Origin of the sequence: Nodularia spumigena CCY9414, from assembly GCF_000340565.2 — a bacterium.
In the GTDB taxonomy this organism is placed as follows: domain Bacteria; phylum Cyanobacteriota; class Cyanobacteriia; order Cyanobacteriales; family Nostocaceae; genus Nodularia; species Nodularia spumigena.
The window spans coordinates 1,056,952-1,114,622 of the sequence record NZ_CP007203.1 but is presented as its reverse complement, the minus strand read 5'-3'; the positions used below and the strand labels follow the sequence as shown (position 1 = coordinate 1,114,622).

Here is a 57,671-nt window from a genome sequence, read left to right as displayed (position 1 = left end):
AAATCAAATTAGAAAACTGCAAATTAACAGGATTTGATACCAGTCTTCTCACACCTATTTTAGAAAAATTAGAATTTAAACATTTCTTAGGAAAAATAGACGAACTTCAGCAACATTTTGGCGGAGAAATTGCAGAGACTTCCACAGCAACCCCCACCGATGACGAAGACGAAGATATATCATTTTTCACACCTGCTGAAACAGCAGCAGCAATATTACAGCAACCAGCTTCATTAATTCAACCCAGGATTATTAACACCCCCGAAAAACTCAAAGAATTAGTAAAACTGCTGGAAACATTTACTAACCCAGATATCCCCGTCGCTTGGGATACAGAAACTTCAGATTTAGAACCACGGGATGCGACCTTAGTCGGAATTGGCTGCTGTTGGGGAACACAACCAGATGAATCAGCATATATTCCCATAGCGCATAAATTTGGGGAAAACTTGAGCCAAGATGTGGTATTTGCAGAACTCAGTCCCATTCTGACAAGTGCTGATTATCCCAAGACTTTCCAAAATGGCAAATTTGACCGCTTAGTATTTCGTTGTCAAGGAATTAAGCTGGCGGGAATTGTATTTGATACCATGTTAGCCAGTTATGTTCTCAATCCAGATACTCCCCACAACCTGAATGATATATCACTGCGTTATTTAGGTTTAATTCTCAAAAGTTATGAAGATTTAGTTCCCAAAGGACAAACTATTGCTGATATTAGTATTGCATCTGTGGGATATTATTGCTGTTTGCAAGTCCACGCTACATTTCAACTTGTGCAGAAATTACGAGAGGAACTAGAAAAGTTTCCCGCTTTGCATAAATTATTATTAGAAGTAGAACAACCGCTAGAAGCAGTTTTAGCGGAAATGGAATATACAGGTGTTTGCATTAATTCAGCTTATTTACACGAACTATCGCAGCAATTAGAGATAGATTTAGCCAAGTTAGAGGAAACAGCAACGTCAATTGCTGGAGAAACATTTAACTTGGGTTCTCCTAAACAATTGAGCGTCATCTTATTTGATAAATTGGGATTAAGTACCAAATATTCCCGAAAAATCAAAACTGGTTACTCTACAGATGTAGCGACATTAGAAAAACTCCAAGAAGTTGATGAAACTGGGTTTGTTGATGCCATGATGGAGTACCGCACTTTATCTAAATTAAAGTCTACTTATGTAGATGCGTTACCAGCATTAGTCCGTCCCGATACTCAGCGACTCCACACTAATTTTAATCAAACAGTCACAGCTACAGGTCGCTTATCTTCTTCTAATCCCAACTTACAAAATATTCCTATTCGCACAGCTTTTAGTCGTCAGATTCGCAAAGCATTTTTACCAGAATCAGGATACTTAATGGCTGCGGCTGATTACTCACAAATAGAGTTGCGAATATTAGCTCATTTAAGTCAAGAGCCGATATTATTACAAGCATATCAGCAAAACGAAGATATTCATACTGTCACAGCCCGGTTGGTGTTTGAAAAATCAGATATTACATCAGATGAACGTCGCATAGCTAAAACTATCAATTTTGGTGTAATTTATGGTATGGGTTCGCTGAGGTTTTCCCGTTCCACTGGGATAGATAAAAGTATTGCTAATGAGTTTATTAAGCGATTTAATGAACGTTATCCCCAGGTTTTTGCATATTTGGAAGGGGTTAAAAAACAAGCAATTTCCCAAGGTTATGTCGAAACTATTCTTGGTCGTCGGCGTTATGTTGACTTTAAAAATGATAGTTTAAGAAAACTAAAAAACAGCAAACCCGAAGACATCGACTTAAGTAAATTAAAAAATCTCGGTCCTGAAGATGCGGGATTATTACGTTCTGCTGCTAATGCGCCAATTCAAGGTTCCAGCGCTGATATTATCAAGATTGCGATGATTAGAATGCATGAAGTTTTGCAGAAATATCAAGCACGTTTGTTATTACAAGTTCACGATGAATTAGTGTTTGAAGTTCCTCCCCAAGAATGGGAAGAATTGCAACCACAAATTAAATCAGTTATGGAAAATGCTGTAACTTTGAGTGTTCCATTACTGGTAGATGTCCGCGCCGGTGATAATTGGATGGAGACGAAATAATTACAGTTAAATTTACAGCACTTTGCAAGTAAATGTAGTATCGTAGGGTGCGTTAGGATGAAATCCGTAACGCACCAAAGCCTTAATAATGGTGCGTTACGCTGCGCTCTAGCGTAAGCCATGCCCCTTGGGCTATACACACCCTACTTGTTTGTTCAATAATCAAATAGTATTCCTATATCTTACTGTTTATGATTGATCATGATCGCTTATTTAAGGAGTTGCTAACAACTTTTTTTGTAGAGTTTCTAGAATTGTTCTTACCAGAAGTGCTAACTTATTTGGAACAAGATTCTATAGAGTTCTTGGATAAGGAAGTTTTCACTGATGTTACTGCTGGAGAAAGATACGAAGCCGACTTAATTGTTAAAGCTAAATTTCTGGGTCAAGACTCTTGCTTTTTGATTCACGTCGAAAATCAATCCTCTAAACAAGCAAGTTTTGATAAGCGGATGTTTCGCTACTTCTCCCGGTTGTATGAAAAATTCGACATACCTGTATATCCGATAGTTTTATTATCTTACGATTCTCCAAAAACGCCGGAAACAAATATACATCAAGTCGCATTTCCTCACAAAGTTATTTTACAATTTAACTATGATGTCATTCAGCTAAATCAACTCAATTGGCGTGATTTTCTACGTCAACAAAATCCCGTAGCTACTGCGTTAATGGCAAAAATGAACATCGCACCAGCAGAACGCCGTCAAGTCAAGTTTGAATGTTTGCGTCTGTTAGCGACGTTAAAATTAGACCCAGCTAGAATGCGGTTAATTTCCGGTTTTATTGATACTTATTTACGCCTCAGTCCCCAAGAGCAAGAACTTTTACAAGCTGATATTGCTACCATAGAACCAAGACAACAGGAGGAAGTTATGGAAATAGTTACAAGTTGGATGGAAGAGGGAATTGAGCAAGGAAAAGAACAAGCAACACTATCTTTAGTTATGCGCTTACTTCCTAGAAGGGTTGGTACGCTGACACCGGAGTTAGAAGCACGGGTTCAGCAGTTATCGCTGACTCAGTTGGAAGATTTATCTGTAGCGCTGCTGGATTTTTCCTCAGTAGAAGATTTAACCGCTTGGTTGGAACAAATTCCAGTCAACACTTCTAATTAGGGATAAGGGACTAAAAAATCAAAAAATACCCAATCAGGACTTACGCAAAATTATGAAAAAACGAACCACGTTCGCGCAGCGTCTCCCCTTGGGAGAAGGACACGAAGGACACGAAGGGAAGAGGTTTCAGAGAGTTCTTGCGTAAGTCCTACCAATTTGTAGGGTGGGTTAGCGTAGCGTAACCCACCATAAACTTAAGTGATAATCGTGGGTGACGCTGTTGAGTTTATCTATTGATTTTATCCTCAATAATTTGAATCTCTTCTGCTGTTAACCCGTAAAGTTGATAAACCAGTTGATCTATTTCTGCTTCTAATGCGGTTGTGTCTGCTTGGGTGTCTGATTTTTTGGCGGTGAGGATTTGCTCAACTAATTTTTCTAATAATATTCTCTGGGGTTCTGTAGCTTTGGCGATGGGTATTTGAGAAACATACATTGGCTTAAATTCAAAAAATCCACCCTGTTTAGATGCGGCTATTTGTTGAATGAACCACCACATTAAAGATGAGTTAAGAATTGCTAAAGTATAATTAATATTTTTTGGAATACAAATAGAGGTTTTATCGTTGCTGTAATACCCTGAAGAATCGGGAGCATATTCAACATTATTAATAATTGCAGGAATTATAATTTTAGGTTGTTTAAATTCTTCCCAGTAAATACAAGAGCGCAATTCCCAAAAGAATTTACCCTGGTCGCATCGCTTAATTAATGCTTCTCTAAATTGAGTAAGATGTTGATAAATTGCAGGATATGTGATAGCTAAAACTTTCTCTGCTTCTTTTTCCGGTTTATCAGACCAAGGATGTTTTTTATTTTCAGAAGATTCAATTTTGATGATATAGTGATTAGCAAATTCAACAGACCATCGCTTCACATCTCTTCCACGTAAGAAAGGTTTTAAAACTTCAGCAGAGGAGGGATGTTCGTTAATCAATTTATCACGAGTAGCTTGATCTATAACAAAAGCTTGATTAAATCCTGTTTTAATACCATAATAAAATTTGCCGTTTACATACTCTCCTAACGGCGTTCCAGCGTTTCTGATTTTACCTAACAAATCTATAATATCTAAAGATTCTAACCGCCAACCGTCAAGATTTAAATTTTCTTGTGAAATGCTCACACCTGACTGATTTAAAACCGTTGCAAATTGTGCAATATTTTCTTTCTTGGCTTTATCCCATGACAAAGCTTTGACTTGATTTTGATCAGATTTACAGTTACTTAATGTAATAATACTAGGATAGGCGATCGCTTCCTCAAAAACCGGAAAATCACCAAAATCAATTAAACTATGAATAGTTGTTGTATCTGTCAAAAGCTGACGTAACTTTTCACCATAACCAGCGCGAAAATATTTATTAGATGAAATATAAGTTAAATAACCTTTTGGCTTTAATAATTTTAAACCTAGCTCATAGAAATACACAAATAAATCTGCAATTCCTGTATAACATTGATAGGTTTGTTGCAAAATTGGCTTCAACTCCTTAATTTCTTCTTGTCTAATATAAGGAGGATTCCCAATCACCACATCAAAACCGACAAACTCCCCTTTGTTATCCAAAACTTCAGGAAATTCAAAACGCCATTCCAGCGAATTTTCATAAATCTTATCGTTTTCTATCTTATCAATCTTAGCTTTTAACTTGTCAATCTCATTATTTAACTTAGTAACTTTTTTCTCCCGTGTCTTTTTCTCAGCTTTGGTTTCCTCAAATAACAAAGTTTGATTTTCTAAATTATAAATCTCACCTTCTAAGCGTCTGATTTTAGTTTTATCGGGGTCACTTAGTCCCAGAGTCGTCTGAAAATTACCCTTAATATCTTCAATTAACTTTTCCATTTCCCGTTTCTGCTGTTTATTTTGAGCATTGCGGTAAGTTTCCACAGCATGGCGATAATTATTTATACTGTATTGTTTTTTATTTAAAGCTTGTCGTAAATCAGCATCCAACGCAAAACGACTAATTAAAGAATTACCGCATTTGATATTAATATCAATATTTGGTAGAGTTTCCAACTCTGTGTAATTACTATCAGCTTTATAATAAGCATTTTTTAACAGTTCAATCCATAACCGCAGACGACATATTTTTACAGAGTTGGGATTAATATCTACACCAAATAAACAATTTTCAATAATGGTCTGTTTTTCATGAAATAGCGTTTCTTGTATCCGTTGACTTTCCTTATTTTTAGGATTATACTCAAATAATTCACCATCATTATCAGTGATAACTAACTCATCATTTACCACTTCAACGTGATAATCTCTTAATGTTTTACCTGACCTATCGAGTAAAATCTTAAGTTCACTTTTAATGGCTATAATTTCATTGAGAGCGGAAACTAAAAAATGTCCTGAACCTACAGCCGGATCACAAATTTTTAAGCTGTTAATAATTTGATTAGCTTCTGGTTTATCGGATATTCTCTCATATAATTGCTCAATATCTTGACAATTCCAACCTTTAGCCTGATTAAACTTCTGCAAAACGGCTCGGCGAATTGTTTCACGACACATATACATGGTAATGAAACCAGGAGTAAAGAAGGAACCATCTTTATATCCGTTAATCTTCTCGAAAATTAAGCCAAGTACAGAAGCATTAATTAGTCTTTTGTTGTCTTCTTGAATTTCTTCGGAACCTTCGCTGCTGAAGTCGTAAGCGTTAAGAAATTCAAACAGGTATTGTAATGTGTTTAGTTCACCTGTGCGCTTTTTACCATTGCTGTCTTTTAAGACGCTGGAGGAGAAAATCTGCAAATTCTCATCTCTGAGGTTGCTGATAAATATTGTCACTTGTTCAATATCTGTTGGTTCAAATAGGGAACTATTCAAATAAGGAACATTGGTAAATATTTTTTGGAGACTTTCGCTTCTTTCACTGGGTTTACGTGCTAAGACGCTGAAGAAAAGACTGTTTAAATCATCGAAGTTTTTGATTTTTTCTAAATTTAAAAATCCTCTGGACTGATCATTTTTGTGATATTTAATTAATTGCGCTTCTAATAATTTCAGAAAAAGTATGCGATTAATCCAAGTGATTGATAATTCTAACCCAAGATTAAAAAGTTGGTCTTGGTAAGTTTCTCCAAATTGTTCTGGCTTTTTTAGGCGAGAAATTTTATCTAAACTATCAAGTTGCACAATTGCATTTTCAATCAGGGAACCTGAATTTCGTTCACCTGCTTTTTTTCGTTGAATGAGTTTTTTACTACCTTCTTTGGTTTCGGTCAAACCAATAATATGTAATAATTCGCTATAAAAACCTTTGTCAAGACTATTACTATCGTTAGCAAAGGGTAATTTTAATAAGTGTTCTGGTGAAAGTAATTTAAACAGCGCAATTAGTTGATGATCATTTTGCTGCTGTGACTGATTTAAAATTTCTGCGTAGTCTCGAATATCAAAATAGGTAAAAGGAATTGAGTCTTGAATTTGGGCTATGGCTGGTTGAGCTATTTCTTTATAGAAAAATTCTGTTTTTTTACTGGATAATCTCCCGGCTTCAAATTCGATAAATTGGTTTAAAAATGCTTTGTTTTCAATAAAGGCTTTTTCAAAAGTATTTGCGTCAAAAATGAACCATTCGTATATGTTAGTGGCGATTAAATATTTAATTTCTAGGTTTTTATTTGTAATGCGATCGCCTAAAAAATATAATACCAATTCCTGAAATGCTTTAGTATTTAAATTATCAACTTTGAGCATTTCGCCTTTGTTCGTTGGCTTTTTAGCTTCTAAAATTACACCAACATTACTTTGAGCATCTTTACCGTTATGAATAACAAGGTCATTACGTCCTTTTGTATTGATAAAATGATTGGGGCTATAATAAGTATTCTTTAAAAAATCGGCAATCAGATTTTTATGAAACTCTTCTGATTCAGCTTCGTTTATTTGCGCGAGGAGAGTAGACAGATGAGTTTTAAATAGGTCAATTTCAACTCTGTTGGGCTTAACTTTTAGGAATGCTTTATTTAAGGCTTGTCTGGGTTGAAGTTTATTCATTTGTCTGAACATTTATAGCAATTTAATATAACAGTTTAAAAACTTGCAAATTCACTAGAGAACATTTCTCAAGCTTCTACTAACCCCCCTACCTCTCCTTGTAGTTAAGAAACCCCACCCCTAACCCCTCCGGTGCAAGCGACGAGGGGAACTAGATTTTTGCACCTTAGCGAACGCGACAGAATTTGCGATCATTATCATGTTCAGGATTTTGCCAAGAATAAGCAAAATGGCTCACACCTTTTAATTGGGGAGTAGCTTGGCGCAGTGCTTGCATTTGGGCTTCTAGTGATGGACGATTACCCACTGATTTTCCCCAACTTCCTGCTAAAGCCGGAATAACTTTTGTTCCTGGTTGTGCAGCTTTCAAAACTCGTTGTACTTCCTGTACAATGCAACTAGCATTACCACAAGTAGAATAAGACATGGGATGCCATTCTAAAGAACTAGGAAACCTATCCCAAGGTTGCAAGCGGGAATCATAGCCTCGTCCGATAGCTTGATTACCATCTGGAAAAAACACTGCGCCGGAGGGTATTCCTTGTTGCTGGGGTGAGTAAGTACCTAATGCCACAAAATCTAAAATACCTTGCATGGCGTGAGCCACTGCTAGTTGCCATAATTGCACTTGTAACAGTGGTTGTCTGTCAGTTGCAGAGAGGATTGACTTTTGCTCTGGTTGAGGAATCCGACCTTGCCACATGGGTTCGTTTTCTTGAGGGTGAAGCCGATCTATTTCGTTGATATCCCCGGCTGTGATGTATCCCTTACCCACAAAACGCTGAATTAGTTCTCTTCCTTTGTTGTTCTGGGCGCGGTTAAATAAAGCTTGTTGAGTGGCTGGAGTAAATAGCCATAAGTCCGAAACTTTGGTAGCAATAGAATCTGTTCCGGCTTGTCGCGGATAGCGCACGTAGTCAAATAGAATTCCATCTGGGCGGCGGCGGACTACTTCCTGTACCATTTGATAGTAGTCGCGTTTGGCTTGTAAATTATAGGGGTCTATGAATAGTTGAGAACCGTTATCAGTGACGGATAGGCTGTTTTGACCTTTGCCATTGCGTGCGATCGCCTCTACCCGGTCTGGGCGTTGAGCGTAAGTATAGCCGAAATTGTTGGTAAACACCCAGGCGTAAACTTTTAAACCACGTTGCCGACCTTTTTCAATAGCCACAGACAGCAAATCGATGTTTTCGGCTCCGGCGGTGCGAACTACAGATGGCCAGACTGTGGGATTACTTCCTGCTGGTAATAATACCTGCCCATCTGAAAAAGCTTCTACATAAACTTGGTTATAGCCACGGTTGACAATTCGATCCATAATCTGGTCAATTGCTCCTGGCTGAATGTCACAGGGATATAAACGTAACCAAATCGCTTGGGTTTCTGGCCAAGTTTGATTACGGCAATTTTGCAAATCCTCTGCGTGTTGCTTCAAAAGTTGTTGGTAGCGTTTCTGAGCCTCTGGATTGCTTTGGAGTGCTGACAAACGTAAGTCTTCTTTGGCTTTTGCTGCTGCTGTGGTTAATTGGCAATATTCGGTTACTTGCGCCTGTGCTGCTGGGCTACCAAAGTAAGAAATAAACAAACTACTGGTAAAAACGGTAGCGAATAGACAGCGCCAAAATAAAATTGTTCTGGAAAGATTCAAAGGACAGTTAAACATACCTAAAAGTATAAGCACAAATCAATAATCAATCCTAATGCAAAAAAAATTTTAGCTACAGGTATAAAAAATTTTACTTGATCACTGAAAGTTTTGCAGCTTACATATTCAAGACTGCCAAAATTCTCTTTCTGTTGCCAGATTTTTTGATAAATTTTTTACAACAACTGCCTAATGCAGAGTTAAACTATTTTGGGAGTAATTTATACTCGACTTTTCTGGTGTTTTAAGTTTCATGCAATCAATTAATTGACAAGTAGTCAAGAGTCAACCGTCTAGAGTAAAAATTGAGGACTCTGGACTTTTGACCCTTAACAATCGAATTACCAATAGTTAAGCCCCACGCCTCAGCGCAGTTTCTACCCGTGCTAACTCTTGCTCTAGACGAGTTCTGAGCTTTTGGGGTACGGGACGATTTGGGTAAGAGCTGTAGTGTCCAGCTAGGGAGTTGAGAGCTGTTCGCATGGTTGTAAAGGAATTAAGACCGGAAACAGAGTTATCCCGTTGGTAGCGAGCCGAAAAATCGTTAATTTTTTGACGTGCTTCTGCTTGAATAGCGGCTCTGTCGGGTGAATCTGCTGTTAAATCCAGAGCTTGTTTCATAACATTGACTACAGCCAAGGTGTCTTGACGGTAATCCCCTGTCAAACTGTCTGAACTCTCAGAACAGCCCATGAGTCCAAGGGTGACAACCAAAACCAAGGCCAGTAGACGCGACCAATAGCGCTTCATATTTGTTCAGTGAATAAGAGGTAAATCAAGGTCTATCCTATCCTGGATTGGTATCCTGGGGATCATTTCGGTTGGGGAGTGGGGAGAAGAGGCAGGGGAGCAGGGAGCAGGGAGCAGGGGGGAGAAGAGGGTAACTTCCCAATGACTAATGACTAATGACCAATGACCAATGACTAATGACCAATGACCAATGACTAATGACTAATGACTTTTTGATAGAGAGTGTCGCGTTGTTGGTGGGGTCTTCCGAGAGAGGCGATCGCATTTTGTAGAGTTTCCACTTCCATACAAGTACCACCCAAAGCTCCTGCCATTGTGGTAATGTGTTCTTCCATTAATGTGCCGCCGATATCGTTGCAACCCCACAATAAAGCTTCCGTAGCACCAGCTAGCCCCAGTTTTACCCAACTTGGTTGATGGTTGGGGATGTAATTTCCCAAATAAATCCGCGCCACTGCTGTGAGTAATAGAGCATCATTTAATACTGGTTGGTCACGTCCGACACGACGGCGTAATGATTTCGGTGCTTCTTGTCCGACAAATGGTAATGGAATAAACTCGGTAATGCGCGCCGGATATCCCTGATTGATGGCAGTTTTTTGGAGCGATCGCAATTTTTCTAAATGCCCAATTTGTTGTTCTGGCGTTTCAATATGCCCCGATAGTATAGTGCTAGTAGTCGGTAAACCTAATTTATGGGCTGTACCTACAATTTCTAACCAAGTGGCTGTATCAATCTTTTCTGGACACAGTACCCGCCGCACTTGATCATCTAACACCTCAGCTGCTGTTCCTGGCATTGAGCCTACACCAGCATCCCGCAAAGCAGCAATTACATCAGCATATTCAATACCGTCAATTCTGGCGATAAATTCCACTTCTTGAGGCGAAAAAGCGTGTAAATGTATCTGGGGAAATTCCTGCTTGATGGTTTCTACTAACTTTAAGTAATAATCTAAAGACTTGCCGTTGATTTGCGCTTGTGGGTTTAATCCCCCCTGCATACAGATTTCCGTTGCGCCTCTTTGTACCGCATCTGTGGATTTTTCGAGAATTTGCGCCCAATCCAACCAGTAAGCACCAGCCTCACCGTCATCCCGGCGGAAAGCGCAAAAACTACAGTGTTGCTCACAGATATTAGTAAAGTTGATATTGCGGTTAATGACGTAAGTTACAGTATTGCCTGCTTGACTGTAGCGGAGTTTGTCAGCCGTAGTCCGAATGGCTGCGATCGCTTCTGGGTCAGTTTGTTTTAACAATACCACTCCATCGGCGGGAGATAAATCGTACCCCAAGAGGGCATGATCCAAAATACTATCAACAGTTGTACAGGGCATCAGTCATAACCAAGTTACTTTTACTATTTTGGCAGAAATTATTATTAATGTTCAGACTATCAGAATTGATTAAATTAATATTAATTAAAAACTATTTCATGTATAATCTCTACCGACCAATATGAATAAAAAAAATAATGTTTTGTTGTCAGAAACAATTACCCCATTACAAATTCCAGAACTACCCCCTGCCAACTTCGGATTTAATAGTGAACCCATCTATCTTTCACTTGTGATTCCCACTTACCAAGAGCGTGACAATATTGAAAAGATTGTCAAAATATTGAGTGAACTCCTCGATGAATCTATCCCTGGACAATACGAACTAATTGTAGTTGACGATGATAGCCCTGATCGCACTTGGGAAGTAGCACAATCCCTCATGGGGGAATATCCGCAATTGCAGGTAATGCGACGGGAACAAGAACGGGGGCTGTCTTCAGCTGTAATTCGGGGATGGCAAGTGGCAAAGGGTAGTATTCTAGGGGTGATTGACGGAGATTTACAGCATCCACCAGAAATATTAATCGAATTATTGTTTGCAATTAAACAGGGAGCAGATTTAGCAGTAGCTAGCCGTCATATAGATGGGGGTGGCGTTAGTAGTTGGAATATTATCAGGCGTTTTTTGTCCCGTGGCGCTCAAGTATTAGGATTAATTCTACTACCTGGAGTACTGGGCAGAGTTTCTGATCCTATGAGTGGTTATTTTATAGTGCGCCGCGCCTGTGTAGCAGGTGTCACTTTTAATCCCATAGGATACAAAATTCTTCTGGAGGTCATCGGGCGAGGAAATGTGGGCGAAATTGCTGAAGTTGGTTATGTATTCTGTGAGCGTCAACAAGGTGAAAGTAAGGTGACATGGAAGCAATATGTAGAATATTTACACCACTTAGTCCGTTTGCGCTTGTCTACGGGAGTGGTGGGACGAGTCAATAAAAAAATCGGTTTTCCCATTGGTAGATTCCTCCGCTTTGGATTGGTGGGACTCAGTGGGGTGTTTGTGGATATGACTATACTTTATTTACTCAGTGACCCCACTACTTTGGCTTTACCTTTAACGCGAAGTAAAATTATTGCCGGTGAAATAGCTATTTTTAATAATTTTTTGTGGAATGATGCTTGGACCTTTGCTGATGCCAGTAGAAACCAGAATGAATGGCATCAACGTCTGAAACGATTTGTGAAATTTAATTTAATTTGCCTTGGCGGATTAGTTTTAAATGTCTTGGTGTTAAATTTGGTGTTTAATTTAATTATTCGTAACAGATACATTGCTAATTTGATTGCGATCGCAGTTGCTACTATTTGGAATTTCTGGTTGAATTTAAAACTTAGCTGGCGTGTCACAGACGTGAAATAGGGGGATTCACATTGAACTTAAATCTCAAATGTGAGTCTAATCTATACAAATTGACTGGTTGCTGGTACGGCAATTAAAGTCTATCTTGGTTATTCGTTTTCTAGCTGCAACCAGCAAAAATTATGTTTGGCAATAAATAAATGTATTTGTATAATAATTGGCGTTCTATCGTTTCAACTCGCTGGTTTCATCCTTTACTGTTGCTGATTTGGTTAATCATCGGTATCAGCTTACGTTTAGCTAATTTGACGGCGAAACCTCCTTGGACTGATGAGTTTTCGACCTTGGTGTTTAGTTTGGGAAATAGTTTTTTACCAGTTCCTTTAGATCAAGCGATCGCACCTGATATTTTATTACAGCCACTGCAACCACAAGCAACTGCGAATATCTCAGACGTATGGACACACCTAAGTCAAGAAACTAACCATCCTCCGCTTTACTTTTTTCTCGCTCATCTGTGGATGCAGTTATTTCCGACACCAGGGGGTTTAGTTTCTTTATGGGGAGCGCGATCGCTCTCGGCTATTTTTGGCGCAGCTTCGATTCCTGCTATCTATGGCTTGGGCTGGTTAACTTTTCGCTCGCGACTGGTGAGTCATTTAGCTGCGGCCATGATCACAGTCTCACCCTTCGGTATCTTTCTCGCACAAGAAGCCCGTCATTACACTTTGGCTATTTTGTGGGTGATTGCTTCGGTTGCTTGTTTGGTAATTGCTACACGTCACATTCACAATCGGACTCCATTACCGATTTCTTTAGTATTTTCCTGGGTAGGAATTAATGCTTTGGGTATTGCGACTCATTATTTTTTCGCTCTTACTCTCTTGACAGAAGCTTTAGTGATCATGTTTCTAGCTTGGCATCAAAGACCGACTAGGGCGAAATTATCTCTTGTTTTTTCCCCGATTTGGCAGCGTATATATATAGTTGCTGCTGGTACTTTTGTGGCAGGATTAGTTTGGCTGCCTGTGTTTTTACAGAATAGCTATGGTAGTAAATTAACCGAATGGATTCAGCAACCACGAGTGGGATTGGCTTGGATTAGCCCAATTTTTCAAGCTTTTGCAGCCTGGCTCACCATGCTTTACTTACTACCAGTGGAAGCACCACAGCTAGCAATTGTCATTGCTTCTGGAATAGTAATGCTGATTTTCTTCATTTGGGCATTACCAATACTCATTCGTGGCTTCAAGGTGCAGTTACAGGAACCAGAAAATCGCTTCATGACTCAGGTATTGGCTGGTTTCGTTGTGGGGGCGATCGCTTTATTCTTTATTTTTACGTACTTTCTGGGCATTGATTTAACACGGGGCGCTCGTTACAACTTTGTCTACTTTCCCGCCGTCATGGTTTTATTAGGGGCAAGTCTAGCAGTTTGTTGGCGTGGTAGCAATAACAGATGGGGAATCACTGGCAAAAAAGCCGTCATACTCATTTGGCTGATGGGATTTTTTAGTGCTGTCACAGTTGTATGTAATCTCGGTTATCAGAAATACTACCGCCCTGACCTGTTTGTCCAACTTATTCAAAAAACATCTCAAATTCCCGTACTCATTGCTACTACCCATATAACTCATGTACACATTGGCGAAATGATGGGGGTAGCAAGGGAATTTAAAATGCAAAATTCACCCTCTCCATCTCCTTTGTTTCTTCTCGCTCATCAAGGCGAAAATCCCAACAGTGCTACTAAATCCCTAAATAATACCTTACAGGAGTTACCACGACCCTTTGATTTATGGTTAGTGAATTTTCAGGCTCCCATAGCCGAGGAAGTGGAAAAATGTGACTTAGAAGAAAAGAGTTTACCAGCAATCAATGGTTATGTATATGAACTTTATCACTGTAAATAATCATTTTTGATCACCTTTTGGGACACCTACTGGAGATAAACCAGCGATCGCCCGTAGGTTTTGGCAACGAATTAACTCGCTAAAATTCAAACTAGGATGTTTTTCAATGTGAGCGATCGCCTCAATAGCAGATAATAAATGCTCGGCGGCTTCAGTTTCCGAATAACCCCGGCGTTGGGCTATCCGCAGGGCTGCCAAATCGGCATTTAACTCTGATTGAGAAGATTGGTTAGTGCGCCAAATTCGCACCAAAGCGATCGCACTTAATCCCCCAGCCACAGCCACACCCACCACATCCGCCTCTGCTGACTCAACTAATCCCGCCAATAAACCCAGTAGAACCACACCTTGATAAATCTCAGGTTTAAACCACTTCACTCCCAGCAACCAGCTAACCTTCTGTAATAGTAATAAATCCCGTTGTGGTTTAGCCAAGCGCAACCACAAATCAAAATTAATATATATAGGGCGCTCCCGATTCCAAGGTAGGGGAAAAGTAGCATAAATTACCTTTGGCTGTTCCGGCTTGCTGACAATTTTCATCGTCATGCGACTAGAAGCCGGCATTACATCTAACAAACGGCGAACTTCAACCCTTGGCTCCATTAGAATAATTCGTAATTATCATCCAAAATCTTAACTCAGCGTACCTTTGCGCTAACTTAGCGTGACTCTGCGTTGAAAAATATATTCTATTACTGTGATAATACTACTTAAGTGCTTCACTACAAACTCCCAATTAAGATTACATGGACGCATTTGCTCCCATACCCCCTAAATGGACGAATCAGGCAGTTCACGCTTACGAGTTTTGCTGTCCTAGTTGTCACGCCAGTAGCCGTGAAGCTTTAGAAGTTTGGATAAATAGGCGATCGCCTGTAATCACAGAAAACCAGCGACGGAAATGGCAGGAATTTTACAATTGTCAATGTAGTTATGTTTGGTGGGCTTGGAGTAGCGATCGCCCACCAGTAGATATACCGAATCAACCAGATTATCATCCCAAATAGCGATCGTTTGCCAACAAAAAGCCCGCACCAAGGCGGGCTTTTAATTAACTTCTCACCAAAACCAGTCTTAGAAACTGAAAGTAGTACGTAAAGTACCTACATAAATGGTGTCGTTATCGCTATTGTGTTCAGGGTTGAAAATCACCAACAAACCAGGAGTGACAGCGATATTATCAGTGAGGCGCATCTTGTAGAGACCTTCTAAATGATAAGAGGTGTCTGGTTCCGATTCTACAGAACCACCAGTAACTTTCGGGGGTTGACCAAAGATAACGCCGAGTACGTTCCCTTCTCTACCAAAGTCTTTCACACCTAAGCTAGCAGCCCAGTAAAAAATCTCTGCATCAGCATCGGTAACTTCAGAATCTGCTGTGGTGTAACCAGCCCAACCACCTAATGTTAATTTAGAGCTAGGTTGGAAGGTAGCTTGTACACCATAGCTATTGGATGAGGTAGCAACATTACCAAAGGGTCTGCGAGCATTCACAGTTCCTGTACTACTTCCTGTGCTACCAAAAAGGTCTACGCCAGTCTGGCTATTTTGATAACTGCGAGCGTAGGTCAAACCTAAATTGAAAGCTTTGCTCGGCTTGAAAGCTAGCTGACCAAAGATGGTATTACTACCATCGAAAATTCCATTTTTATCACTGGGATCATTAGCTCCGGGTGCTAGGTAAGCTGCACTCAAACTTAAAGCTCCTTTAGGATTAAGTTGCACTGTCAAACCTGCACCACCAGAACCTTGGCGATAGATAGGGCTAAAACGTCCGTAGCGAGAAATAGCACCACCACCACTGCTCTTGAAGTCAGGATGGAAAACATCTACACCAGTTTCGTAGAATTCTGAACCAGTAGCATCGATCTGGACACGTATTGCATCACTCAGGTTGAAAGCGTAGTTAGCTTTATCAATTTCAACGTTGTTACCATTATCACCAGCAAAGCCTAAACGGGTCATTCTGGTTCCTGTAACATCACCATCCAATTGAGTGATATTAGCAGAACTCAAACGGACTTGCAACTTGTCTTTTCCGCTAAAGCTACTTTGTAAACTCAAACGAACCCGATTAGAGAAAGTAACATTATCTTGTATGTCACCACCACCTGCTCTTTCGTCACCAAAAGCACCAGCCAAAGCAAAGATAGCTTCACCCTTTAGCTTGGTGGTGGTAGAAAACTGATTCGCTTCCAATTCAGCAGTCCGAGCTTCTAAAGCATCTACACGACCGCGTAGGGTAGCCAATTCAGCCGAAAATTCTTCTTGCAAGCGCTGTAATGTAGCTAAATCTTGTCTAGTAATTCCATCGGCGGTTGCTGTCGCAATCAATTCATTAACTCGGTCTAAACAAGCATTCAAACCAGCTGCAAATTCATATCGAGTCAACGCACGGTTACCACGGTAAGTAGAATTGGGATAACCTGCGATACAACCATAACGCTCAACCAGAGACTGCAAAGCTTGAAACGCCCAGTCTGTAGGTTGCACATCCGAAAACTGAGAAACAGATGTTACCTGACCGATACTATCAGCCTCTTGGGTCAACTGAGCAATAGTTGTCACTTGTTCATTGACTTCAACCGCTAAGGCACTGTTAGCCGCAAACAATGTCGCAACAATGGCTGGACTAAACTTCAGAGCATTCCAAAGTATTTTTATCATGTTTTTAATCTCACTCACACCGAATAATTGACATCATGAAAAAACTTCACGCTTTTTCATCTGACCTGATTCACTTAAACTTTCAGTAATGAATATAGCAAAGCTTTGATGATTAACACAAGTCAATTATCATTATTTTATACTATATTTTTGATTAATTTATTTGGCGCAAGAAGAATAATTTGCCGCTTATAGCGTAATAAGGCTCCTTGTTCTTCAAACTGCTGTAGAAGCCGTGTTACAGTAACACGAGTTGTATTTAATACTTCGGATATTTCCTGATGTGTAATATTTAGGTCAATTAATTTACCCTGTTCCACATCACGTCCAAATTTTTCACTTAACCACAGCAAAAATTTCCCCAAACGTAACGACATCGGTTTCAGATGTACAATACTTAAAAGCTCTTCTGAATCTTGAATGTGCGACACAAAAGCATTAATATCTTTATACCACAGGTGAGGCGGTATAATGCTTACTTCTACGCTTGTCACGCATTCAATATGGTAGGGTTCAACTTTTGATAAAGAATAGCCAATCAGATCACCAGCACCCCAATAACCTAGGGTAATAAATATTCCTTCTTCACTCCAGGTTAAGGTACGAACTGCTCCACGTTCAATGCGCCACATTACATCCTTTTCAGGCGGAATTAGTTCTCTGCGGGTAAATAACCTTTGTGGTAATTCCCCACTGGGTTTAGTTCCATTCGATACATTAGATAAGTTAGGGGTGAGACTTGTGGAAGACATCATGCAAGTACTTGTAAAAGTGGAAATGAAGTTGGTCTGTGAATGAATCAATGGGAAAATCTCAAGAAAAAATTCAAAATCTAGGGTTGATATAGTTACATAATTAAAATTTGATTTTTTTAGATAAAGCTATAGTATTTTTGCAAAAAAAATTGGTTTTTCACATTGAAAAAATCAATGCGATATCTTAAATTACAATTTCAACCTCTAAGAAATACATTTTAAAATCCTTGCAGGGTAAGCATTTAAGCTTTTTAATTTAAATGTGTTTCTTTCATATTTTCCGTAAGCTACAACAGCACCCTTGGGAGGCTGATATTTAAATTTCCTACCTACAAAAACTCCTATTTTAGGATAAACATTCAGTCTTTAGAGTGGTTGAATACAGCCTAAACCACCAAGCTTAGTGAGGTAAAAAATCTTTAACTAAAGTGTAATTAACGAAGTTTTTTTAGTTTCAGATGCTTGAATTTGACAAAAATACGAGCTTTTCCTGGCTTTGTATAAACAAAAAAGCAGGTTTTTCTTTGACGAAGTGCTTGCTTGCTGGATTGTAGGATTTTTACCACAACCTGTGAGAGAAATAACGCACTTTTACTCTCCGCCATTAACAGCAACAAATACCTGGGTGTGATACTTGTTAGCTTAATTACATTTGATTTGTTAGTTGGTGAACTAAGAAACAATTTTTATCTTGTCTCTAGGTAGCTTAATTGACCAAGTTTAAGAAAAGGTAAACATTTGGCAAATTGTATGTTAGTTCACAAAATTTTTATGATTGTATTTTTGGAAAAAATAATTAAATTTACTTGGACTAAATATATAAAATGACTATATACAAGGGTATTAATACTGAAATTAGTTCATTTTTAATAAATATTGATGTATTTTTATGAATCGAATGAAAAAAAGGTTTTTGGCGGAGTGGGGTTAACAGCTAGTTAGTGTTTTACTAATTAAAAATTAACCCGCGCAGGCGGCCTTCCTATGGAAAGACGCAATATAGAGACGTTTCATGGAACGTCTCTACAGGGGTTTTGACATCTTAAAACCGTTGTCCGGTGACAATGTATGCTACTCTCTGACCAATATTAGTGGCATGGTCTGCCATACGTTCCAGACAACGAATTGCCAGTGCTAGCAGCAAAATTGGCTCCACTACTCCAGGTACATCCCGTTGCTGGGCTAAAGTCTGATAAACACGATCATAGGCATTATCTACAGCATCATCCAGGTGCTTTAAACCTCGTCCACCTACTTCATCCAAATCAGCTAAGGCTTTTAAACTCGTTGCTAGCATTGCTTGTCCATGATGAGACATATTTTCAATATCTGGTAAAGACGGATGAGAGGGGTAAGGAAAGATTTTAACAGCAATATGCCCTAAATCTTCAGCATAATCGCCAATGCGCTCTAAGTCTCGCACTAACTGCATAAAGGCACTTAAACAGCGTAAATCTTGAGCCGTAGGTGCTTGCAGAGTCATGATTGCTGTACAATCTGATTCTATTTGTCTATAAAAGCGATCAATTTTTTTATCTAATCGGGGAAGTTCCTCAGCTGCTGTTAAATCACGAGCAAATAACGCTTGGTGGCTGAGGCGAAACGATTGTTCTACCAAAGCTCCCATACGTAATACGTCCCGTTCTAAGCGTCTAATAGCACGTGCTAACTGGGGATTTTTAGGGTTGGAATTGTGATCATACAAGGCAGCTTCCACACTTATAGTCTTAAAGGTGAAGATATTCTTAACTTTGACACTCTCCGACCTGAAGGTGCGGAGATTCTTGGTTCAACGAGTCCACTTAGACTAGATCCCTTGCGGTGTCTAGCCCAGAGGTGGTTCTCTCCCCAAGCGTTAACTTTCGGTATGCCCTACCGTAGTTGGATTACTCCAAGAATTTGTTTGGTTGAATTCTGTGTCGTCTAGTTCCCATGAAAATTTTACCTATTCCTGGGTAAGAAACTAAAACTATGGAATAGAACCCCATATTTTCAATTGTCAAGGTACAGATTGCCGTTAAGCAGTGTAGGGTTTTTAATGTGGTTGATTACCCCTCCACATTGTCAATTTTACCATATTGAATCACGGCTTGGTTTACCCTGTATCGTGGTTTTCATCCCCGCACCTATTGCACGTAATACGCAACTGCGTTGCTGTTACTCCGGGTTTTTCAACCTACCATTGTTATAATCTCGGCTGCGGGAGTTTGCCATAACTTCAGGAAGTTGAAGTTGCATCCAAGCTCCACCAGTTTCTGGATTGTTCATAGCTTTGATGGAACCGCCGTGGGCGACAATAATTTGCCGGACGATGGCTAAACCTAAACCATTACCCACAATTGTCCCCAGAGAATTATTTTCTGGTAATGAGGAATGAGTACGCGCTTTATCTCCCCGGTAAAATCGCTCAAAAATATAAGGTAAATCTGCTTCGGAAAAGCCTAGTCCCGAATCAATAAGATTTATTTCCAAAACAGTGACAGCGCGATCGCTATTATTAGTATCTTGTGCAGATAAGATTTTTGCTTGGATTTGAATAGTCGTACCCGGAGGACTGTATTTGATACTATTATCCAGCAAGTTGAGGAAAACTTGATACAATCGGGCGGGGTCGGCTTTAATCCACAGATTTTCTGGCCCAGAATAGTCAATAGAGAGATGTTGCTTTTGCGTTAATGGTTCTAATGTTTCCCAAACAGACGCAATCAGCGATCGCACTTCCAAAACTTCTAGATGTAATTGCATCGTGGGATTTGCTTCCATTTGGGTCAGTTCCAACCAGCTTTGCACCAAGTTAATTAGCCGATCCACTTCCTGCATTAGCCGATTCACCCAACGACTTAAGGGCGGATCGAGGCGGTTTTGTAAAGTTTCCACAACCAAACGAATGGAAGTCAATGGCGTTCTCAGTTCGTGGGCTAGATCAGAAAAAGAGCGATCGCGTTCTTGATTCATATTCAGCAAAGGTTGGCGATTTTCTAAGAAAACCCCTACTTGTCCGTTGGGTAAAGGTAAACTAGATCCTCGCAAACTCAGTGATTTCACAGTTGGCATCTGTAGCGCATCATCACAAGATGGGTGAAATACCCACTCCCTTGTCTGTGGTTTCTGCTCATCACGAGTTTGTTCAACTAAATGGTCAAGTTCATAAGACCGCACCAACTCCAGCAACAAGCGCACCTGTCCTGCTTGCCATCTTTGTAGATACAATATTTCTCGTGCTTGCTGATTGCACCACAGCAATTGATTTTCTTCATCGACCTGCAAATATCCCAGGGGTGCAAAATCGAGTAAGTCTTGGTAGGTTTGTAGTGACTGTTGCAAATCTTGTCGCTGCTGCTTAACTGTTGCTATTTCACGCTGCAAACGAGGTATGAGCGGTAGCACAATTTTAGAAGAACCAGAGCTTAACGGTTGCAGTACGCGCCCCAAGTAGCGCCTTAATTGAACCTGTTGCCAAATCCAAAACCCAATACCTACCGCTAAACCCAAAAAAAATCCCAATAAGAGCATGAGAATGTGAGTTGTTAGTTGCTTTATAATTAATCAAAACTAACAACTATCTCAATAGATTATCCAAACCGATAGCCAAACCCTCTGACAGTCACAATATATTCTGGATGACTAGGGTCTTCTTCTAGTTTTTCCCGTAACCAGCGAATATGAACATCTACAGTTTTACTGTCACCCACAAATTCTGGTCCCCAAACCTGATCTAGCAATTGCTCACGAGACCAGACTCGACGAGCGTAACTCATAAACAGTTCCAGCAAGCGAAACTCTTTGGGAGACAAACTCACCTCTTGATCACGAACCAGCACACGGCACTCTTGGGGATTTAAAGTGACATTCTTATGTTTTAGGACTTGTAGTTGTGGCAAACTACTTAAGCGTTGGCGACGCAGTAGCGCCCGACAGCGAGCCACTAATTCTCTCATGCTAAAGGGTTTAGTCAGGTAATCATCTGCTCCTACCTCTAACCCCAAAACGCGATCAGTTTCACTACCTTTAGCACTCAGAATCAAAATTGGTACTGGGTTTCCTTGGTGACGCAATAAGCGGCAGATATCTAGCCCATTAATATGAGGTAGCATCAAATCAAGAATTATTAAATCAAAGGGCGGTTCCCCTGAGTTGGGTTCACAACTTTTGAGATATTCTACAGCCGACCGCCCATCGGGGGCAGTTATTACGCCAAAACCTTCTTCTTCCAATGCTACAGCTAGCATTTCCTGGATTAATTCTTCATCTTCTACCACTAGAATCCGGCTCGTTTGTCCGATTTCTGCTCTGGTAGAGTACTTGATTGATTCACTGGTATACATTGATATCACAAAAGTCTAGGTTTGTGGTTGTATCAATTAACATTTTGGAATTAATTACTTAATCTCAGTAGATTTATTTTTCTACCGCAGTGAATTTTTTTGCCAAAAGTAACATAAATAACAATACATTATAAATAGCTGTCATTGCAAGCTGCCAATAGTATTTTTAGCAACCTAGCCTTTGCCATTCTTTGTATAGTTGCGACTTTTTATTAACTATTGTCAATCAGATTTATGCTAGATTTGACTAAATTATTGTTTACAATTATACTAATTATTATATAAGATTATGAAAAAACGAACCACAGAGGACACAGAGATCACAGAGAATTGAGAGTTTCCAAGAGTTCCTGTGTCAGTCTTCTCTATAAACAAAAATAAACATAGAGACGTTATCAGCACGTCTCTATGAGGATGTTTTAACAGTTTGGTACGAGTATAATTTGCTATTACAAAAATTAAGTCTGTCTGCGCGGACTAACCCAAAAATCAGGTTTTTTAACCTACGCAGGTGGGGTTGTTTCCTGTGTGGTTCCCCGAATGACCCCCGCGAGGGCTATCTCTTAAAATATCACTCTATCTTGATTGAGATTTTAATGGAAGTTAGTGGTCTGTTTTGCCTGGTTTACCGTTGTTCAAAGGTTTTTTATGATTATTTTTATTTGTTTCATTTAGCTTTTTGTTAGATGGTTGGTTGGAATTGGGCTGTTGGTTAGACATAATATTTCAGGTTAAAATCAACTACAACTATAAATACAGCTAGGAATGAGCCATTCCAGAAAAAACTAAAATAGTTACCCAAAAAATGCTTCCTATCTGTATCTTTATTGACTTATAGCCGATACAAACTCAAATGATTTCTAAGGCAGATACTTTTGTACTACCATCCAACCAGTCAGGGATACCCAGGTAAAACCCCCAAATAGAATTATATTCACACCAATATGTAAGGGTCTAGCCCAAGAACGCCTGGTGCTAATTTGTGTGGCGCTCAAAGCAGACAGCAAAACCAACACTACTACTATTAACCCAGCAATCAAGTGTGATGAGTGTCCCAAGGAACCAAAGTGTCCTAAAGTACCAACAATGCCAACGGCTAACAGTAGCAACACTAAACTGACCATAGTGATGCCCATTGTATAGTGTAGCGATCGCACCTCCCTACGTCCGCCAATAAACCACGGGAAGCTAGGGAAATGCGGCAAAGTCCTCTCGCGAAACATCCAAATTCCCGTAACTGCTAGCAGCAAATAAGCCAATAGCGACAAACCCATTGACCAAGCAGCTATTTTCCACAACCAAATAAAAGAAGGCAAATTCATAACATTGATTTTAAAACGGAACGGGAGAAGATGGGGGGTTAATACCGAATTAATCTGAAGTTGCACATTATTTTTACCCAAACCTACCTCCCCTTAGCAAGGGTAGGTGCCGAAGGCGGTGGGGTTGTTTCTATGCGCCTTCATATAAAAAGGGTATAACCAATGACCAATGACCAATGACCAATGACCAATGACAAATGACCAATGACCAATGACCAATGACCAATGACTAAATAAAAAGGGTCGCTGAATTTCGCAACCCTAAGATTATATAAAATTGTTTTTTTAATCAATGGATCATCAGCCAGCAATTCTTAAGGATTTTGTTGTATTTGGAATTTTTGTATTAATTGACTGCACCATTGGTTTTGTACTGTTAGTGTCTATGCCTATTGAGTCTGTATGCAACTCATTACTGCTAGGCTCGTTAATAGCAAGGCGATCGCACGCAATTGTATCAGACAAAATGGCACTAGCCATCATCCCCGTATGAATTTCCATCTGAGCTTCTACAGGAGCTTCAAACACAAGGCGCTGTCCGGGAAAAACAACTCTTTCAAAATACCAGTTAGAAATATTGCAGATGCGAGCTATCTGAATTTTACTCGTAGCATTAACGTAACAACAAAGGAGATTCCCCGATTGCTCAGGTGGTAGAGGATCTAATATTTGAGCCATAACTGCGGAGGAGCTTTACGCCACAATTTTACATTACACAATTCAAACTAACATTGCCTGATCCCCAGATGCTGTAACTCCGACTACCAACTGAAAATTTCTACGCTATTTCTATCTAAATATATGTTCAAGTTATGAAAATTTCACCAAAAAGTGCATACTGGCGAAAATAATATACTACGCTAGAAGGATTTGAGATTTTCTTTGTGGAATAAAAGCCTCAGATGTCACTCCCGTCAGGTGCAGTCTGGCAGTTATCCCCTGACACCTCCTCAACTTTCAGGAAAGGTTGGTTTGTTTCATCTATCCTCAGACTTACAGGCAGGGTTGATCGCTTAATCGCCAAACTCAATGTTATGGTAAAGATATATGACAATCTTCCTCATAAAATCTCTCTATTTTGTTTGATGCAGAGCAAATTCAACTATTCGCACAATTGTTGACACAGGCTCACCTAATCCAGCAGTGGGCTTAAATGTCAATCGTAATTGTGAAAAACACAGTTAACTAAAATAAACAAACAGTTTTAAACTGCACGTCTGTCTATATTTTTCTTCAAGAACTGCAAGATATCAGTTAAACAATCCATGATGGAAAATCGCATCCTCTACGTTCGCCTTCCGTGTAACCCCATCTTTCCCATTGGGGTTGTGTATCTTTCGGATCACGTCCACAAGCAATTTCCCAGCGTGGAACAGCGAATCTTTGACTTGGGAACAGTACCACCTTTAGATTACGCCTCCGCCCTAGATACCTGTATCGACGAATTTAAACCCACACTCCTAGTATTTTCTTGGCGTGATATTCAAATCTATGCCCCAGTGGGTGGACGTGGTGGGAACCCACTACAAAACGCCTTTGAATTTTATTACGCCAAAAATCCCCTGATTAAGTTACGGGGCGCATTAGGCGGGTTGCGAATTTTTATCGCTTACTATGTAGAATTGTGGCGCAACCAGGGATTAGTCAAACGCGGTTTACGACGCGCCCAGAAATATCATGCTGATGCTCGTGCCATTTTAGGTGGTGGTGCTGTCAGCGTATTTTACGAACAGTTGGGTAAAAGTTTACCCCAAGGTACAATTATTTCTGTCGGTGAAGGCGAAACTCTCCTAGAAAAACTTCTCAGTGGTAGAGAAATTCAAGATGAACGTTGCTATGTAGTGGGAGAAACTCAACCACGGCAACGAATGATTCATGAACAACCCACCCCCCTAGAAAAAACCGCCTGTAACTACAACTATATTGAAAGCATCTGGCCGGAATTCAACTTTTACCTGCAAGAACAAGACTTTTATATAGGCGTACAAACCAAGCGCGGTTGTCCTCACAACTGTTGTTATTGCGTCTACACCGTCGTCGAAGGCAAACAAGTACGTATCAACCCAGCAGACGAAGTAGTTGCTGAGATGCGCCAACTATACGATCGCGGCATTCGCAATTTCTGGTTTACTGATGCTCAATTCATCCCCGCCCGTAAATTTATTGACGATGCTGTAGAACTTTTACAGAAAATCGTCGATTCTGGGATGACAGATATCAACTGGGCAGCATACATCAGAGCCGACAACCTCACACCCCAGTTGTGTGATTTGATGGCAAAAACCGGGATGAACTACTTTGAAATCGGCATTACCAGTGGTTCTCAGGAACTCGTGCGGAAAATGCGGATGGGTTACAACTTACGCACCGTCTTGCAAAACTGTCGTGACCTAAAAGCAGCTGGTTTTAACGATATGGTTTCCGTCAACTACTCCTTTAACGTCATTGACGAACGTCCCGAAACTATTCGCCAAACCATCGCCTATCACCGCGAACTAGAAAAGATTTTTGGCGCTGATAAAGTTGAACCTGCCATTTTCTTTATTGGACTGCAACCCCATACTCATTTAGAAGAATATGCCTTTAAAGAAGGTATCCTAAAACCAGGGTATGACCCCATGAGCTTAATGCCGTGGACAGCTAAAAAACTCCTCTGGAATCCTGAACCCCTTGGTTCGTTCTTTGGAGAAGTCTGCTTGCAAGCTTGGCAACAAAACCCCAATGACTTCGGACGCGAAGTGATGAAAATTTTAGAAGAAAAATTGGGTTGTGCCGATTTGGAACAAGCACTTTCTGCACCAATGGAAAAGAAAGAAAAACAGTTGGCTGGCATATCATAGCACACAGGGACTGGGGAGAAGAAGCACCGGAGCAGGGAGCAGGGGGAAATTTTTGGGCTAGTCACAATCATCTCCTGTATCCCTCTTCTCCTCTAGTCTCTAATCCTTAACAAATTACGAATAATGAAAGCCCATGTTAGAAGGTTCAATACTACAAAAACTGGAAAAAGCACACCGTAATACTACTAGACCAATTCGATTTGGGGTTTACTACAAAAATACTTTAGTTTCTCTGTGTCATGCGCTAGAAGATCATATTTTAACTCAAGATGGTACACCCTTAGTAATTACAGCCTTTCAACAGGGTAAATGGTATCTGCAAGAAGCCGAAAGATACGCAGATATCGCTAAGTGTAGTCGCCAAATTGTGATCATGGCAACATCGGATGCTAGCTTTGCAGAACATCCTACCAGCCAACTGCCTAACGTGGATTTAGTGGCATTAGATTCAAATGATCCAGTGGCGCAGGAGTGGCACTTAATTATCTTATCGCCTGAATACACAGCTATGGTACTTTGTCAAGAGTTATCAGAAGCTGATTATGGTGCAGGTGGAATACCAGCTTCAGATGTAGAGCGGAAATTTTATGGCTTATGGACATTTGAACCAGAGTTAGTGCAAGAAACGGCCAAGTTAGCGATCGCTCACATCCAAAAATACAATCCCGAACTATCACAAAAACTGGCAAATCATAAAAATGCCATAAAGTCAAGTATAGCAACACCAGAACATTTCAGTGCAGTTGTTTCTCGCGTCGTCGATTACCTCCAGACAGAGCAGAATAATTTAGCCATCCCCACAGCCCTGCGTCAACAAGCATTAGACCGCAACTTGGTTTCTAACGAAATCCAGGCATTTTTGCGGATGGCGCAATTGATGGATATGGCAGATGTCAACAATCCCATGGCCGCCACAGAAGTAGTAGCACTTTGTGAGATGATGGGGCAGCTTTTAGAACTACCTGCATGGCAAATTAAGCGATTGCGACTAGCAGGTTTTTTACATCGTATAGACCCACTGCAAAAAGCCGAAAGCGTCCTGACTCCCGGTACATCCACCCGCTACCAGGAACAAGCCCCCAGTTGTCCCTTAACTTGTCCCCTCGTACCAGGAGCGCAAGTATTACGAACCATGCCCAGACTGCGGGCAATTGCCCAAATTATCACCCACCAAAGCGAATGGTGGAATGGTACAGGAGAACCAGCAAGTTTAACTGGGGATGAAATTCCCTTAGAATCGAGAATTTTAGCCTTAGTTGCGGATTTTCAATGGCGAGTCAACAACATAAAATCATCCCAGAAAACTCGCCAAGAAATATTTGCTCAAGCTTTAGATGAATGCAGACAACAACAGTCAACCCGCTTTGACCCCAAACTCGTAGATGCTCTAGCTTTATTAGTTATGGGATTACAGCAAGGGCTAGACTTACCTCTAATGTCACCTAAACTCAGCACCGGCGTATGGCTCCTTGACTCTCAATGGGATAGCTACAGCAAAACAAGTACAGCACAACATAAATAGCATAACCAAATAACCAAATGAAAAAATATAAATTAAGCGTAGTGGCGTGACAAGCTTAAAATGTTGCATTAGCCAAAGTCCCTTTCATCGGCGTTTATCGGCGTTTATCGGCGTTTTTTACCTCTAAACTAATGCACTATTTTAGGCTTGTCAGTCCAGTAGGGTGGGTTAGCGACAGCGTAACCCACCTGGAATTATTAAAATTCCTCATTACGAATTCCTCATTACGAATTACGAATTACCCACATGAATATTGAAGCCATTAAATCAGGACAACTCAAACAACTCCCCGGCGCAAATTTAGAAGATGAGGAACTTTCTCAACTGGATTTAAGCCGGATAAATCTTGCAGGCGCTACCCTTGTCGGTACTAATTTTATCGGTTGCAAACTCGAAGGCGGGCATTTTGAGGGCGCAAACTTAATGGGTGCAAACCTGCAAAAAACTGACTTGCGGGCGAACCTCATGGGAGCGAACTTAATGCAAGCAGACTTAACAAGTGCTGACTTACGCGGTAGTAATTTGCGTGGCGCTAACTTGATGGGGGCTAAACTCAGCGATGTATCTTTGGCTGGCGCTTTCTTGAGTGGTGCAAATTTAATGAACGTCAACTTACAAGGTGTTGACTTACGCAGTGCTGACTTACGCGGTGCAAACCTCACAGGAGCAAATCTCAAAGGTGCGGACTTGAGTCGCGCCGATTTGCAAGGGGCTTTATTAAGTGAAGCCAATTTAGAAGAAGCGGACTTACGTGGGGCAAATTTAGCGGGGGCGAACTTTAGCGGCGCAAATCTACTCTGTGCAGAGTTAGAAGGCGCAAATTTGAACGGAGTGAATTTAGATAAAGCGTGTTTGGTGGGTACAGTAATTGCAAAAGTTTAGCACCTGCTGAACAGCAATATTAAGCTATTGCTTGCCACCGCATCCACAAAGCCAATATACCCATAAACACTACCCCCATAACTCCTTGTAAAGGATTCTGATTTACACCAGTTATCCAATCAGGAACTTGACCAGAATATTCAATTAATTGCCCAACATTAATGATATAGTAGCCCCAAACTAAACCACCATGCAAACCTATCGGTAAACCTAAGCGTCCCCTACGCCAGCGCTTTGCCCATACCTGCGTCAACCCCAGCAGCACTAAAGCCGGGAATTGTGGTAATGTGTGAATAATTGCCTCCAAAGGCTTAATAAAATGTAATACAGCAAAGGCGACAGCATTTATCCAAAGTGCCACACTTCGACTGTAATCACGTTGCAACTCATCCAGTAACCAACCTCGAAATAACAACTCTTCAGCAAACCCGATAGCCAAAGAGACAATTAAACCCTCTAAAATTATTTTAGGCAAAAAAACCTGCGGTTGTTGCCACACCAGCCAACCGAAGAAACCTTGTAGCCCAAACACTACAAGAATGCTAATTATCCCAGTAGCTAAACCACTCAACAAATCCACAGCGTTTATCTGCGTGATTTCTAAGCCATACTGCTTGAATATTTGGGGTTGCTGATAGACATTTTTCCCCCATAGCTGCAAGAGAAAAATAAACTCTGCATATAACAGCACCATTGTCAAGATACTTTCTGAATTAGAATCACTGACTAATAAGTAAATTGGTATAGCAAAGGGTAGCCATAGCAGCAATAAAGTTGACACAAAATAGCCCAGCCTGATGGGGACAGGGCGTTGGGCTAAACGAATGAGGTTTATTTTCATGCTAAATTGAGGAAGAGGACAAAATCAAAGACATAGGCAATATTTTTGTCTTGTCTTCCTTTACTAGACAATATTTTTATTTATTCATCAGGTTCAATTGTGCTGCTTAAACCATGACTTTTTAATGTTTCGCAATAAAACTCAGCGTGTTCTTGAGCGCAAGTAATGACTAAAGCCATACCATTAGTATGGGCTTCCATCATAATACTCACAGCTTGGGGCTGAGTTAAGCTCGGTACTGTGGTTATTAATGACTGTACCACATGCTCCATTGAATTGTAGTCGTCATTATGGAGCAAAACTCGATACCGAGGCGCGAGCTTGCGCGACGTAGAAGGCTTTTCAATAGTTTCGACTGACACGGCTCTTTGCTCTTTCTTCGATAATTTACTTCAACCGAATAACTGTTAAGCATTTACTTAACAGTTATTTACTTATGCTATAACATTCCCATACAAACCTGATGGCGGGGGAATGCTTTTGTGCTGAAGTACTTTCGCGTGAACTACTCAGACTTGCCTGTGGCTGGAGTCTGAGCTTCCCAATTCATCGGGAACAGCCTCAAAAACTCCATAGTTTTTTTGGTCTTACATTCCCTCTCTGGGCAGGAGTCCTTCCAATACCCAAATTTTTTTCTGGCTACACTTACCTATACAGCTTGGTTTTCGCTTACGGCATTGGTGGTCAAGACATTGAATATCTTACCAGAAAATCCTGGGTATTCGTCATCCATCTAGTATTTGGGGCTTGCTGTGCAAAAAATTAATGTATTTTTGTTTCAAGATAGCGCATTCTCGCTTTTAAAATAAAAGAAACTGCAAAAAATTCTGGCCGTTACCCGAACTGCGTGAACATGAGCCTAGACTTTCAACCAGGACAAATTGTGTCTTTAGACCATAGTGACAGGAATCTGTTTGCAGAAGTCATCCAAGTAGTGGTTTCTCGTCAGTTGTGCTGGGTACGTCCCTTGCTCCTTGTGAGCTTTACCGAAGAATCGCCACTTGTGACTGATATGCGAGATGCGTCAGATTTGCTTTGGCCTGTAAATTTATTTCGACCAGCGTTAGATACAGAAGTAATTACCTTATTGAGCCAAGTTTTGGCAAAAGAACGAAAAACCGAACCTGACTCAGCCGCTAAACTGCAATTTAATCAATTCATTCACCAAATTTGGCAAGCGTATGAAAAGAGAGGGTAACACCGGAGCAGGGAACAGGGGAAAACAAACTTCCCAATGACCAATGACTAATGACTAATGACTAATGACTAATGACTAATGACTAATGACTAAAGTTCACAAAAAAGTATCAGCAATTATATTGTGGCTGCCATCAGCACTGCTGTTAATCTATATTTAAGGCTTAATTTTGCTATTTAGGGTCAAAATTGCTTTTAAATCACAATTAAATTCCTGTGGCAAAGTCAGGATTAATATCCCCAACTAGGTACTAGCTTAATTCTACCAGCATCCATTTCCGCCATTAATAGCTCTAAAGCTTCATAGTCAACATCAGAAATGTGACCCATTTGAGTCAGTTCTGAATTGATTTCATTTTCGATTTCGGGGGTTAATTTTTTAATGTCAAGCGCTTTTTCTACCAATTGACGAATAACGTACTTAGTTCTCATAAATAATAAACCAATTATATGTGATAATAATTATCCAAGATAGACATTGGTATAAAATGTGATCTAAATTCCTGTACTTCTGTGATTTAGATCACTAAAAAAATGGATAAATAATTTGTAGTGAACCCTGGTGTGCAACCCTACCCGGCATAAAAATAAGGTCTTTGAATCAATATCTGAGACTTGGCTAAATTAGCTGGAGTTATCAACCAAGCAACCTTTGTCAGCAAAGTTACGATTAATTTCTCAGATTGATGGCGGTCTATGTAGATTGTTTTGGAACTAGGCTGTAAAAAAAGTATATATCAATACATTTTACCCTGTATTTATGACAATCTTTAAACAGACCCATGAAAGTAATAAAGATTCAGCAAAGACACCGAAAAATTTGGGACAATATGACAAAAAACAGTTTATATTCAAAGGATTATAGGCTTGAAGACTAAATAAATCTAATTCAATTGGGATGTCAATATGCAAAATAGTTCGGCAGCGTCTAAAAATTAAAATTATCCCTTAGCACATAATGTGTTTCAAGAGTAGAAAAGTAAATTTGTGTAAAAGAGTTGTAAGTTGCAGCGATCAAGTCTACTGAAAAGCCTAAATCAATGCTAAGTTAGAGTAGATTAGCTGTAATTAAGGTAGCTAGAAGATAGCATAGTGGCTGTTGCAGTTGAAAAATTAATCACACCGGATATTTTAAAGCCAGCGCGTTACTTGGGTAACGAACGCCTGGCAGTACATAAACCTTGGGATACGGCAACAATACGCTGGGCGTTAACTTACCCAGAAGTATATGAAGTCGGATCATCCAACTTGGGGCATATCATTCTCTATAACATATTGAATGCCCAGCCGCATCAGTTGTGCGATCGCTCTTATCTCCCAGGTGCTGACCTGGCGGCTAAACTGCGGAGTACTAATACACCCTTGTTTGCCGTAGAATCGAAGCGATCGCTCCCAGAATTTGACATCTTGGGTTTTAGTCTCAGTTACGAACTGGGAGCAACTAATATCCTGGAAATGTTGGATTTGGCGGGAATTCCCCTCACATGGCAAGAAAGAGCCGAGGGTAACTACCCGTTAATTTTTGCCGGGGGACAGACAGCAACATCAAATCCTGAGCCATACGCCGATTTTTTTGACTTTTTCGCCCTCGGAGACGGGGAAGAATTACTGCCAGAAATTGGTTTAGTCTTGTCAGAAGGCAAAGGAGCAAAATTGAATCGGGAAAATTTGCTCCTGGACTTGGCACAAATACCAGGGGTATATGTCCCACAGTTTTACGATATGGCCAGGGATGGCTCAGTTCATCCTTCCCACCCAGATGTGCCAAAACGGATTCTGCGCCGAGTAGCAACCCCAATACCAGCTTATTCGATTGGGTTAGTTCCTTACGTGGAAACCGTGCATGACCGCCTGACACTGGAAATTCGCCGGGGTTGTACTCGTGGTTGTCGTTTTTGTCAACCAGGAATGCTGACTCGTCCAGCTAGGGATGTCGAGCCAGAGAAGGTGGTCGAAGCGATTGAATCCGGAATGCGGGCGACTGGTTACAATGAGTTTTCCCTGTTATCCCTGAGCTGTTCTGATTATTTGTCCTTACCAGCAGTAGGGATGGAAATCAAAAATCGGTTAAAAAACGAAAATATTTCCCTGACTCTTCCCAGTCAACGGGTAGATAGATTTGATGAAAATATTGCTAATATTTTGGGTGGTACGCGCCAAGGTGGGCTGACCTTTGCACCAGAAGCTGGCACCCAAAGAATGCGGGACATTGTAAATAAAGGTTTAACCAATGAAGAATTACTCAGAGGTGTAAAAACTGCCTGGGAACAAGGTTGGGATAAAATTAAGTTGTATTTCATGATTGGCTTGCCAGGTGAAACTGATACTGATGTTGTGGGCATTGCAGAAACAGTCAGCTGGCTACAACGAGAATGTCGGGGTAGAGGTCGAAAACCTTTAAACTTTAACTTGACGATTTCTAACTTTACACCCAAGCCCCATACGCCTTTTCAGTGGCATTCAGTTTCGACGACAGAGTTCAAACGGAAACAAAACCTGCTCAGGCAAGAATTCCGCCGCATTAGAGGCGTAAAAGTCAATTTTACCGATGTCCGCATTTCCGCAATGGAAGACTTTGTGGGCAGAGGCGATCGCTCTTTAGGGAAAGTAGTCCGTCGCGCCTGGGAATTAGGTGCAGGTATGGATTCCTGGTATGAAAATTTAGATGCGGCTTTTGGTGCTTGGGAGACAGCGATCGCAGAAGCTGATTTACATTGGAAATACCGACAGGTAGAAAAAGGCGAGTGGAATCTTTTTGAAGCCCAGGAGCAGGCATTTGAGCCAGATGAGGAAGTAATATCTTCTTTATCCACACCACGGACCACTCCCGACTCGCTAGATATTCCCCTACCTTGGGATCACATTGACACCGGCATCGATAAAAAATGGCTCCAGTCAGACTTACAATTGGCTTTAGAAGCGGCAATAGTACCAGATTGCTCTTTTGAAGGTTGCTCACACTGCGGTGTCTGCGGCACAGATTTCGGACATAATATCGTGATTTCGCCGCCGGCAATCCCAGAATTCACTGGCAATTTTGTCCCCAACACAGCTAAAATCCAAAGACTGCGCGTCTGGTTTGGTAAGCAAGGGCCAATGGCTTTAGTGAGTCACTTAGATTTAATGCGCCTATTTGATCGAGTTATCCGCAGAGCAGGCTTACCAATTGCTTTTACTGGTGGATTTCATCCGAGTCCCCGAATTGCGATCGCCAGTGCTTTAGCTTTAGGAGCCACCAGTAGTGGCGAAATTGTGGATTTTGAGTTAACCCAGCCAGTGGAAATTGAAACTTTCCGGCAACAACTAGTTAAGGAACTGCCCACAGACATCCCTATATATAATGTTGCTAATATAGATTTAAAAGCTGAAGCAGCTAACCAAATCATGGAGGCGGCAGATTATTTAATTACCGTGGCAACACATAGATTAGTAACAGCCGCACAATGGCAACATTGGATTAATACAATCAAAGCCAAAGACGAGCTATGGTGGGAAAAAACAACCAAATCAGGCAAGAGCCAATTAGTAAATCTGCGCTCGCGCTTGTTTGAACTGGAATTAGTAGAAATAGTAGAAACTGATACCACTGTTGCAGAGTCTACAGCTGTTCTGCGTTATCTAGGTAGTTGTCGCCATGATGGTGTGCTATTGCGTCCTGAACAAATCCTGTCTATGCTGGAAATAGTCGCAGGAGGAGAATTTCAACTCTTGCACATCCACCGCAATCAGCTAGTTTTAGGGGTATAATCCCTGAAAGCAGAGCGTGGTGTAAAGCCCTACGGGCATAGCTGCCCTTAGAGCCATAGGGCAACTTGCTAGTAGTTCTGCCCACTGTGAGCATGATCATGGGAATTGATTTCAAGCAGGTTAGGTTAGAATCAGATCAAGAGAATTTTCTGGCGCTGCATTAAATGGACTGGTTCACTCCCCTGGTAATCAGGGAGCGAAAGAGAAGACTTGTGCTGAGACTAGGACAAGCTCATCACAAGGCTTGTCCTAGTATATGAGAGTGTGACTTTTAGGATTGTATCCCAGACAAGGCTTCGCTGTGAGCGTCAGCGTTCAACTGAGTGAAGCGTTCGACTAAGCGCTCATGCCGAAGTCCGAAGTCCGAACGGTGAGGCAAATTAAATAACCCACTCTCTCTATAGCTACTTTGTGAACTAGTAACTTAAAAACAGGCTCCGTCGGCAACTCTTCCTCTATGCTTTTTAAACAACTGCTGAATGCCTAATCCCTGGGTGGTAATGGTACGGCATGAAAAATCAACTACAGACGACGGGTTGATTGATTTGCTTAAAACTTTATGCAGGCGTTTTGGAATAATCAAGCGTGTAAACGCAAATCTTTAGTCAATAGCTCTTTAATTTTGAGCAAAGAAGTCACAATTTTTATGATCAGCAGCGCCTTTTGAGGAGCCGCAGGGGCGAAAGGGATAACAAACCTCCATAGCTCTCGCTGGTGCTGCCAATTTTTGAGGAAATTGAATGCCAAAGCAAATTATCATCGCAGAACAGCATCAAATTGCTGCTGTCTTTTCTGAAGATCAAATACAAGAACTTGTTGTCGCTACTGGTCATCACCAAATCGGTGATGTTTATTTAGGTGTAGTAGAAAATGTATTACCTGGGATAGATGCGGCTTTTGTCAATATCGGCGACCCAGAGCGCAACGGCTTTATTCATGTAACTGACTTGGGGCCATTGAAGCTGAAGCGTACAGCAGCAGCAATCACAGAACTATTAGCACCACAGCAAAAAGTGTTGGTGCAAGTGATGAAGGAACCAACGGGGACAAAAGGGCCAAGGCTGACGGGTAATATCACTTCACCTGGACGCTATGTGGTACTGATGCCTTATGGTAGGGGTGTAAATTTATCCCGACGCATTAAAAGTGAAAGTGAGCGCAACCGCTTGCGAGCTTTAGCGATTTTGATCAAACCCGCCGGAATGGGTTTACTGGTGCGTACAGAAGCCGAGGGCAAACCAGAAGAAGCGATTATAGAAGACTTGGAACTCTTGCAAAAGCAATGGGAAGCTATTCAGCAAGAAGCACATTCTACCCGCGCCCCCGCCCTACTAAATCGGGACGATGATTTTATCCAGCGCGTACTGCGAGATATGTACGGTGCGGATGTGAATCGGATTGTGGTGGATTCTAGTACTGGTTTGAAACGAGTCAAACATTACTTGCAGAACTGGAGTGGAGGTCAAACACCACAGGGAGTGTTAATTGATCATCATCGCGATCGCTCACCAATTTTAGAGTATTTCCGCATCAGTGCAGCAATTAAAGAAGCCCTAAAACCCAGAGTAGATTTACCTTCTGGCGGCTATATCATCATTGAACCCACCGAAGCCTTAACAGTGGTGGATGTTAACTCCGGCTCCTTCACCCGTTCCGCAACAGCCAGAGAAACAGTTTTATGGACAAACTGCGAAGCTGCAACAGAAATCGCCCGTCAGTTACGTCTGCGAAATATTGCCGGAGTAATTGTCGTTGATTTCATTGATATGGAATCGCGGCGTGACCAATTGCAAGTTCTAGAACATTTTAACTATGCACTGAAGGCAGATAAAGCTCGTCCTCAGATTGCCCAGTTAACTGAGTTAGGACTGGTAGAACTTACCCGCAAGCGTCAAGGTCAAAATATTTACGAATTATTTGGTCATACTTGCCCAACCTGCGGCGGTTTGGGGCATATTATGCGTCTACCTGGAGACACAGAACCCCGATTGCCAACAACAGCAGAAGTACCAGACCGTTTTGACCTTGGCTCCCCTCAGTCCAAGGTATCTTTGCTCAACAAAGAACCACGTCTGCCAACGACTCGGATCACAGAACCACGGGAAAGTTATGATAGTTTTGGGGAAGTATTCGATGCCGACTCAGACATCCGAGCCTTCGATTCAATTAATCATCCCAGCTATCAAGAACCACGAGACACTAAGCAGCGTCGTGTCCGCAAGAGCAGCCATAATCGAATTGGTATCAATGGAGCAAATGGTAAAGAGGAAAGTCGAGTTACTCCTCTACCGCTAGGTTTTGACAACGAGCCAGATTTAGATGCGGATATTGAGGACTTTGGCTTAAGCGCTCAGTCAAACGCTGAACTGCGGCTTGGTTCAGCCCAAGATTTAGGAAGATCCACGCCAGAAATACCTTCTCCCAATTTGGGCAAATCAGGTTGGCATGAAAGGGCAGAACGGACTTCGGCTGCTCTCAATCGAACTACTAAGGTGACCAAAGTGGAGCCGGTTAAACCTGTAGTAGAACCTCCGGAAATTAGAAGTGTAGAAATGACTCTGGAGGAACAAGATGTGTTCGCATTGATGGGAGTTTCTCCTTTGGTGAAGTTAGACCAGGATGTTAAAAGTCCCAAGTCTGTAATTGTTAACATTATTAGCCCGGATGCAGTTAGAACTAAACCGACGGAATCTACTTCAGACTCAACTACGGTGAATACAGTCAGTAATGAAGTAAATACATCAGAAGTTGAGTTGGAGGATAAACCTGTGTTGAAAAATATCAGTGCATCCCTGGATTTATTCGCAAAAGCTGAGGAAATTCCCGAAAGCAAAGTCTCCACTGGGAACCGTCGTCGTCGCCGTCGTTCTTCGGCTCTGGAGTCAGATTCTTCTTTGGCAGAGGATAATTAACTGTCTTATGGTAAGCACCGAGCAAACTGCCGCAGGTATTTGTTCACCGGCACTTTCACAGGAGCCAACTTGGCTGGAGTTGTCCTCAACATTTAGACTGGGGTCGGCTTTGACCCAGAGGGTAGTCCCAGGAAGCGCAGTGGAAGGGTCAAGTTTATCCACGATTCCGGGGTTAGTTGCAGGGATAGATGAAGTGGGACGAGGTGCGCTATTTGGTCCTGTGGTTGCGGCTGCGGTGATTTTGCCTGCTTGTGCTTTACCAAAACTGATGGCGGCTGAGATTAAAGATAGTAAAAAGCTGTCTAGCTCTCGAAGAACTCAGCTATCACAGCAAATTTGTGATCTGGCGACGGACTGGAACATTGGTTTTGCTTCCAGTGCTGAAATTGATCAAATAAATATTTTACAGGCAACGCTGTTGGCTATGAGGCGGGCTGTGCTGAAATTGAAGGTACAGCCTCAGCTATGTTTGGTTGATGGTAATCAGCCAATTAAAGATTTGCTGATACCGCAAGAAACAATAGTCAAGGGGGATGAGCGATCGCTGACTATTGCAGCTGCTAGTATTGTGGCTAAGGTTTGGCGCGATGAGCTGGTCATGCGTTTGGCATTAAAATACCCCCTCTATAATCTGAAGGATAACAAGGGCTATGGTAGCCAAAAGCATTTGGTGGCGCTGCAAAAATACGGGCCATCACGACTGCACCGCAAATCCTTTCGTCCTTGTCAAGTTCAGTGTTGATTCGGTGAGTATTTTAGATGCAAAATCCAAAAATCTGTTAACGAAATCTCTAAAATTCCCAATCCCAACCTCACAAATTATTCACTGATTCAAAATGGGCAAGTCGCCACCCTCATCATCTAGCACGTTTTCTGACATTTGTGTTGTTACCCAGCAGCGATAATCAGCTAAAAGTTGATGTAGCAAGCGTTGTTTTATTGTTATCAGTACGCTCTTGAGCAAAGCATTGCCAGTGGCTTCTAAGATTGGCTTGGGAGTAAAAGAAAATGGTGGTGGTATATCTACCTGCACTTCTAAATCGGCTCTTCCTTGCAAGCTGCTGACACTGTTTTGCTGGTGCAAGGATAAATTTCCTTGCAAATTTAGGGCGAAGCGCTGGTTAATATACTCAAAGCCTAGGATTTGACAATCTAGCGATCGCAACTGAATCGTTCCATTTGATTCTGCCCAAACTCTCATGTCTACTGTGGGTTGAATGCTTAGGGACATAAAAGTTAGAGGTCGCATTTTCAAGCGAAATACTTCTTCTGAAAGCTGATGTATGCGGCTGTTATCAGTCAAGGCGTTAACTAGACGTTGGGGCTGACGCAGGTAGTGTTGAATAGGAATAGGTTGTGGTGGAACGTTAATTTTTATAGTTTGGCAGGCGGTGAACTGGGTGGACATGAATTAAGGGACTCTAATTGTTTAATATTTCTATTATTGATTAAATTATAATTTTAGTTCTTTTAATTGGATAAAACATTATTGACTGAATTTGATTGACTCAGGACTTACGCAAAAACCCTCTCAAACCCTTATTCCTCTGTATCCTCTGCGTCTGGTGTGGTTCGTTATTCCGTAATTTGTGCGTAAGTCCTATGACTGTGAAAAAGTTATGGAAAAATTAGATTTAATATATTTCAAAATAGAGATGACAAAGCAAATTATTTGACAATAACTACTTTTTATTTTCTGAATTAAGCACAATTTTTATTGGTTGCTAATGCTATTATATTTGGCTATTGGTACTAGTCTACGCTTTTTGTGTCTAGAATGTTTGCATCTCTGGACTAAAAACTGTGTGAAGATCAAGGTCGAAAATAACTAAGGATTAAATGCTGTGACAATATCTATTGCCCATTTAGGTCCTCCTGGGACTTACGCAGAACAAGCAACTGTTTTTTATGCCAACTGGCTAGCTCAGAAAACAGGGAATAAAGCTATGTTATGTCCCTATTCCAGCATTGCCCAATCACTGGAAGCTGTTGCTGCTGGAGAAACCCAGTTGGCTGTTGTGCCGGTCGAAAATTCCATTGAAGGCAGTGTAACTATGACAATGGATACACTGTGGCGGTTGGATAGTTTACGAATTCAGTTGGCTTTGGTGATGCCCATTGCCCATGCTTTAATTTCAAGTGCCACTAGTTTAGATGGTATTCAAACTGTTTATTCTCACCCACAAGCTTTGGCGCAATGTCAAGGATGGTTGGGGCAGTTTCTCCCAACTGTGCAGCTCATACCCAGTAATTCTACTACTGTTGCACTACAGGGACTAGATCAGGATTTAACAGCTGCGGCGATCGCATCCAGCCGGGCGGCGCAACTCTATAATCTGCCTATCTTAGCCAGTAATATTAATGACTATCCAGAAAACTGTACTCGCTTTTGGGTGGTAAGTCAAAGTCAAGATGAAGCTTTTGATGATATGGCTTCGGTGGATGCTAGCCACACTTCTTTAGCTTTTAGCGTGCCTGCAAATTTACCGGGATCGCTGCTCAAACCGTTACAAGTATTTGCTCAACTAGGGATTAATCTCAGCCGGATTGAATCTCGACCAACAAAGCGATCGCTAGGAGAATACTTATTTTTTATTGACTTAGAAGCTGATGTTAAGCAAGCACAAATGCAATCAGCTCTAGCACAATTAAGTACCTATACAGAAATATTAAAGATTTTTGGCAGCTATCATGTTCTACCGATCACTATTGAACCGTAACCCGTAATTGTTCATGACAAATTACGAATTACGTAAAGCTTAGGGAGTGAGGCACTTGGAGCGAAGCAGGGCAGAGTATCGTTACAAATCAGGAATTATTGAATGTGTCTTTGAGAACAGCACGGGCGGCTAAATGATTGCGAGTAGAGGTCAAAATTTCCGCTTCTCTTTCTAGGCGAACTACGGTATCTTGTGTTTCTAGCAATGCCTGCTGTTCTGAGGCTACACCATAGAGGTTACTGGCGACCCAATAAGAAAGTTCTGTGGGCAGGTCGGGTAATTCTTCTGGTAATTCCATATCTTGTTCGGTCAACTTGGCTGAGAGACGCACTACATCTCGTAGCAGTTGTTCTACCTCACTAGCCAAAGGACGTAAATCTTTGGTTGGTGGCTCGTCTTCTAACCACTGGACTAAGCCAACACGGTAAGGCTTTTCGCGAACATATTCTAAGACACGAAACCTTTGCTGTCCCAAAGTCAACATTTTCATGCGGTCATCTGGCATCCGTTGGTAATGAATGATTTCGGCACAACAGCCTACATTAGCGAGTGTACCGTCAACTGGATCGACCATTAACACACCGAATCGGCGATCGCTCTCCAAAATCGTGTTCATCATGATTCGGTAGCGAAATTCAAAGACGTGTAGGGGTAAAGGTCTAGTGGGGAACAGAACTACTTCGGGTAACGGGAACAGAGGTAGTTCGCGAACTGCAATTATATTCGAGGATGTCATTGTTATCTTGGTATAAATTTAGTTTTAATTTTAAAATTTATTCTTCTCTGCTTTTCCCGTACTTTATTTACATTCTATCATTTGTTTCCCAGGCAATAAAAAGCCCTGAGATAAATTTCTTCAGGGCTGGGTAAATATTCATAGCAATGAATTTAAGGCATCCTCCGTCCATGAAAACACAACTGTCGCGGGTTTCCATCGAAAGTGGAACGAATGAGCCAATGAATAGTGTCTCTACATGAGAGTTAATGACCAAGGACTAACGACTAAATTATAGTTTTACTTCAATGTCCACACCAGAGGGCAAATCTAGTTTCATTAGAGCGTCAATAGTTTTAGAAGAAGGCTGATAAATGTCAATAATCCGGCGATGGGTGCGGGTTTCAAAGTGTTCCCGTGCATCCTTATCTACGTGAGGCGATCGCAGCACACAGTAGATTTTGCGTTTTGTGGGTAAAGGAATGGGGCCTATGGCTGTAGCGTTAGTCCTGTTAGCCGTATCTACAATCTTCTCGCAAGATGTGTCTAATAAGCGACGGTCAAAAGCTTGTAAACGAATTCTAATTTTCTGCTGCTGTAGAGTTGCCATCTTTAATTTTCCAGGTTCTGATGAATATTTGTGATTGTTTTGACAATTTTGTGGGATTGCGTCGTTCTCCTCCAAAGAGGCTGCGCCAACGCGGTCATATTTTCACAATCCCTACTTTTAGATGATCTTAGAGGTTGTTTTAAAAGTGTCCGGCTGTCATTTTAGGCACTTAATGATCCCCCCTAGCCCCCCTTGAGAAGGGGGGAACAGTGATCAAACTCCCCCTTCTCAAGGGGGATTTAGGGGGATCTAGAATGTTTTGCTACCGACAATAAGACTTTTAAAACATCCTCTTAGAAGGAAGAGAAAGGAGCAGAGAGGAATTGTACCATCTCTGCTCCTTTGTTATCGGACAAAAAGGTGTTACTTCACAATTTTAGAGACGACACCAGCACCAATGGTGCGGCCACCTTCACGAATTGCAAAACGCATTCCTTGCTCAATTGCGATCGCGTTGATCAGTTCTACAGTCATTTTAATGCGATCGCCTGGCATCACCATTTCTGCTTCACTACCATCATCGGAAGTAAAGGCTGTGATTGTGCCAGTTACATCGGTTGTCCGCACGTAAAACTGAGGACGGTAGCCAGAGAAAAATGGAGTCTTCCGACCGCCTTCTTTTTCTGTCAATACGTACACTTCTCCTTCAAATTGAGTGTGAGGAGTAATGGAACCTGGTTTAGCGATTACCATACCGCGTTCAATATCAGCCTTTTGGATACCGCGTAGGAGTACACCAGCGTTATCTCCAGCCATACCTTGATCGAGACTCTTCTTAAACATCTCAATCCCGGTGACAGTGGTGTTACGAGTGTCTCTGATACCCACTAATTCAACGTTGTCGCCCACTTTTACTACACCACGTTCAATCCGACCGGTAGCAACAGTACCACGACCTGTAATGGAGAACACGTCTTCCACAGCCATCAGGAAGGGTTTATCTACAGCACGGTCAGGAGTAGGAATGTAAGAATCTACTGCTTCCATCAGAGCGTAGATTTTGTCTACCCAAGGATCTTCACCCTTTTTAACTTTGGGGTTAGCAGTCATTGCTTCCAGTGCTTTCAGACCGGAGCCTGTGACGATGGGAATGTCATCGCCGGGGAAATCGTAGCTAGATAATAGCTCCCGGACTTCCAATTCCACCAATTCTAGTAATTCTGCGTCGTCTACCATATCTTCCTTGTTCAAGAAGACAACTAGACTGGGAACACCTACTTGCTTTGCTAGCAGGATATGTTCACGGGTTTGGGGCATGGGGCCATCAGCAGCCGAAACTACGAGAATACCACCATCCATTTGAGCCGCACCAGTGATCATGTTTTTTACATAATCAGCGTGTCCTGGACAATCTACGTGAGCATAGTGCCGACCTTCGGTTTCATACTCAACGTGAGCCGTATTGATTGTAATACCCCGTGCCTTTTCTTCGGGAGCATTATCAATTTGGTCGTAGCCTTTACCTGTAGCTTGACCCAAAGCGGCAAGAGTCATGGTAATGGCGGCTGTTAAAGTGGTTTTACCATGATCAACGTGGCCAACTGTACCGATATTAACGTGAGGTTTAGTCCTTTCAAATTTTGCGCGTGCCATTAATGCTCGTTTCCTTTTTTAATTAAGCGTTCCCTTTGCTTTTCGCTATGATTGCTTCAGCCACGTTGCGAGGTACTTCTTCGTAGTGGCTAAATTCCATTGAGAAGATGCCCCGTCCTTGGGTCTTCGAGCGGATATCAGTAGCGTAACCAAACATTTCTGCCAATGGGACTTTAGCAGTTACTTTGGCAAGACCATCATCAGATCCCATACCTTCAATTTGCCCACGACGGGAATTCAGGTCGCCCATTACATCCCCAAGGTAGTTTTCGGGAACTTCAACCTCAACTTTCATCATAGGTTCTAAGAGTACAGGTGAAGCTTTCAACACTGCCTCTTTCATTGCCATTGAGCCAGCAATTTTGAAAGCCATTTCTGAAGAGTCTACATCGTGGTATGACCCATCAATCAAAGTTGCTTTGATATCAATCAATGGATATCCAGCCAAAATACCGGATTCACAACTTTCCTTCATTCCTTGTTCTGCGGGGCTAATGTACTCTTTGGGTACAGTACCGCCGACAATCTTAGAAACAAATTCAAAGCCCGTACCAGGTTCGCCTGGTTCCAAATTGATCACAACGTGACCATATTGACCTTTACCACCACTTTGGCGAATGAATTTCCCTTCAATTTTGGAGACTTCTTTACGAATTGTTTCGCGGTAAGCTACTTGCGGCGCGCCGACGTTCGCTTCTACTTTGAATTCTCGTAACATTCGGTCTACCAGAATTTCCAGGTGTAGCTCTCCCATGCCGGCGATCACGGTTTGATTCGTTTCCGGATCAACGTGGACGCGGAAGGTGGGGTCTTCTTCTGAAAGAGATTGCAGAGCTTTGGAGAGCTTGTCCATGTCATTCTTGGTTTTGGGTTCAACCGCTACCGAGATCACAGGCTCAGGAATGAATAGAGATTCCAGAATTACTGGTGATCCTTCATCGGTGATGGTGTCACCTGTCAATGTCTCTTTTAATCCCAAGGCTGCTCCCAAATCGCCAGCCCGCATTTCGTCCACGTCCATGCGTTCATCTGCTTTTAAAATCACCAGACGGGAAATGCGCTCTTTCTTGTTCTTGGTAGCATTAAGAACGTAGCTACCTTTCTTTAGAACACCAGAATAAACACGAACAAAGGTGAGACGACCGTAGGGGTCAGCCATAATCTTGAACGCCAGAGCTGATAAAGGTTCTTCATCATCAGCTCTACGCTCAACAGCTTCTCCAGTCGGTAATGTACCTTGGATTGCTGGTACTTCAGTTGGTGCTGGTAGATAATCTACCACCGCATCCAGCATCAACTGCACGCCTTTGTTTTTAAATGCCGAGCCGCAAAGTACTGGCACAATCTTATTCGCAATTGTACCTTTACGCAGGGCTGTACGAATTTCTGCTTCTGTAAGTTCTTCTCCCTCGAAGTACTTATTCATCAGAACGTCGTTGGTTTCTGCTACAGCTTCTATGAGCTTGGTGCGGTATTCTGCTACCTTTTCTTGCATTTCGGCGGGGATATCTGTTTCTTCGATATCTGTCCCTTCGTCGTTGTTATAAATATAGGCACGTTGCCGTACCAGATCAACGATGCCGCTAAATTCGGTTTCACTACCAATTGGCAGTTGAATGGCAATAGCATTAGCCCGCAAGCGATCGCACATTTGATCGTGAACTCTATAAAAGTTCGCGCCTGTACGATCCATTTTGTTGATGAAGGCTATTCTAGGTACTTTGTAGCGGTCTGCTTGTCGCCACACTGTTTCCGACTGCGGTTGCACGCCACCTACTGAACAAAATACTGCGATTACGCCATCTAACACGCGCATGGAACGTTCTACTTCAATTGTGAAGTCAACGTGTCCTGGAGTATCGATAATGTTAATTTGATGATCTTTCCAACTGGTACTGATTGCAGCAGCAGTGATGGTAATTCCCCGCTCACGCTCTTGAGCCATCCAGTCGGTGACGGCCGTTCCTTCATGAACTTCGCCAATTTTATGAATAATGCCAGAGTAAAACAATATTCTCTCGGTTGTCGTTGTCTTACCCGCATCTATATGCGCCGCAATACCGATATTGCGTACTTTCTCTAGCGGGATGGTACGTGCCACAGTAGCCTCCTATTATAGTTTTTGCCTCATGATATCTTGTATATTACTCTTTGTTAAGATTCTATACTTCTACGGAAAACCGTATCTGTCTTTCTGAGTCCGCGATATACCGTTTTTAGATCCACGATATACCGCCGCTTTTCTTAGTAACGATAGTGTGCAAAAGCTTTGTTAGCTTCTGCCATCCGGTGTGTTTCTTCGCGCTTACGAATTGCATTCCCGGTTTCGTTGGCAGCATCCATTAACTCATTAGCTAATTTACTTGCCATTGTGCGGCCGGGTCTAGACCTGGAAAAATTTACTAGCCAGCGTAAGGCTAGAGTTGTACCTCGGTCTGTGCGAACTTCCATCGGTACTTGATAGGTTGCTCCACCAACACGTCGAGCTTTTACTTCTACCAAAGGTGTAGCGTTTCGTACTGCTCTTTCAAAGGTTTCCAAAGGAGCAGCACCAGTGCGTTCTTCAATAGTTTTCATGGCATCATAAACCAGCCTTGCAGCCAGTGATTTCTTTCCATGACGCATCACCCGCCGGATTATCATGCTTACCAGGCGACTGTTATATACGGAATCAGGCGGAACTGGACGCCTTTGAATAACACCACGACGAGACATACTTTACCTTTAATTCGGATTTGTCAACGAAATTATATGCTATCAGACACTGGATATGTGGGCGGGGAAAGCCGCCGTTCAAACTTTGTCTTTTTTTCTCTAAGGTTGCAGGGAGACTGACTGATTGATTTGCTCACTACAACTAGAGAAGGCGATAACATCATAAATTTTAATATTTAGATGCAACCGCTAGTATCAGTTTGCTGGATACTGCTTAAAATTACTTACTTCTGCCAGCTTCATCAGGCTTTAGCGAGATTTTAAATAAGCAAGCACCGCTAATTTTTCTGTATTTCGGCTCTTCGCACCGAAACATTTTCATCGTCATCTCATACTATTAATCGCTTATTGCCTATTTTTTCGCTTCTTTCGGGCGTTTGGTTCCATATTTGGAACGCCCTTGTTTGCGGTCTTTGACTCCAGCTGTATCTAAGGTTCCACGGATAATGTGGTATCTCACACCTGGTAAGTCTTTTACCCGACCGCCACGAATCATGACTACTGAGTGTTCTTGCAAGTTGTGACCGATACCTGGAATGTAAGCTGTGACTTCAAATCCCGATGTCAGTCTTACCCTTGCTACTTTACGTAGAGCTGAGTTAGGCTTTTTAGGTGTAGTTGTGTACACTCTTGTACAAACACCCCGACGTTGTGGGCATTGCTTCAGAGCCGGAGATTTAGTTTTCTGACGCGCTTTTTCGCGTTCAGTACGGATGAGTTGCTGTATTGTTGGCATGAGTTACAGCGCGTAAAGCTGCTTAGAGTGTCTAAGTTTTAACAAATCCTAATTATATCTTTTTTTGGGCTTTTATGTCAAACTTATAATTTTTTTTTAGTTAAACAGAGTTGGGCGTAGCAATGGAGAAAGAATTACCACAGCCACAGGTAGCGATCGCTTGAGGGTTGTGGAAGCGAAAACCCCCACCCATTAAATCTTCGGAATAATCCAATGCCAATCCATTGACATAATTAAAGCTTTCGTCATCTACAATAACTTTAATACTGCTTAAGTCAAAGACGCGATCATTAAATTTTACAGTTTCATCAAACGACATATCGTAAAACAACCCAGAACAGCCGCCTTGCTTAATTGTTAATCTCAACAAAGCATTTGGTTGCTGTTTTAACTGTAATCGCCTAATTTCACTGATGGCTACTTGACTCAAATGAATCATGGAATTAGTTTTGGCAATAAAAAACCCCATCTTCAATATTACAGACGGGTGAAGTACAAAAATCACAAGTTCACAAAAAATCTTTTTTTGATTTTTTCTGGAGTAGGGATGAGCCTATGCTTGACTAGGCACTCCTAATCTTGTCTGCTTATTGATTAGTAAATTACTATTATTACCTAAGCATATCACTATTAGTGTTAGTCCCCACCTAAATTCAGGTAGGGACAGAAGAAGCAGGGAGCATCGGCGCGGGGAACACCCGAGCGCGGGGGATTGAAATTACTTGGCAAATTATCCTGCTTAACTGCTATATAAAACCTAGACAAAACTAGACTTTACTTTCTACTTCAACGGGAGCATGGGAGCAGTTATCCCTCAGTAGACTTTCACGCCTTAGCCAGACGCGATTGTGTTCCAATTAAGTTTCTGAAAAAGACTACCACCATCATTGCTTGGTTTTCGCGTCGGCAATAGTCTCAATTCAATACTTGATATCACCGTATTATATATCAAGTAGTTGATTTTTTCCTAAAATATATATTGATTTTTGTCAATATAAGTATAGTTTTGTCTATGAAATTGTCAACTTAGGACTTGCTCTCTTTCCTCTTATTTGAGCGTAGTTGCATAATTTTTACACCCTACCCTGTTGCGGCGTTAAACCTTAGTACGGGCATAATCATCTTGGTAGCGAATAATATCATCTTCACCTAAATATTCGCCATTTTGGACTTCAATTAACACTAAAGGAATCACGCCAGGATTCTCTAGACGATGGGATGTACATTGGGGGACATAGGTTGATTCATTGTTGCTCAACAGCACTTCTTTTTCACCACACAGGACTCTAGCTGTACCAGAGACAACAATCCAGTGTTCACTGCGGTGATGGTGCATTTGCAAACTGAGGCGGTGTCCAGGCTTAACTTCGATACGTTTAATTTTATACCCGCGCCCTTCTTCTAAAACTGTAAAAGAACCCCAAGGACGCAGCTCAGTTGCTGCAACGCTTTTATTAGCGATCGCGACGGGTATAGGCAGAGTGTTAGTTTGTGTAGTTTCTTGAAATTGAGCCATAGTTACCTCATTGGTCGATATAACAAACCGTCATTACTCTTAACCATTAATGGAAAAATTTGGCGTAGCTTTGCCACCGTAAAACTGATTAATTTAGTCACATTTTACTAAACATAGCAAAATCACACTTGGAGGTGTTAAGGATTACTACTAAAACTGGCGTTTCTAAATCAAGTCTTCATCCAAAAAATGCCAGCTTATCCTTAACTTTAAAAAGGATTAGTCATTGGTCATTGGTCATTGGTCATTGGTCATTGGTCATTAGTCATTAGGAAGTTACCGTCTTCTCCCCACACCTCCCACACTCCCCACACTCCCCACACTCCCCACTCCCCACGCCCTAATTACTGTTGTTGCAAGAAAACCCCAAGACCGTTGTGGACACGAGCCGCAGTATTCGGGGAACGGTCGAGTAGTTGTCCTCCTAGGTAAAGGCTGGTTGAACTACCACCGTCTAAATTGAGGGCGTTCACACAACCAATATTCTTCATTAATTGGGCGTGTTCCGCTAAGGTTGGCCCTAGTCCGCCAGCCCGATTGTGGACAGCAGCAATCATCAACGAGCCGTTTGCTGTTGTGCAAATACCACTGCGAATAGCTTTTTGTCTAATAAAAGCTTTACTGAATTTTTCGCTTTGGGCATTCAGGACAATTTGATTATTTTGTACCAACAGTGGTCCTGCTCCCATGATGTGGGGATAACGGTTAAACTCAGCCGAATTAGTGGTGCTAGTAATGCTGACTGCTGTACCAATCGGCAATTGAGATGCAGTATTAGTAGCATTGGCACGTAATGTTAATAAGTAGCCATCCTGGGGAATGGGAACGGCTGTTTCTCCAGATTTTCCACCTAGTAGCTGATTTATCACGCGGTCTTTTTGGACAACCAGGAGAACTTCATTGTCTGTTAAAGGAGTGTAGCTAGTTCCCCAGGTTGGGGTGTAACGAGCAATACCACTCTGAACGTAGCCACTATTCACAAATAGAATCGGCAACCTCTGATTATTGGCAGCGATTAAAGTTTCTTGCAAGGTGAGACGACCGAAGTAAAATTGCCCAGAATCATTCCAAGCGATCGCTCCTCGGTTGAGAATTGGCCCTGATAACCACTGACCATCCCGACGAATTGCGCCCAAGGGTAATTTATTATTACGGTTGAAATAACCAGCATTAATTGCTGCTACAACTGAAGACTGCTGTGCCATTTGAATTAGCGGTGCAATCCCCGTCTGGCTGTTGGGGTCTGTGCCAATGGGTTTTAAGGTTAACCCGACTTGCTGGGGATTAATATCTAACCAAACTACAGGAAAGCGTTCTGTACCTAAATTGACAAATTGTTGTCGCCAGCGCAATCCAGAAGCCCAAGTAATATCTCGTTGTACCAAGGCATCAGGACGAAGATCAATTACCAGGCGATTAGGGTCTGCTAAGGTGAAAATTTGGGGAGACATCCCAAACGGCACACTCAGACTAATAATTGTGCGGTTGTTGACCACCTCCAATTTTCTAATCAGTGGTTGACGGGTTGGTTGTGCGGGTAATTTTGGGAGCGGATTCGGCAGTGATGTTGGCGGCGCGTAGCGTTGGATTAAACCCGCATCGGCTATGCCTTCCATTGCGACTATCCACTCTCTATTGGCTCGTGCGGCTGGTTCGTCTGCTTCGGTTATGGGTAAGCCTTGGGAAAGTTGCCAAGGTGCGGGGCGATCCAAATCTAAGACGATGCGAGCTGACTGAAAAGGAGGATTACTTACGCCTGACGGTTGCTGACTCTGACGAATATCTTTGATTTGGGCTTTGGGAATTGCGATCGCCAAAATATCCCCATTGGCTTGAAACTGCCAACCTGCTGCTTGGGCAAAATTAGTAATATCCAGATAGCGATACCCTTTTAGCTGCCTTGTGGCTAAAACCACTGGCTGGTTAACTGGTGAAAACCACTCAACTGGCTGTCTGGCTGCACTATTGCTGCTTAAAAAATCAACTCCCATGAACTGCCTAAATGCGCCGTCACTCAGATGAGTTTTTACCTGACCGTCTGTTCGGGATTCCTGCAACCAAGCCCCAGCTAAAGTCCGACCATTCAGGGTAATTTGGTTCCCAGAAGCTGATGCTCCGGCAGTCAAGGTGCGTGACTGGACAATCAATTCTGGAATCGGTTTGGTATGAATCTGGGATTCCTGAGCGCTCAGAGCATGGGTAGCAGTTAAGCACAATATAATTGCTAAGATTGTTGGCGCTATAGACCGGAAAAACTTTTGAGTAGCCTTTTTGGCTACAGCGCTGTGATGTTTTCTGCGGCGGTGATTTGACATTTGTACGATAATTTACTCATTATTTTTGACAACTATCGCCCAAGCAACTAGCTAACTAATTGTGAGCAAATCTTAAAAAATAGTGATTTAATTTTTCCTCAAATGTGATACTCTATATATTGGCTCTCTGTCTCTTGTAAAATCCAAAAAGTAATCATACCACTAAAAGCACTGTTACTAAGTGTTTTAACTATCACTAGTTTCAGTCAGACTCTATACAGTAGTTTGAGTTCTGAAAGCTGGTTGAGAATATTCAATCCTCACCGATGGTTGCTATTTAAGTAAGGTCTGTCTTGTAGCAATACAGATCACATGATCAGCAAAAAATAAATATATACAACAACAGATATTTGGATGAATTGTCAAATGGGTATGTTGTGTAATACGCTGATTTTGTGGATGAATCAGGATTATTTCGGCCTTTAAAACTAAGTTGTGTTATGGGTAAGACAAACACGTTTTACTGGAAAGTTAATCTTAATCTGGGAATAGAGAATTGAGCAAAAAAAGAGCTTTACGATATCAATAAAGGGCTGTGAGGGCAAAGGTGATTTGTCTCACTCAGTATTAATGCAGTAAGTATAAAAAAATACTGCAATCATCTTAACACGGTTAAAGAAGAAAAGAAACCGGAAGTTAAAATTTTTTCCCTAAATTTCGGTTATTTTATGTATTTCTCAGGGAAGCAAATTTAGTCCTTCGGCTGCGCTCCCTTCGGCTACGCTCAGGGCTAGGAAATTTTTCTCACAAATACTGGCAAGATTTGTGACTAACCATCTCAGGAACAGGCTATGAAAGATAAAGCGATGCATCAATCACAAACAATGAAAATTTCGGATATTAACTCTCAGGACAATTATCAGGGACAAAGGTGGTTAGTAGAAGAACGAGATGCCTGTGGTGTAGGTTTTATTGCTCATCGCCAGAATTATGCTAGCCACGAAATTGTCACAAAATCTTTAGCTGCATTGACCTGCTTAGAACACCGGGGTGGTTGTAGCGCAGACCAAGATTCTGGTGATGGTGCAGGAATTTTGACAGCTATCCCTTGGGAATTGTTCCAAAAAGACTATTCTTCGGGGAATGTAGCGGTGGGAATGTTATTTTTACCTCAAAATACTGAAATAGCCGCAAAAATTAAGGCAATATTTGAGGAAATAGCCGCAGAAGAGAAATTAACTGTACTGGGTTGGCGAGTAGTACCAGTGCAACCGAATTTACTGGGGAGACAAGCGAGAGAAAATCAACCCCAAATAGAACAAGTTTTTCTAGCATCAGCCGATAAGAGTGGCGAAGAACTAGAAAGAGAGTTGTATATCACCCGCAGAAGAATTTTCAAAGCTACCAAAAATATTTCTGAAGAATTCTATATTTGCTCCTTGTCCAGTCGCACAATTGTTTATAAAGGCATGGTGCGTTCTGCTATTTTGGGAGAGTTTTATCTAGATTTAAAAAATCCAGCTTATAAGAGTGCTTTTGCTGTTTATCATCGCCGCTTTAGTACTAATACAATGCCCAAATGGCCTTTAGCGCAACCGATGCGGCTATTGGGTCATAACGGTGAAATTAATACTTTATTGGGTAACATCAACTGGATGACGGCACGAGAAGCCAGCCTGAATCATCCAGTATGGGGCGTTGGCAGAGCCTCTTTGAAGGAGAATCGCGCGGATGAATTCAAGCCCTTAGTTCACATTGATAATAGTGACTCGGCGACTTTAGATAACGTCCTAGAATTAATGGTACTTTCTGGCCGGAGTCCCTTGGAAGCCTTAATGATGATGGTTCCAGAAGCATACCAAAATCAGCCTTGTTTGGCTAAATACCCAGAAATTGTTGATTTCTACGAATATTACAGTGGTCTGCAAGAAGCATGGGACGGCCCAGCACTTTTAGTATTTAGTGATGGTGAAAAAGTTGGCGCTACATTAGACCGTAACGGTTTAAGACCAGCCCGTTACGTCATTACTAAAGATGATTATATTGTTGTGGCTTCCGAAGCTGGTGTAGTTGACATCCCAGAAGCCAACATTATTGAGAAAGGTAGACTTGGGCCAGGACAAATGATTGCTGTGGATTTAGTCAATCATGAAGTGCTGAAGAATTGGGAAATTAAGCAACGTATCGCCAAGCAGCATCCCTATGGGGAATGGTTAAAACAGTATCGTCAAGAACTGAAAAATCTTGTTAGTCAGCCTTCATCTGTGAATGGTAATGGCAAGAGTCATTCTCCCACAAACACAATTGATAAACAAACCTTACTGCGTCATCAATTAGCCTTTGGCTATACCACAGAAGATGTAGAAATGGTAATTCAGCCAATGGCGGCTGAGGGTAAAGAAGCCACTTTCTGCATGGGGGATGATATTCCTCTAGCGGTGCTGTCAGAAAAACCTCACTTGCTGTATGACTATTTTAAACAGCGTTTTGCTCAAGTGACTAACCCACCTATTGACCCTTTACGGGAAAAGTTGGTGATGTCGTTGAATGTGGAACTGGGCGAACGGGGTAATTTACTGGAAGTGAAGCCAGAACACGCCCGGAAACTGAAGTTAGAATCGCCTGTGTTGACTGAGACAGAATTGGAGGCGATTCGGTTATCAGGGTTTGCGACGGCGGAATTATCAACGTTGTTTGCTATTGCTAACGGCCCAGAAGGTTTGAAAGAGGCTGTAGAGTCTTTGCAAGCACAAGCGGCGGAATCTGTCAAGGCAGGGGCAAAGATTTTAATTTTAAGTGACCGCCAGCTGGAAGGAGAAAATGGCATCAGTACAGAGTATACCTACATTCCACCTTTATTAGCCGCAGGTGCTGTACATCATCATCTGATTCGCCAAGGATTGCGAACAAAAACTTCGCTGATTGTGAATACAGCCCAGTGCTGGAGTACACATCATTTTGCTTGTCTGATTGGTTATGGTGTAGATGCTGTTTGTCCTTACACAGCTTTGGATACTGTCCGCAGTTGGTGGTTTGAACCCAAAACTCAAAGCTTCATGGAAAGGGGTAAAATTGCTACTCTGACTCTAGAGGAAGCTATCGGAAATTACCGTAAAGCCATTAATTCGGGTTTACTGAAAATTCTCTCTAAGATGGGAATTTCTCTCCTTTCCAGTTATCAAGCAGCACAAATTTTTGAAGCTATTGGTATCGGTGGGGATTTATTAAAACTGGGATTCTATGGCACAACTTCCCGCATTGGTGGGTTGAGTGTGAGCGAATTGGCGCAAGAGGTGCTGTCTTTCCATAGCAAGGCTTTTCCCGAACTGACGGCGAAGAAGTTAGAAAATTTGGGTTTTGTGCAGTGTCTTCCCAAGGGTGAATACCACATGAATAACCCGGAATTGGCTAAGGCGCTGCATAAGGCGGTGGATGGGAAGCAATATGATCACTATGAGGTTTACAAACAGCATCTGCAAGGGCGACCGGTGACGGCTTTGCGTGATTTGTTGGATTTTGAAAGCGATCGCCCACCCATTCCTTTAGAAGAAGTAGAATCAGTCAGTGAGATTCTCAAACGCTTCTGTACTGGTGGGATGTCTTTGGGCGCGTTGTCACGAGAAGCCCATGAAACTTTGGCGATCGCCATGAACCGCATTGGCGGAAAATCTAACTCAGGGGAAGGCGGCGAAGATCCAGTCCGTTATAAAGTGCTCAATGATGTAGACGCAGCAGGTAAATCCCCTACTTTACCACATTTACATGGATTACGGAATGGTGATACTGCTTCTAGTGCCATTAAACAAGTCGCATCAGGACGCTTTGGTGTGACACCAGGATATTTAAGCAGCGCCAGACAAATCGAAATCAAAATTGCCCAAGGTGCAAAACCTGGAGAAGGTGGACAGTTACCAGGGGCAAAAGTTAGTCCTTACATTGCCATGTTAAGGCGTTCTAAGCCTGGTGTGACACTGATTTCACCACCACCCCACCATGATATTTACTCCATTGAAGATTTAGCACAGCTAATTTTTGACCTGCACCAAATTAACCCCAAAGCACAGGTATCTGTGAAACTAGTGGCAGAAATTGGCATTGGGACGATTGCGGCGGGTGTAGCTAAAGCTAACGCGGATATTATTCAGATATCTGGTCATGATGGTGGTACTGGTGCATCACCACTGAGTTCTATTAAACACGCTGGTTCACCGTGGGAACTGGGTTTAAGTGAAGTACATCGAGTTTTAATGCAAAACGGCCTGCGCGATCGCGTAATTTTGCGTGTAGACGGTGGACTCAAAAGTGGTTGGGATGTGGTAATAGGTGCATTAATGGGTGGTGAGGAATTCGGTTTTGGTTCCATCGCCATGATTGCTGAAGGCTGTATTATGGCGCGGATTTGCCACACGAATAACTGCCCTGTGGGTGTGGCTTCTCAGAAGGAAGAACTCCGCAAACGGTTCTCAGGAATGCCGGAACACGTTGTAAATTTCTTCTGCTTCATTGCTGAGGAAGTGCGCCATCTCTTAGCTAGACTGGGATACCGTTCTTTGTTGGATATCGTGGGACGTGCTGATTTATTGACAACACGCGCCGACGCAACAGTTACCAAAACCCAAGGACTCAACCTCGACTGTTTACTTCAGCTACCAGATGCCAAAAATGATGCTCCGAAGGAGCCGCTTCGCGAACGTAGCTGGTTGGTACATGAAGAAGTCCACAGCAACGGTGCGGTAGTGGATGACCAATTGCTGGCTGATGCGGAAATTCAAGCGGCTATTAGTAATCAATCCACTGTTAGCAAAACCTTAAAGTTAGTCAATACCGATAGAACAGTGGGCGCACGGTTGGCTGGTGCGATCGCTTCCCAATATGGTGATAGTGGTTTTGAAGGACAAATTAACCTGAATTTCCAAGGTAGTGTGGGACAAAGCTTTGGTGCTTTCAACCTTCCCGGCATGATTCTGTCACTGTCAGGAGAAGCCAACGACTATGTAGGTAAGGGAATGCACGGTGGTGAAATTATCATCAAGCCCCCGGCTGATGCCACCTATGACCCATCACAAAACGTCATCGTTGGCAATACCTGCCTTTATGGTTCTACGGGTGGAATATTATTTGCCAATGGTTTAGCCGGAGAACGCTTTGCTGTACGCAACTCTAAAGGTATGGCAGTAATTGAAGGGGCTGGGGATCATTGCTGCGAGTACATGACTGGTGGCGTGATTGTTGTCCTGGGCAAAGTTGGGCGTAACGTCGGCGCGGGGATGACTGGAGGGCTGGCTTATTTCTTAGATGAAGACAATTCATTCCCAGAATTAGTCAATCCAGAAATTGTCAAAATCCAGCGCGTGCTGACACAAGCCGGTGCAAAACAACTGCAAGAATTAATTAAAACTCATTGCGATCGCACTGGTTCACCAAAAGCGAAAATGATTCTGCAAAATTGGTCAGAATATTTGCCTAAGTTCTGGCAATTAGTACCACCTTCTGAAGCTGATAGTCCCGAAGCAAATCCCCAATCTGTTCTAGAAAAACATTTGAGTTCAGTTTAATTGCAAAAAACAAGATCCCCGGCTTTTATCAAAAGTCGGGTATCTGAACTTTTTACTTTTTATTTGCTATCAATTGATGCTCCTTTTCTTGCATTGCTAAAAGTTCTGGAACAGTTACAAAACTATAGCCTTGCTGACGAAACTTACTAATAATTTGTGGTAAAGCTTGCACCGTTTGGGAGCGATTACCACCACCATCATGCATCAGCACAATACCTCCGGGTGTGGCGTTTCTAAAAACATTATTGACTAACTGTGGGACACTGGGACGCGAATAGTCTAATGAATCAGATGACCACATGATAATGGCATACTTACTCTTCCTCGCGTAAGCAGTTACCCCATTGTGCATAATTCCCCCTGGTGGTCGAAACAAATTGGTTTTGACACCAGTAGTTTTATAAATTACGTCTGTTGTGTGATCGACTTCGTAAGCAGCCGCCTTGGTATTCATAAAATGATACCAATGATGCCAAGTATGATTAGCAATAGCGTGACCTTCAGCAACCACCCGCTTGGCTAGGTGGGGATAATTCTTGACATTTCTGCCAACGACAAAAAATGTACCTTTAATATTATTCTTTTTCAGAATATCTAACGTTTGTGAAGTGGTTTCTGGCCAGGGTCCATCATCAAAGGTCAGAGCAATGACTTTTGGCCCTTGATTAAGTTTCACAGCTTTAATGATTGCTCCTTGAAAGCTTGGTGGTGCAGCAGAGGCAAAACCCTTAATGTTTGCTTCTTGCTGTAAACTGGTGAGCATAATCGCCTTAAATCCCTCAATGCGCTGCTGAGTTCCAACTTTAGCAGCATATAAATTATTAATATCTATACTTTGTCGGCTCTGTGCTTCAGAAGCATTGGGCTTGATGAGTAACATTAAACCAACGCTAAAAGTAACACTCAGAGCAACTAAGGCAATTAGTATTCCTTGTGGCCAAAGAAACAACTTATTATTTTCCACTTCATAGCTCCTTCAAGGGTAGACCCATAAGTCAAAATTATGACGGTACTTTATAGCACAATTACTTCTAAATATTAGATACGCAGAGTTTTACTAGTAATCCAGAACTTTTGGATACAGATTCACAGAAATTGCAAAAATATACACTATGGCTGATGAAGTTTCAACTGTAACCTAGAACATCTGGTTTTGGATGAACAATGGCCGTATAATATTTACCAATATTTAACAATAAGACCTAACCGTACTCACCAACTATTTTGCTGGTGTGGGTTATATAGCCAAAAAAATTCGAGAATCTAAATTCTCTATTTTCAAGGTGTAAGTTAATACTTATTTTCATTGAGTAGAGTTTAAAAAAAAGTTAAATTTTTAACTTACTAACTGCCACCTTTCCTCTGCTATGAATTAGCCTGACGATCATCAACTGCATATAGTTTCCCATTGTTAAGGTAAACTAAGCAGTGAATTATTATACTGTTTACTCATTTATTGCGAATAAGTTGGAGCCGCATCGCACTTATTGTATATTTTCCCGATATTTTCACTTGCCATTAATATGAGAATTTTCACGGATATAGAGCCAGTCTAAATACGGTAATTAACTACTGCCTGATATAGCTGGGGAGTAGGGAGTAGGGAGTAGTCCGTGGGGAGTGGGTTAAAACCCTTTTGGTGTCTAAGTTTGATTATCCGTTTATGTCTTAACCTCCTTGGCGGTTGCTATAACTGGAGAATCTTCAAAGATTTCTTTGCACTTAGCACAGACTAAGGGTTCCTACGCTAAGAGGATTTTTGCGTAAGCGTTCAGCACTACACCAAAGCTATTATCTAATCATTGTTAAAAGATGATTGTATTTTAGGTATTGTAAAAATGCGTCCATTCCGAGAAAAAGAATGGCTATTGAGCTTGGTTGTGGGATCTCTGATTCTCTGGCTAATATTTTTGGGAAACTTACCGTTACGTGACTGGGATGAGGGTACTGTAGCACAAGTTGCTCGTGAAATTTGGCGCGCCCCGGTTGGTTCGATGCGTTGGCTTTACCCCATCTTGGGAGATGAAGCATATCACAACAAACCACCTCTCATCCATTTA

At 41.8% G+C, this 57,671-nt stretch carries 41 protein-coding genes (2 of these 41 only partly in view); 15 read left to right on the top strand and 26 right to left on the bottom strand.

Going from position 1 to position 57,671, the window contains the following annotated elements:
- A protein-coding gene (gene polA, locus NSP_RS04915; RefSeq protein WP_006198056.1) for a DNA polymerase I crosses the window boundary here: on the top strand, positions 1-2,093 show its 3' portion. Its footprint begins 820 nt before the window's first position; the window shows 2,093 of its 2,913 coding nt (coding positions 821-2,913); its start codon lies off the left edge, out of view; the stop codon is at positions 2,091-2,093.
- A gap of 191 nt (positions 2,094-2,284) precedes the next feature.
- The gene (locus NSP_RS04910) at positions 2,285-3,211 is read left to right on the top strand and encodes a DUF4351 domain-containing protein (protein WP_006198055.1); all 927 of its coding nucleotides are present in this window, start codon (positions 2,285-2,287) and stop codon (positions 3,209-3,211) included.
- Positions 3,212-3,437: 226 nt separating this feature from the next.
- Here NSP_RS04910 and NSP_RS04905 read toward each other — a convergent pair whose 3' ends face one another.
- From NSP_RS04905 to cofH, 4 genes are all read right to left on the bottom strand, one after another.
- The gene (locus tag NSP_RS04905) at positions 3,438-7,232 is read right to left on the bottom strand and encodes a class I SAM-dependent DNA methyltransferase (protein WP_231859535.1); all 3,795 of its coding nucleotides are present in this window, start codon (positions 7,230-7,232) and stop codon (positions 3,438-3,440) included.
- Positions 7,233-7,398: 166 nt separating this feature from the next.
- Positions 7,399-8,898, bottom strand: coding sequence for a family 10 glycosylhydrolase (locus NSP_RS04900; protein ID WP_006198053.1), 1,500 nt, complete (start codon positions 8,896-8,898; stop codon positions 7,399-7,401).
- 333 nt (positions 8,899-9,231) lie between these two features.
- The gene (gene psb27, locus NSP_RS04895) at positions 9,232-9,630 is read right to left on the bottom strand and encodes a photosystem II protein Psb27 (RefSeq protein ID WP_006198052.1); all 399 of its coding nucleotides are present in this window, start codon (positions 9,628-9,630) and stop codon (positions 9,232-9,234) included.
- A gap of 194 nt (positions 9,631-9,824) precedes the next feature.
- Entirely contained in the window at positions 9,825-10,967 is a 1,143-nt protein-coding gene (gene cofH, locus NSP_RS04890) for a 7,8-didemethyl-8-hydroxy-5-deazariboflavin synthase subunit CofH (protein WP_006198051.1), read from the bottom strand.
- A gap of 121 nt (positions 10,968-11,088) precedes the next feature.
- Here cofH and NSP_RS04885 point away from each other — a divergent pair, with 121 nt between their 5' ends.
- Together NSP_RS04885 and NSP_RS04880 are read left to right on the top strand one after the other, a co-directional pair.
- Positions 11,089-12,330: a glycosyltransferase gene (locus tag NSP_RS04885; RefSeq protein ID WP_017803849.1), complete on the top strand. Its 1,242-nt coding sequence runs from the start codon at positions 11,089-11,091 to the stop codon at positions 12,328-12,330.
- A gap of 140 nt (positions 12,331-12,470) precedes the next feature.
- Positions 12,471-14,183 (top strand): glycosyltransferase family 39 protein, encoded by a 1,713-nt coding sequence (locus tag NSP_RS04880; protein ID WP_017803848.1) that lies wholly within the window; start codon positions 12,471-12,473, stop codon positions 14,181-14,183.
- On the opposite strand, the gene NSP_RS04875 is transcribed toward NSP_RS04880, so the two are convergent.
- Positions 14,184-14,789 carry a DUF3318 domain-containing protein gene (locus NSP_RS04875; RefSeq protein WP_017803847.1) on the bottom strand — a complete coding sequence of 202 codons (606 nt, stop codon included), beginning with the start codon at positions 14,787-14,789 and terminating at the stop codon, positions 14,184-14,186. It abuts the gene before it with no gap.
- A gap of 143 nt (positions 14,790-14,932) precedes the next feature.
- Here NSP_RS04875 and NSP_RS23890 point away from each other — a divergent pair, with 143 nt between their 5' ends.
- Positions 14,933-15,193: a hypothetical protein gene (locus NSP_RS23890; protein ID WP_071839272.1), complete on the top strand. Its 261-nt coding sequence runs from the start codon at positions 14,933-14,935 to the stop codon at positions 15,191-15,193.
- Positions 15,194-15,260: 67 nt separating this feature from the next.
- Here NSP_RS23890 and NSP_RS04870 read toward each other — a convergent pair whose 3' ends face one another.
- The 7 genes from NSP_RS04870 to NSP_RS04840 form a co-directional block, all read right to left on the bottom strand.
- The gene (locus tag NSP_RS04870; RefSeq protein WP_017803845.1) at positions 15,261-16,853 is read right to left on the bottom strand and encodes an iron uptake porin; all 1,593 of its coding nucleotides are present in this window, start codon (positions 16,851-16,853) and stop codon (positions 15,261-15,263) included.
- A 137-nt stretch (positions 16,854-16,990) separates the two neighbouring features.
- The gene (locus tag NSP_RS04865; RefSeq protein WP_144360503.1) at positions 16,991-17,608 is read right to left on the bottom strand and encodes a Crp/Fnr family transcriptional regulator; all 618 of its coding nucleotides are present in this window, start codon (positions 17,606-17,608) and stop codon (positions 16,991-16,993) included.
- Positions 17,609-18,650: 1,042 nt separating this feature from the next.
- Positions 18,651-19,325 carry a phosphate signaling complex protein PhoU gene (phoU, locus tag NSP_RS04860; RefSeq protein WP_006196426.1) on the bottom strand — a complete coding sequence of 225 codons (675 nt, stop codon included), beginning with the start codon at positions 19,323-19,325 and terminating at the stop codon, positions 18,651-18,653.
- A gap of 440 nt (positions 19,326-19,765) precedes the next feature.
- A complete protein-coding gene (locus tag NSP_RS04855) occupies positions 19,766-21,121 on the bottom strand; it encodes a sensor histidine kinase (protein ID WP_006196425.1) in 1,356 nt (451 codons plus the stop codon).
- A 59-nt stretch (positions 21,122-21,180) separates the two neighbouring features.
- Positions 21,181-21,933: a response regulator transcription factor gene (locus tag NSP_RS04850; protein ID WP_006196424.1), complete on the bottom strand. Its 753-nt coding sequence runs from the start codon at positions 21,931-21,933 to the stop codon at positions 21,181-21,183.
- A gap of 860 nt (positions 21,934-22,793) precedes the next feature.
- Positions 22,794-23,255: a DUF4079 domain-containing protein gene (locus NSP_RS04845; RefSeq protein ID WP_042202176.1), complete on the bottom strand. Its 462-nt coding sequence runs from the start codon at positions 23,253-23,255 to the stop codon at positions 22,794-22,796.
- Positions 23,256-23,555: 300 nt separating this feature from the next.
- Complete coding sequence (locus NSP_RS04840) at positions 23,556-23,933, bottom strand: DUF1830 domain-containing protein (RefSeq protein ID WP_006196422.1); 378 nt, start codon at positions 23,931-23,933, stop codon at positions 23,556-23,558.
- A 587-nt stretch (positions 23,934-24,520) separates the two neighbouring features.
- Here NSP_RS04840 and NSP_RS04835 point away from each other — a divergent pair.
- From NSP_RS04835 to NSP_RS04825, 3 genes are all read left to right on the top strand, one after another.
- Entirely contained in the window at positions 24,521-26,095 is a 1,575-nt protein-coding gene (locus NSP_RS04835; protein WP_173403262.1) for a photosystem II high light acclimation radical SAM protein, read from the top strand.
- A gap of 133 nt (positions 26,096-26,228) precedes the next feature.
- Positions 26,229-27,617, top strand: a complete 1,389-nt coding sequence (locus NSP_RS04830; protein WP_006196419.1) for a DICT sensory domain-containing protein — start codon at positions 26,229-26,231, stop codon at positions 27,615-27,617.
- A gap of 246 nt (positions 27,618-27,863) precedes the next feature.
- Complete coding sequence (locus NSP_RS04825; protein ID WP_006196417.1) at positions 27,864-28,499, top strand: pentapeptide repeat-containing protein; 636 nt, start codon at positions 27,864-27,866, stop codon at positions 28,497-28,499.
- A 19-nt stretch (positions 28,500-28,518) separates the two neighbouring features.
- Here NSP_RS04825 and NSP_RS04820 read toward each other — a convergent pair whose 3' ends face one another.
- A complete protein-coding gene (locus NSP_RS04820) occupies positions 28,519-29,340 on the bottom strand; it encodes a CPBP family intramembrane glutamic endopeptidase (RefSeq protein WP_006196416.1) in 822 nt (273 codons plus the stop codon).
- Between the two features lie 80 nt (positions 29,341-29,420).
- Positions 29,421-29,702 carry an ATP-dependent Clp protease adapter ClpS gene (gene clpS / locus NSP_RS04815; RefSeq protein ID WP_042202170.1) on the bottom strand — a complete coding sequence of 94 codons (282 nt, stop codon included), beginning with the start codon at positions 29,700-29,702 and terminating at the stop codon, positions 29,421-29,423.
- A gap of 491 nt (positions 29,703-30,193) precedes the next feature.
- Here clpS and NSP_RS04805 point away from each other — a divergent pair, with 491 nt between their 5' ends.
- The gene (locus tag NSP_RS04805; protein WP_006196414.1) at positions 30,194-30,538 is read left to right on the top strand and encodes a hypothetical protein; all 345 of its coding nucleotides are present in this window, start codon (positions 30,194-30,196) and stop codon (positions 30,536-30,538) included.
- Positions 30,539-30,768: 230 nt separating this feature from the next.
- Here the strand turns inward: NSP_RS04805 and NSP_RS04800 are convergent, their stop codons facing one another.
- A complete protein-coding gene (locus NSP_RS04800; RefSeq protein WP_006196413.1) occupies positions 30,769-30,969 on the bottom strand; it encodes a hypothetical protein in 201 nt (66 codons plus the stop codon).
- Between the two features lie 660 nt (positions 30,970-31,629).
- Between NSP_RS04800 and NSP_RS04795 the strand changes: the two genes are divergently transcribed.
- The 3 genes from NSP_RS04795 to NSP_RS04785 all read left to right on the top strand — a co-directional run bounded on the left by NSP_RS04795 (position 31,630) and on the right by NSP_RS04785 (position 37,938).
- On the top strand, positions 31,630-34,284 hold the full coding sequence (locus NSP_RS04795; RefSeq protein WP_006196412.1) for a TIGR03960 family B12-binding radical SAM protein: 2,655 nt from the start codon (positions 31,630-31,632) through the stop codon (positions 34,282-34,284).
- Between the two features lie 740 nt (positions 34,285-35,024).
- Positions 35,025-37,196, top strand: coding sequence for a ribonuclease E (rne, locus tag NSP_RS04790; RefSeq protein ID WP_006196410.1), 2,172 nt, complete (start codon positions 35,025-35,027; stop codon positions 37,194-37,196).
- Between the two features lie 7 nt (positions 37,197-37,203).
- Positions 37,204-37,938, top strand: coding sequence for a ribonuclease HII (locus tag NSP_RS04785; protein ID WP_006196409.1), 735 nt, complete (start codon positions 37,204-37,206; stop codon positions 37,936-37,938).
- 81 nt (positions 37,939-38,019) lie between these two features.
- On the opposite strand, the gene NSP_RS04780 is transcribed toward NSP_RS04785, so the two are convergent.
- Positions 38,020-38,604 (bottom strand): DUF1997 domain-containing protein, encoded by a 585-nt coding sequence (locus NSP_RS04780; protein ID WP_006196408.1) that lies wholly within the window; start codon positions 38,602-38,604, stop codon positions 38,020-38,022.
- A gap of 436 nt (positions 38,605-39,040) precedes the next feature.
- On the opposite strand from NSP_RS04780, the gene pheA reads away from it, so the two are divergent.
- The gene (pheA, locus tag NSP_RS04775) at positions 39,041-39,916 is read left to right on the top strand and encodes a prephenate dehydratase (RefSeq protein WP_006196407.1); all 876 of its coding nucleotides are present in this window, start codon (positions 39,041-39,043) and stop codon (positions 39,914-39,916) included.
- A gap of 88 nt (positions 39,917-40,004) precedes the next feature.
- On the opposite strand, the gene NSP_RS04770 is transcribed toward pheA, so the two are convergent.
- From NSP_RS04770 to NSP_RS04730, 9 genes are all read right to left on the bottom strand, one after another.
- On the bottom strand, positions 40,005-40,652 hold the full coding sequence (locus NSP_RS04770) for an LON peptidase substrate-binding domain-containing protein (protein ID WP_006196406.1): 648 nt from the start codon (positions 40,650-40,652) through the stop codon (positions 40,005-40,007).
- 271 nt (positions 40,653-40,923) lie between these two features.
- The gene (rpsJ, locus tag NSP_RS04765; RefSeq protein WP_006196404.1) at positions 40,924-41,241 is read right to left on the bottom strand and encodes a 30S ribosomal protein S10; all 318 of its coding nucleotides are present in this window, start codon (positions 41,239-41,241) and stop codon (positions 40,924-40,926) included.
- Positions 41,242-41,604: 363 nt separating this feature from the next.
- Positions 41,605-42,834, bottom strand: a complete 1,230-nt coding sequence (tuf, locus tag NSP_RS04760) for an elongation factor Tu (RefSeq protein WP_006196403.1) — start codon at positions 42,832-42,834, stop codon at positions 41,605-41,607.
- Positions 42,835-42,856: 22 nt separating this feature from the next.
- Entirely contained in the window at positions 42,857-44,935 is a 2,079-nt protein-coding gene (fusA, locus tag NSP_RS04755) for an elongation factor G (RefSeq protein WP_006196401.1), read from the bottom strand.
- A gap of 143 nt (positions 44,936-45,078) precedes the next feature.
- Complete coding sequence (gene rpsG, locus NSP_RS04750; protein ID WP_006196399.1) at positions 45,079-45,549, bottom strand: 30S ribosomal protein S7; 471 nt, start codon at positions 45,547-45,549, stop codon at positions 45,079-45,081.
- A 352-nt stretch (positions 45,550-45,901) separates the two neighbouring features.
- Positions 45,902-46,285 (bottom strand): 30S ribosomal protein S12, encoded by a 384-nt coding sequence (gene rpsL / locus NSP_RS04745; RefSeq protein WP_006196398.1) that lies wholly within the window; start codon positions 46,283-46,285, stop codon positions 45,902-45,904.
- A gap of 100 nt (positions 46,286-46,385) precedes the next feature.
- Positions 46,386-46,724, bottom strand: a complete 339-nt coding sequence (locus NSP_RS04740; RefSeq protein ID WP_173403332.1) for a HesB/IscA family protein — start codon at positions 46,722-46,724, stop codon at positions 46,386-46,388.
- Between the two features lie 657 nt (positions 46,725-47,381).
- Positions 47,382-47,801 (bottom strand): phosphomannose isomerase type II C-terminal cupin domain, encoded by a 420-nt coding sequence (locus tag NSP_RS04735; protein WP_006196395.1) that lies wholly within the window; start codon positions 47,799-47,801, stop codon positions 47,382-47,384.
- A 344-nt stretch (positions 47,802-48,145) separates the two neighbouring features.
- Positions 48,146-50,116 (bottom strand): phosphodiester glycosidase family protein, encoded by a 1,971-nt coding sequence (locus tag NSP_RS04730; RefSeq protein ID WP_006196394.1) that lies wholly within the window; start codon positions 50,114-50,116, stop codon positions 48,146-48,148.
- 791 nt (positions 50,117-50,907) lie between these two features.
- Between NSP_RS04730 and NSP_RS04725 the strand changes: the two genes are divergently transcribed.
- Positions 50,908-55,611 carry a glutamate synthase-related protein gene (locus NSP_RS04725; protein ID WP_006196392.1) on the top strand — a complete coding sequence of 1,568 codons (4,704 nt, stop codon included), beginning with the start codon at positions 50,908-50,910 and terminating at the stop codon, positions 55,609-55,611.
- A gap of 52 nt (positions 55,612-55,663) precedes the next feature.
- Here NSP_RS04725 and NSP_RS04720 read toward each other — a convergent pair whose 3' ends face one another.
- Positions 55,664-56,575 carry a polysaccharide deacetylase family protein gene (locus NSP_RS04720; protein ID WP_017803837.1) on the bottom strand — a complete coding sequence of 304 codons (912 nt, stop codon included), beginning with the start codon at positions 56,573-56,575 and terminating at the stop codon, positions 55,664-55,666.
- Between the two features lie 874 nt (positions 56,576-57,449).
- Between NSP_RS04720 and NSP_RS04715 the strand changes: the two genes are divergently transcribed.
- Positions 57,450-57,671, top strand: partial view of an ArnT family glycosyltransferase gene (locus NSP_RS04715; protein ID WP_173403261.1) — the 5' end (the start) only. 1,329 nt of this gene lie beyond the right edge of the window; the window shows 222 of its 1,551 coding nt (coding positions 1-222); its start codon is at positions 57,450-57,452; the stop codon falls past the right edge of the window.

What these genes read in the sequence shown, in the direction of transcription:
- cofH (WP_006198051.1), bottom strand. Translation starts at nt 10,967, where the DNA reads ATGCCCTGTACAACTGTTGATAGTATTTTGGATCATGCCCTCTTGGGG.
- NSP_RS04805 (WP_006196414.1), top strand. Translation starts at nt 30,194, where the DNA reads ATGAGCCTAGACTTTCAACCAGGACAAATTGTGTCTTTAGACCATAGT.
- rpsL (WP_006196398.1), bottom strand. Translation starts at nt 46,285, where the DNA reads ATGCCAACAATACAGCAACTCATCCGTACTGAACGCGAAAAAGCGCGT.
- NSP_RS04740 (WP_173403332.1), bottom strand. Translation starts at nt 46,724, where the DNA reads ATGATTCATTTGAGTCAAGTAGCCATCAGTGAAATTAGGCGATTACAG.
- NSP_RS04780 (WP_006196408.1), bottom strand. Translation starts at nt 38,604, where the DNA reads ATGTCCACCCAGTTCACCGCCTGCCAAACTATAAAAATTAACGTTCCA.
- NSP_RS04725 (WP_006196392.1), top strand. Translation starts at nt 50,908, where the DNA reads ATGAAAGATAAAGCGATGCATCAATCACAAACAATGAAAATTTCGGAT.
- NSP_RS04855 (WP_006196425.1), bottom strand. Translation starts at nt 21,121, where the DNA reads ATGCTCTTATTGGGATTTTTTTTGGGTTTAGCGGTAGGTATTGGGTTT.
- rne (WP_006196410.1), top strand. Translation starts at nt 35,025, where the DNA reads ATGCCAAAGCAAATTATCATCGCAGAACAGCATCAAATTGCTGCTGTC.
- tuf (WP_006196403.1), bottom strand. Translation starts at nt 42,834, where the DNA reads ATGGCACGCGCAAAATTTGAAAGGACTAAACCTCACGTTAATATCGGT.
- NSP_RS04870 (WP_017803845.1), bottom strand. Translation starts at nt 16,853, where the DNA reads ATGATAAAAATACTTTGGAATGCTCTGAAGTTTAGTCCAGCCATTGTT.
- rpsJ (WP_006196404.1), bottom strand. Translation starts at nt 41,241, where the DNA reads ATGGCAACTCTACAGCAGCAGAAAATTAGAATTCGTTTACAAGCTTTT.
- NSP_RS04850 (WP_006196424.1), bottom strand. Translation starts at nt 21,933, where the DNA reads ATGTATACCAGTGAATCAATCAAGTACTCTACCAGAGCAGAAATCGGA.
- NSP_RS04840 (WP_006196422.1), bottom strand. Translation starts at nt 23,933, where the DNA reads ATGGCTCAAATATTAGATCCTCTACCACCTGAGCAATCGGGGAATCTC.
- NSP_RS04875 (WP_017803847.1), bottom strand. Translation starts at nt 14,789, where the DNA reads ATGGAGCCAAGGGTTGAAGTTCGCCGTTTGTTAGATGTAATGCCGGCT.
- NSP_RS04900 (WP_006198053.1), bottom strand. Translation starts at nt 8,898, where the DNA reads ATGTTTAACTGTCCTTTGAATCTTTCCAGAACAATTTTATTTTGGCGC.
- NSP_RS04830 (WP_006196419.1), top strand. Translation starts at nt 26,229, where the DNA reads ATGTTAGAAGGTTCAATACTACAAAAACTGGAAAAAGCACACCGTAAT.
- NSP_RS04825 (WP_006196417.1), top strand. Translation starts at nt 27,864, where the DNA reads ATGAATATTGAAGCCATTAAATCAGGACAACTCAAACAACTCCCCGGC.
- NSP_RS04880 (WP_017803848.1), top strand. Translation starts at nt 12,471, where the DNA reads ATGTATTTGTATAATAATTGGCGTTCTATCGTTTCAACTCGCTGGTTT.
- NSP_RS23890 (WP_071839272.1), top strand. Translation starts at nt 14,933, where the DNA reads ATGGACGCATTTGCTCCCATACCCCCTAAATGGACGAATCAGGCAGTT.
- psb27 (WP_006198052.1), bottom strand. Translation starts at nt 9,630, where the DNA reads ATGAAGCGCTATTGGTCGCGTCTACTGGCCTTGGTTTTGGTTGTCACC.
- NSP_RS04885 (WP_017803849.1), top strand. Translation starts at nt 11,089, where the DNA reads ATGAATAAAAAAAATAATGTTTTGTTGTCAGAAACAATTACCCCATTA.
- NSP_RS04800 (WP_006196413.1), bottom strand. Translation starts at nt 30,969, where the DNA reads ATGAGAACTAAGTACGTTATTCGTCAATTGGTAGAAAAAGCGCTTGAC.
- NSP_RS04735 (WP_006196395.1), bottom strand. Translation starts at nt 47,801, where the DNA reads ATGGCTCAATTTCAAGAAACTACACAAACTAACACTCTGCCTATACCC.
- NSP_RS04730 (WP_006196394.1), bottom strand. Translation starts at nt 50,116, where the DNA reads ATGTCAAATCACCGCCGCAGAAAACATCACAGCGCTGTAGCCAAAAAG.
- NSP_RS04910 (WP_006198055.1), top strand. Translation starts at nt 2,285, where the DNA reads ATGATTGATCATGATCGCTTATTTAAGGAGTTGCTAACAACTTTTTTT.
- NSP_RS04835 (WP_173403262.1), top strand. Translation starts at nt 24,521, where the DNA reads ATGATGGAAAATCGCATCCTCTACGTTCGCCTTCCGTGTAACCCCATC.
- NSP_RS04770 (WP_006196406.1), bottom strand. Translation starts at nt 40,652, where the DNA reads ATGACATCCTCGAATATAATTGCAGTTCGCGAACTACCTCTGTTCCCG.
- NSP_RS04820 (WP_006196416.1), bottom strand. Translation starts at nt 29,340, where the DNA reads ATGAAAATAAACCTCATTCGTTTAGCCCAACGCCCTGTCCCCATCAGG.
- NSP_RS04905 (WP_231859535.1), bottom strand. Translation starts at nt 7,232, where the DNA reads ATGAATAAACTTCAACCCAGACAAGCCTTAAATAAAGCATTCCTAAAA.
- rpsG (WP_006196399.1), bottom strand. Translation starts at nt 45,549, where the DNA reads ATGTCTCGTCGTGGTGTTATTCAAAGGCGTCCAGTTCCGCCTGATTCC.
- NSP_RS04785 (WP_006196409.1), top strand. Translation starts at nt 37,204, where the DNA reads ATGGTAAGCACCGAGCAAACTGCCGCAGGTATTTGTTCACCGGCACTT.
- NSP_RS04865 (WP_144360503.1), bottom strand. Translation starts at nt 17,608, where the DNA reads ATGATGTCTTCCACAAGTCTCACCCCTAACTTATCTAATGTATCGAAT.
- NSP_RS04845 (WP_042202176.1), bottom strand. Translation starts at nt 23,255, where the DNA reads ATGAATTTGCCTTCTTTTATTTGGTTGTGGAAAATAGCTGCTTGGTCA.